Source organism: Mesorhizobium sp. BR1-1-16 (genome assembly GCF_020165495.1).
GTDB lineage: Bacteria > Pseudomonadota > Alphaproteobacteria > Rhizobiales > Kaistiaceae > Kaistia.
The window spans coordinates 1-57,671 of sequence record NZ_JAIUIE010000015.1; the positions used below are offsets into that span (position 1 = coordinate 1).

46 protein-coding genes (1 of these 46 running past the window's edge) are annotated in these 57,671 nt (G+C 64.1%); 24 read left to right on the forward strand and 22 right to left on the reverse strand.

Annotated elements, in window-relative coordinates; genetic code table 11:
• The 7 genes from tssL to LB518_RS21995 all read left to right on the forward strand — a co-directional run.
• On the forward strand, positions 1-1,484 hold a 1,484-nt coding region (tssL, locus tag LB518_RS21965), incomplete at its 5' end, for a type VI secretion system protein TssL, long form (protein WP_502845867.1).
• A complete protein-coding gene (gene tssM / locus LB518_RS21970; RefSeq protein ID WP_224579968.1) occupies positions 1,481-5,023 on the forward strand; it encodes a type VI secretion system membrane subunit TssM in 3,543 nt (1,180 codons plus the stop codon). The genes tssL and tssM, both read left to right, overlap by 4 nt.
• Before the next feature lie 173 nt (positions 5,024-5,196).
• Positions 5,197-5,457, forward strand: a complete 261-nt coding sequence (locus LB518_RS21975; RefSeq protein ID WP_224579969.1) for a hypothetical protein — start codon at positions 5,197-5,199, stop codon at positions 5,455-5,457.
• On the forward strand, positions 5,457-8,057 hold the full coding sequence (locus tag LB518_RS21980) for a serine/threonine-protein kinase (protein WP_224579970.1): 2,601 nt from the start codon (positions 5,457-5,459) through the stop codon (positions 8,055-8,057). The genes LB518_RS21975 and LB518_RS21980 overlap by 1 nt, the downstream gene beginning before the upstream one ends.
• 9 nt (positions 8,058-8,066) lie before the next feature.
• Entirely contained in the window at positions 8,067-8,558 is a 492-nt protein-coding gene (locus LB518_RS21985; RefSeq protein WP_224579971.1) for a DUF1036 domain-containing protein, read from the forward strand.
• Complete coding sequence (locus LB518_RS21990) at positions 8,555-11,005, forward strand: peptidoglycan DD-metalloendopeptidase family protein (protein WP_224579972.1); 2,451 nt, start codon at positions 8,555-8,557, stop codon at positions 11,003-11,005. The genes LB518_RS21985 and LB518_RS21990 overlap by 4 nt, the downstream gene beginning before the upstream one ends.
• 225 nt (positions 11,006-11,230) lie before the next feature.
• Positions 11,231-11,800: a DUF6931 family protein gene (locus tag LB518_RS21995; protein WP_224579973.1), complete on the forward strand. Its 570-nt coding sequence runs from the start codon at positions 11,231-11,233 to the stop codon at positions 11,798-11,800.
• Between the two features lie 38 nt (positions 11,801-11,838).
• On the opposite strand, the gene LB518_RS22000 is transcribed toward LB518_RS21995, so the two are convergent.
• The 4 genes from LB518_RS22000 to LB518_RS22015 all read right to left on the reverse strand — a co-directional run bounded on the left by LB518_RS22000 (position 11,839) and on the right by LB518_RS22015 (position 17,223).
• Positions 11,839-13,068, reverse strand: a complete 1,230-nt coding sequence (locus LB518_RS22000; protein ID WP_224579974.1) for a caspase family protein — start codon at positions 13,066-13,068, stop codon at positions 11,839-11,841.
• Between the two features lie 18 nt (positions 13,069-13,086).
• Entirely contained in the window at positions 13,087-14,193 is a 1,107-nt protein-coding gene (locus tag LB518_RS22005) for an OmpA family protein (RefSeq protein ID WP_224579975.1), read from the reverse strand.
• A gap of 331 nt (positions 14,194-14,524) precedes the next feature.
• Positions 14,525-16,435, reverse strand: a complete 1,911-nt coding sequence (locus LB518_RS22010; protein WP_224579976.1) for a serine/threonine-protein kinase — start codon at positions 16,433-16,435, stop codon at positions 14,525-14,527.
• Positions 16,435-17,223 carry a PP2C family protein-serine/threonine phosphatase gene (locus LB518_RS22015; protein WP_224579977.1) on the reverse strand — a complete coding sequence of 263 codons (789 nt, stop codon included), beginning with the start codon at positions 17,221-17,223 and terminating at the stop codon, positions 16,435-16,437. The genes LB518_RS22010 and LB518_RS22015 overlap by 1 nt, the downstream gene beginning before the upstream one ends.
• A 533-nt stretch (positions 17,224-17,756) precedes the next feature.
• Between LB518_RS22015 and LB518_RS22020 the strand changes: the two genes are divergently transcribed.
• From LB518_RS22020 to LB518_RS22055, 8 genes are all read left to right on the forward strand, one after another.
• Positions 17,757-19,721: a serine/threonine protein kinase gene (locus LB518_RS22020; protein ID WP_224579978.1), complete on the forward strand. Its 1,965-nt coding sequence runs from the start codon at positions 17,757-17,759 to the stop codon at positions 19,719-19,721.
• 2 nt (positions 19,722-19,723) lie between these two features.
• Positions 19,724-21,703 carry a vWA domain-containing protein gene (locus LB518_RS22025; RefSeq protein ID WP_224579979.1) on the forward strand — a complete coding sequence of 660 codons (1,980 nt, stop codon included), beginning with the start codon at positions 19,724-19,726 and terminating at the stop codon, positions 21,701-21,703.
• Between the two features lie 15 nt (positions 21,704-21,718).
• Positions 21,719-22,441, forward strand: coding sequence for an ABC transporter ATP-binding protein (locus tag LB518_RS22030; protein WP_224579980.1), 723 nt, complete (start codon positions 21,719-21,721; stop codon positions 22,439-22,441).
• Positions 22,442-22,533: 92 nt separating this feature from the next.
• Positions 22,534-23,607 carry an ABC transporter permease family protein gene (locus LB518_RS22035; RefSeq protein WP_224579981.1) on the forward strand — a complete coding sequence of 358 codons (1,074 nt, stop codon included), beginning with the start codon at positions 22,534-22,536 and terminating at the stop codon, positions 23,605-23,607.
• Complete coding sequence (locus LB518_RS22040; protein ID WP_224579982.1) at positions 23,597-25,180, forward strand: formylglycine-generating enzyme family protein; 1,584 nt, start codon at positions 23,597-23,599, stop codon at positions 25,178-25,180. Before LB518_RS22035 ends, LB518_RS22040 begins: the two co-directional genes overlap by 11 nt.
• A gap of 330 nt (positions 25,181-25,510) precedes the next feature.
• Entirely contained in the window at positions 25,511-26,218 is a 708-nt protein-coding gene (locus LB518_RS22045) for an HlyD family secretion protein (protein WP_224579983.1), read from the forward strand.
• 73 nt (positions 26,219-26,291) lie between these two features.
• Positions 26,292-26,768 (forward strand): hypothetical protein, encoded by a 477-nt coding sequence (locus LB518_RS22050; RefSeq protein ID WP_224579984.1) that lies wholly within the window; start codon positions 26,292-26,294, stop codon positions 26,766-26,768.
• A 182-nt stretch (positions 26,769-26,950) separates the two neighbouring features.
• Entirely contained in the window at positions 26,951-27,436 is a 486-nt protein-coding gene (locus tag LB518_RS22055) for a hypothetical protein (RefSeq protein ID WP_224579985.1), read from the forward strand.
• Positions 27,437-27,454: 18 nt separating this feature from the next.
• Here LB518_RS22055 and LB518_RS24740 read toward each other — a convergent pair whose 3' ends face one another.
• The 6 genes from LB518_RS24740 to LB518_RS22080 all read right to left on the reverse strand — a co-directional run bounded on the left by LB518_RS24740 (position 27,455) and on the right by LB518_RS22080 (position 32,721).
• On the reverse strand, positions 27,455-27,577 hold the full coding sequence (locus tag LB518_RS24740; protein ID WP_286198820.1) for a hypothetical protein: 123 nt from the start codon (positions 27,575-27,577) through the stop codon (positions 27,455-27,457).
• A gap of 222 nt (positions 27,578-27,799) precedes the next feature.
• Complete coding sequence (locus tag LB518_RS22060; protein WP_224579986.1) at positions 27,800-28,318, reverse strand: GNAT family N-acetyltransferase; 519 nt, start codon at positions 28,316-28,318, stop codon at positions 27,800-27,802.
• Positions 28,319-28,334: 16 nt separating this feature from the next.
• The gene (locus LB518_RS22065; RefSeq protein WP_224579987.1) at positions 28,335-29,219 is read right to left on the reverse strand and encodes a carbohydrate ABC transporter permease; all 885 of its coding nucleotides are present in this window, start codon (positions 29,217-29,219) and stop codon (positions 28,335-28,337) included.
• Positions 29,216-30,112 (reverse strand): carbohydrate ABC transporter permease, encoded by an 897-nt coding sequence (locus tag LB518_RS22070; RefSeq protein WP_224579988.1) that lies wholly within the window; start codon positions 30,110-30,112, stop codon positions 29,216-29,218. The genes LB518_RS22065 and LB518_RS22070 overlap by 4 nt, the downstream gene beginning before the upstream one ends.
• Entirely contained in the window at positions 30,109-31,245 is a 1,137-nt protein-coding gene (locus LB518_RS22075) for an ABC transporter ATP-binding protein (RefSeq protein WP_224579989.1), read from the reverse strand. The genes LB518_RS22070 and LB518_RS22075 overlap by 4 nt, the downstream gene beginning before the upstream one ends.
• A gap of 216 nt (positions 31,246-31,461) precedes the next feature.
• Positions 31,462-32,721 (reverse strand): ABC transporter substrate-binding protein, encoded by a 1,260-nt coding sequence (locus LB518_RS22080; protein ID WP_224579990.1) that lies wholly within the window; start codon positions 32,719-32,721, stop codon positions 31,462-31,464.
• A 242-nt stretch (positions 32,722-32,963) separates the two neighbouring features.
• Between LB518_RS22080 and LB518_RS22085 the strand changes: the two genes are divergently transcribed.
• Complete coding sequence (locus tag LB518_RS22085) at positions 32,964-33,752, forward strand: GntR family transcriptional regulator (RefSeq protein ID WP_502845869.1); 789 nt, start codon at positions 32,964-32,966, stop codon at positions 33,750-33,752.
• 7 nt (positions 33,753-33,759) lie between these two features.
• Here LB518_RS22085 and LB518_RS22090 read toward each other — a convergent pair whose 3' ends face one another.
• The 9 genes from LB518_RS22090 to LB518_RS22130 all read right to left on the reverse strand — a co-directional run bounded on the left by LB518_RS22090 (position 33,760) and on the right by LB518_RS22130 (position 46,864).
• Positions 33,760-35,334, reverse strand: a complete 1,575-nt coding sequence (locus LB518_RS22090) for a glycosyltransferase (protein WP_224579992.1) — start codon at positions 35,332-35,334, stop codon at positions 33,760-33,762.
• Between the two features lie 275 nt (positions 35,335-35,609).
• Positions 35,610-36,080, reverse strand: a complete 471-nt coding sequence (locus LB518_RS22095) for a DUF992 domain-containing protein (protein ID WP_224579993.1) — start codon at positions 36,078-36,080, stop codon at positions 35,610-35,612.
• Positions 36,081-36,150: 70 nt separating this feature from the next.
• Entirely contained in the window at positions 36,151-38,385 is a 2,235-nt protein-coding gene (locus LB518_RS22100; protein WP_224579994.1) for a glycosyltransferase, read from the reverse strand.
• Positions 38,382-39,959, reverse strand: coding sequence for a glycosyltransferase (locus LB518_RS22105; protein WP_224579995.1), 1,578 nt, complete (start codon positions 39,957-39,959; stop codon positions 38,382-38,384). Before LB518_RS22105 ends, LB518_RS22100 begins: the two co-directional genes overlap by 4 nt.
• 87 nt (positions 39,960-40,046) lie before the next feature.
• Positions 40,047-40,847: a 5-deoxy-glucuronate isomerase gene (gene iolB / locus LB518_RS22110; RefSeq protein ID WP_224579996.1), complete on the reverse strand. Its 801-nt coding sequence runs from the start codon at positions 40,845-40,847 to the stop codon at positions 40,047-40,049.
• Positions 40,848-40,881: 34 nt separating this feature from the next.
• Positions 40,882-41,769: a myo-inosose-2 dehydratase gene (gene iolE, locus LB518_RS22115; RefSeq protein WP_224579997.1), complete on the reverse strand. Its 888-nt coding sequence runs from the start codon at positions 41,767-41,769 to the stop codon at positions 40,882-40,884.
• A 199-nt stretch (positions 41,770-41,968) separates the two neighbouring features.
• The gene (iolD, locus tag LB518_RS22120) at positions 41,969-43,816 is read right to left on the reverse strand and encodes a 3D-(3,5/4)-trihydroxycyclohexane-1,2-dione acylhydrolase (decyclizing) (protein WP_224579998.1); all 1,848 of its coding nucleotides are present in this window, start codon (positions 43,814-43,816) and stop codon (positions 41,969-41,971) included.
• A gap of 182 nt (positions 43,817-43,998) precedes the next feature.
• On the reverse strand, positions 43,999-45,933 hold the full coding sequence (locus LB518_RS22125; RefSeq protein ID WP_224579999.1) for a bifunctional 5-dehydro-2-deoxygluconokinase/5-dehydro-2-deoxyphosphogluconate aldolase: 1,935 nt from the start codon (positions 45,931-45,933) through the stop codon (positions 43,999-44,001).
• Between the two features lie 91 nt (positions 45,934-46,024).
• Positions 46,025-46,864 (reverse strand): MurR/RpiR family transcriptional regulator, encoded by an 840-nt coding sequence (locus LB518_RS22130; RefSeq protein WP_224580000.1) that lies wholly within the window; start codon positions 46,862-46,864, stop codon positions 46,025-46,027.
• Positions 46,865-47,058: 194 nt separating this feature from the next.
• On the opposite strand from LB518_RS22130, the gene LB518_RS22135 reads away from it, so the two are divergent.
• The 8 genes from LB518_RS22135 to LB518_RS22170 all read left to right on the forward strand — a co-directional run bounded on the left by LB518_RS22135 (position 47,059) and on the right by LB518_RS22170 (position 56,239).
• A complete protein-coding gene (locus tag LB518_RS22135; RefSeq protein WP_224580001.1) occupies positions 47,059-48,177 on the forward strand; it encodes a Gfo/Idh/MocA family protein in 1,119 nt (372 codons plus the stop codon).
• 31 nt (positions 48,178-48,208) lie between these two features.
• On the forward strand, positions 48,209-49,201 hold the full coding sequence (gene iolG / locus LB518_RS22140) for an inositol 2-dehydrogenase (protein WP_224580002.1): 993 nt from the start codon (positions 48,209-48,211) through the stop codon (positions 49,199-49,201).
• Positions 49,202-49,302: 101 nt separating this feature from the next.
• The gene (locus LB518_RS22145; RefSeq protein WP_224580003.1) at positions 49,303-51,354 is read left to right on the forward strand and encodes a glycosyl hydrolase 108 family protein; all 2,052 of its coding nucleotides are present in this window, start codon (positions 49,303-49,305) and stop codon (positions 51,352-51,354) included.
• A gap of 99 nt (positions 51,355-51,453) precedes the next feature.
• The gene (locus LB518_RS22150; protein ID WP_224580032.1) at positions 51,454-52,596 is read left to right on the forward strand and encodes an extracellular solute-binding protein; all 1,143 of its coding nucleotides are present in this window, start codon (positions 51,454-51,456) and stop codon (positions 52,594-52,596) included.
• Between the two features lie 9 nt (positions 52,597-52,605).
• Positions 52,606-53,466, forward strand: coding sequence for an ABC transporter permease (locus LB518_RS22155; protein WP_502845868.1), 861 nt, complete (start codon positions 52,606-52,608; stop codon positions 53,464-53,466).
• The gene (locus LB518_RS22160; RefSeq protein WP_224580005.1) at positions 53,463-54,284 is read left to right on the forward strand and encodes an ABC transporter permease; all 822 of its coding nucleotides are present in this window, start codon (positions 53,463-53,465) and stop codon (positions 54,282-54,284) included. The genes LB518_RS22155 and LB518_RS22160 overlap by 4 nt, the downstream gene beginning before the upstream one ends.
• Before the next feature lie 10 nt (positions 54,285-54,294).
• Complete coding sequence (locus LB518_RS22165) at positions 54,295-55,359, forward strand: ABC transporter ATP-binding protein (protein ID WP_224580006.1); 1,065 nt, start codon at positions 54,295-54,297, stop codon at positions 55,357-55,359.
• A complete protein-coding gene (locus LB518_RS22170; protein WP_224580007.1) occupies positions 55,352-56,239 on the forward strand; it encodes a glycerophosphodiester phosphodiesterase in 888 nt (295 codons plus the stop codon). Before LB518_RS22165 ends, LB518_RS22170 begins: the two co-directional genes overlap by 8 nt.
• Here LB518_RS22170 and LB518_RS22175 read toward each other — a convergent pair.
• The 3 genes from LB518_RS22175 to LB518_RS22185 all read right to left on the reverse strand — a co-directional run.
• Positions 56,200-57,033 (reverse strand): inositol monophosphatase family protein, encoded by an 834-nt coding sequence (locus tag LB518_RS22175; RefSeq protein ID WP_224580008.1) that lies wholly within the window; start codon positions 57,031-57,033, stop codon positions 56,200-56,202. The genes LB518_RS22170 and LB518_RS22175 overlap by 40 nt on opposite strands.
• Before the next feature lie 71 nt (positions 57,034-57,104).
• Positions 57,105-57,542 carry a Cu(I)-responsive transcriptional regulator gene (gene cueR / locus LB518_RS22180; RefSeq protein WP_224580009.1) on the reverse strand — a complete coding sequence of 146 codons (438 nt, stop codon included), beginning with the start codon at positions 57,540-57,542 and terminating at the stop codon, positions 57,105-57,107.
• Positions 57,543-57,544: 2 nt separating this feature from the next.
• On the reverse strand, positions 57,545-57,671 hold the 3' end of the coding sequence (locus tag LB518_RS22185) for a heavy metal translocating P-type ATPase (RefSeq protein ID WP_224580033.1). 2,147 nt of this gene lie beyond the right edge of the window; the window shows 127 of its 2,274 coding nt (coding positions 2,148-2,274); the start codon falls outside the window, past its right edge — the gene reads right to left on this strand; its stop codon occupies positions 57,545-57,547.

Below are 57,671 nucleotides of genomic sequence, written 5' to 3' on the forward strand. Positions count from 1 at the left end.
CCCTTGCCCCGCCCCCGAGCCCGCAAGTGCCGAAGCCCAAGTTGCGACGGGACGCAACGGTGATCGCACCGGCTGGCCCGCCTGCCCCAGCCGGTACGGGAACGATCATTCTCGCGATGGTGCCATCAGCACACATGGCGCCCCCCGGCGAGCCGGTTGCTGCAATCTCGGGGGGAGCCTTCGGCAGACCGCCCTCGCCGTCGAGCCCGCCTTTGTCCCAGGACGACGTTGTCGATGCAGCCGCGTTCGCCAGCTATCCCTCGCCGAACCCGTTGGTGGCCGCCGCCGCGCCGCTCCTCATGGCACTTGGCAATTTGCGTGCCTTGCCAGTACGGATCGAACCGACGGAACTCGCCGGCCGCTTGGCGAATCTGATCCAGCGGTTCAACGATCGAATTGCTGTTTCGAGTGTATCGGAGGCGGACGCGCGCATCGCCGTCTTTGCCCTGTGCGAGACCTGCGACGACATCGTGCCGACGCTGCCCGGCATCGACCGAGACGCTTGGCTACAGATCGGCATGCTGTCGCAGTTGTTTCGTACGACAACCGCCGGCCGCGGCTTCTTCGATGCTCTGAACAAGATGCTGGCGACGCCGGAGGCGCATCAGCCGCTTCTCGAATTGATGTATGCCTGCCTCTCTCTGGGCTTCGAGGGGCAGTATCGCGGAATGGACCGACGCGAAGGGTTGGAGCGGGTCCGGCGCGACGTCTACGACACGCTGCGTTACTTCAAGCCGCGCCCCAGCGAGTTGTCACCGCATTGGACACCGTCACCCGCCACCGTCCAGCATGAACGGCGCCTGCCGCTCTGGGCTGTCGCCGCCGCGGCGGTTGCTCTCGTGACGGGTGCCTTTTTCGGGATGCGGAGCGTCATCACCGACCGGGGCGAAGCGTTGGCCGGTGAGCTTCTGACGCTCGCGCCATCTGCGCCGGCAGCGATCCAGCGGGCCAGCTTCGTTCCCTTTACCGAAGATGTGAAGCCACCAGAGGTCGTCCAGCAGCGCATCGCGCTTATCCGTGCGGCTCTTGCCAAGGAGATCGCGCTCGATGTCCTGACTGTGGAGGCCAAGGGCGACTTCATTCAGATCGAGATCGGCAGCCAGCTTCTGTTCAAGTCGGGTCAAGCTAAAGCCGATCCGAGTTTCGATCCCGTCGCCACGACGATTGCGGCGGCGCTGGACACACAAAGCGGCGCCATCCGCATCATCGGCCATACCGACAATATCAAGCCGAGCAAGTCGAGCGCCTTTAAGTCCAACTACGACTTGTCTCTGGCGCGCGCCGAGGCCGTCCGGAGCGCGATTGCACCGAAGCTGGGCGATGCGGCACGGGTCAGCGTCGAGGGCAAGGGCGAGGACGAGCCAGTTGCTGACAATGCCAACCCGGATGACCGCGCCCGCAATCGTCGCGTCGATATCCTGATCCCCAAGGAAGAGGCGCCATCGCCACTCGAAGTCCGGATAGAGCGGACGGGCGGGCAATGAGAGCCTGGGTGCTGCACGTCTACAGTGCTTTGTCGCTGGCAGGGTTCCTCGCCGCCATCTGGTATGCGGGGCCGCTGGTCAGCGTTGCCGGGATGCAGCCTCTGGGATCGTCGATTGTACGCGCCATCATCATTGCGGCGCTCGTCCTTCTTGCTGCGACCTACCGCATCGCGCGAGCCTGGCAGGCGCGTAGGGCGGAGCAAGCACTGGAATTGGCAGCGCGCCGCACCGATGAGGTCGGCAACGATGCACCGGTGCTGGTGGCGCGCATGGGGGAGGCGATCGCGACGCTCAAGCGTTCGAGCGGGCGTCGCAACGTGCTCTATGAAGTGCCCTGGTATGTGATCATCGGGCCCCCCGGCGCTGGCAAGACGACGGCGCTTCTCAATTCAGCGCTGCGATTTCCCTTCGCGGAGACCGGCGCGAGCGATCCTGTCGCCGGGGTCGGTGGCACGCGCAATTGCGACTGGTGGTTCGCGGAAGATGCGGTGCTGATGGATACTGCTGGTCGCTTCACCACGCAGGAATCGAACCGTATCGAAGACGCCAAAGGTTGGCTGTCATTCCTCGCGCTGCTTAAACAGAACCGGCCGCGCCAGCCGATCAACGGCGTTATCGTTGCCATCAGCATCGCCGATTTGATGTCCCTGCCGCGCGAAGGCATGGCGCTGCGCGCAGCCGAGATCCGCGACCGCCTGCGCGAACTGCGCGATACGCTTAGGATCGAGTTTCCGGTCTACACGCTCTTTACCAAGGCCGATCTGGTTGTCGGCTTCGAAGATTTCTTCGGCGCGCTCGACCAGGATGGCCGCCGCAAAGTATGGGGCGCGACCTTTCAGAGCCTCGATCGCGCTCTCAACACGGCCGGCAGCGCGCCAGCCGAGTTCGACGAATTGGCGGCGCGCCTGACCGAGATGACGCCGGATCGCCTTCAGGAAATCGGCGACACCGTCGCCCGCAACGCCGCTTTCGCGTTTGCCGCGCAATTCGCGGCACTCAGGGAACGCGTTCTGCAGTTCCTGGGCGAAGTGTTCGATCCGACGGTCGGCAACCCCTATGCCCATTTGCGCGGCTTCTATTTCTCTTCAGGCACCCAGGAAGGCACGCCGATCGACCAGTTGCTCGGCGCGATGGGCCGCACCCTCGGCCGCAAGGCCGAGCCGCATCTTTCGGGGACCGGAAAGAGCTTCTTCCTGCACGATTTGTTCAAGCACGTGATTTTCGCCGAGGCGGGCTGGAGCACCTTCGACCCGTCCGCAGACCGCCGGACCCGCCTGTTTCGCGGGCTCGGCCTTGCGACCATAGCGCTTGCAACGGTCGCCGCGCTCGGCGTGATGGGGCTGAGCTTCTGGAGCAACCAGACGCTGATAACGGCCACCGCCGGCGCTCTCGATCAGTATCGGACCAATGCAGGAAAGACCGCCGGCGAGATGATGATCTCCGATTCCGATCTCGGCAACGTGCTGTCGGGCCTCGACGCCCTGCGCGACCTGCCGGCGGGCTATGCCAGCCGTGCGATGCCAACGCCGCAGTTGGAGATGTTTGGACTGAGCCAGCGACCACGTCTCGTGTCGGCTGCGACGACAGCCTATCGCGAGGCGTTGGAGCGCGGCTTTCGTTCTCGACTGCTGCTGCAGCTGGAGCAGACCATACGCGCCAGGATGGCCGATCCGGGCGGGCTCTACGGTCCGTTGAAGATTTATCTGATGCTCGGTGGCAAGGCGCCCCGTTCCGATGACGACATGATCATTTCGTGGCTGACGCAGGACTGGCAGCAGAACCGCTATCCCGGAGCCAGCAACAGGGCGGGACGCGCCGATCTCGAGGACCATCTGCGGGCCATGCTGGCGCTCGATGGCGATGTGGCGCCGACCTATGAACTCGACAAGTCACTGATCGAATCCGCGCAGCGCTCGTTGAGCCGCATGACGATCGCCGACAGAGCTACGGCGCTGATGCAGGCAGATGCGGAAACGGCGGCACTTGAAGACTTCTCGGTCGTCAAGCGGGGCGGCTTGCAGGCCTCGCTGGTCTTCGACACGACCGATGGCTCCGACCTCGCCAAGATGGTTGTCCCCGGCATCTACACCTATGAAGGCTTCAATCGCGTCTACATGCCGGAACTGGCGCGCATCGCCCAGAAACTCACCGATGATCAATGGTTGATCGGCGCTGACCCCGGTCGGGAAGGGGGTGGCACTGATCTTCTCCGGCTCGGGCCGGAGTTGCTCGATCGCTATGGCAAGGATTTCGCGGCGGCGTGGAACGGAGTCCTGGATAAACTGAAGTTCAAGCCGCTCGCGGCAAACAAGCAATATGTGGCGCTGTCGGCCGCCGCTTCGCCAGACTCGCCGCTGCGCCATCTCTTTGAAGCGGTCGCCCAGGAAACGGCGATCACGCGCGTGCCGACACCCGACGAGGCAGAGCGTTTCGCCAGCGCGACCGGCTCAGCTCTCAGCGACGAGGACATGGCCAAAGGTCTTGGCCGGATCGGCATCGACTATGCCACCGGCAAGTCCCAAAACCGCGCCGGCGGTGCCTTTGCCCGCATGGCGAATCAGGCTCCGGGCGCGGCGATCGAAGCGCCGTTCCGGCTCTATCAAACGCTGGTGGCGAGCGGGCAGGGGCAACGTCCCATCGACGCGCTAGTGCAGAATTTCCACGATATCTACCAGAGCCTCCTGCTGGCGGCGCAGGCACCGCAACAGGGCGAGCGCATCAGCGCCAATCTGCAGCTGCAGATTTCAGCTCTCCAAACCAATGCTTCTCGTTTACCGACGGCATTGGCGCGGATGGTCAATGCGGCCGCCGACGACTTCGAGGGCAATGTGGCGGAGGTCTCGATCGCCCAGCTCAACCAGTCACTTGCCAACCAGGTCGCCGCTTCCTGCCAGAAAGTGATCGCCGATCGATACCCCTTCGCCGCCACCAGTTCCAGCGATGTTCCGCTTGCCGATTTCACCGCGCTGTTCGGACCGAATGGCATTTTCGATCGCTATTTCGCGCAATCCCTTGCGAGGTTCGTCGATGTGAGTGCCCAAGGCTGGACCTGGAAGCAGGAGACGCGGCTCGGCCGGGAGCTGTCCCAGTCATCGCTGAAGCAGTTCCAGCGTGCGGCCACCATCCGGGACGCGTTTTTCTCGGCGGGCAGCGCCGCGCCATCGCTCACCATGGTTGTCGCCCCGTTCTCCCTCAACGCCAATGCCGATACGGCCATGCTGACCGTAGGCGGGCAGTCGGTACAAAGTCTGCGGGCCGGCGGTTCGCCCAGCACCCTGACCTGGCCGAGCGGCAATGGCGGCGCTTCTCTCGCCCTGACGCCGCAAATGTCCGGGCGCGATTCCAGCGTGGCGTTCGACGGCCCGTGGGCCTTCAAGCGGTTGCTTGATATGGCAACGATCACACCGAAGGACGACAAGCAGGAAGTTCGCTTCGTGATAGGGGGGCGCGACGTGACCTACGTTATGCAGGCCGGTGCCGGAGGCGCCGCCTTCGCTTTCGCCACGCTGGCCGATTTCAGCTGCCCGTCCACGTTTTGAGAGCGGCAGCCTGGCGCCGAGGCAAGCTGCCATCCGAGATGAGACCTGCAGCAGCATCCTATTTGCCGACGGCTTTATTACTATCCCTGTAGCCGTAGCTCGTGGCACATTGACTGAAGCGATCCGCGGAAAGGCGAGGGCGCTTGGTCAGCGCTTCATGGAAGATGAGTGACGTGGCGTTCACGTTGTCAGGCCATGGCGTAAGCTGCGAACGCGGCAGGTTCATCTTCGCCATCGACGGACTGACGGTGCATGATGACAGTTCCGGGATTGAGTTTGCGTGGTTGGCTTCATCGCAATCGATCCTCGAGCCCTTGCTTGCCGACACGCTGTGGCGCGGCGATGCGGGTGATGTGACTGTCATCATGGTGCGCGTGTCGGCTGGGCGCGTATTCGAGGCTGGCAAGGCCCTGATGGCCGAGGTGGCGAACTGATGGCCAGCGAAGACGACAAAACCCGCATCGGATCGGGCGGCATCCATGCCGGACCCGGCACGCAGCTCAGCGGCACCTATGAACTCGACGAGCGCATCGCGTTCGGCGGTATGGGGGAGGTCTGGCGCGGCCATAACATTCAGACCGGCGACCACGTCGCAATCAAGATTGTCTTGCCGGAGCTGGCACGCGACCAAACAGTTTTGTCGCTTTTCCGCAAGGAAGCCTCGATCCTCAACCATCTGTCACATGATGCGATCGTCCGCTATCACGTCTTCACCGTTGATCCCGGCATCGCGCGGCCTTACCTCGCCATGGAGTATGTCGACGGCGAATCGCTCTTCGACATCATGCGGCGCGGCCCGATGCCGGTTCACGACGTGTACCGGCTCTGTCACCGTCTGGCTTCGGGCCTCGCCGCGGTGCATAAGGCCGGCGCTATCCACCGCGACCTTTCGCCCGACAACGTGATCCTGCCGGGTGGCCAGGTCGACCGCGCCAAGATTATCGATTTCGGCATTGCGCGTTCCGTCAGCTTCGGCGGAGAGACGCTGATCGGCGACAAGTTCGCCGGCAAGTATGGCTATGTCTCACCCGAACAACTCGGGCTTTACGGCGGCGATGTCACCGATCGGTCGGACATCTACAGTCTCGGGCTCGTCTTGGCGGCGGCTCTGCGGGGCAGGCCGCTCGATATGAGCGGTTCGCAGCTGGATGTCGTCCTGAAGCGCCAGGCCGTGCCTGATCTCTCAGAAATCGATGAGAGCATCCGCTCGATCATTGAGGCGATGCTGCAGCCCGACCCACAGGAGCGGCCGGCCAGCATGGCCGAGATCGCCAGGCTGACCCGCTTCGATCTTCCTGAGGAGGTGGAGGAAAGCGTTGCGCCTCGCGTTGCGGCGCTTCGCGAGAGATTGGCCCATGCGCGGTCCACGCCGCCGCTCGGTAGCTCGGGGGCCTCGTCACCTACGAACCATACTGGACCTGCGCCGCCACCCGCCTTCGTGCCACATGAGCCCCCGCGCCATCTCTCGCAGCCCCATGCTGTTGTCGCGCCCGCCGCGCCGCCGCCGCCAACGCCAACGCCAACGCCAGAGCCGCCACCACGAAAGCGCGCCTTGGCTCTGATCGTGGTCGCGGCCCTGATCCTCGTCAGCGGTGGGGCATTTCTGCTGTTTGCGCCGGCCTCGCAGAATGAGGCGGGCAATGGCGGTGTGCAGCAGGCTGTGACTCCAAACAGCTCCGAACCGAGCAACCAATCATCCTCTCCTCCGCAGTCAGATCAGACGGCCAAGAATGACTGCATGCTTTATCGCCTGGGCCTGCTGCGGACGGACCAGATCGCCAGCAAGAAAGCGGCTTTGGATCTTTGTCCTAACCGGCCCATGGAAAAGCCCGCAGTCGCGGCCGCCCAGCTTGGGCCGGCGAAGGTGGCAGCTGATGGGCAGAACGCGGTCGATGCCCCGCCGCCAGCCCTGGTGAAGACCGATCCTGCGCTGCCCCGATTGGGCGCCAACACGAATTCGTCGACGGGTAGCGGTGCAACGGCGACTGGCAACGCGGCTGCCGATAGCGCGACCCGCGAGGCTGGGGCGAGCCAGAAGCCGCCGATCGGCAATCCAATCGGCGCCAAGCCGCCTGGTGACAACCCGGCAAATGGCGGCACGGCCAGCAGTCAGGCGACGGTGCCGCGTTCCAGCCCTACGGCATCCGATGATGGTCAGCGGGCGGCCGCTGAGGCCCCGGAGCCTGCGGGGTCCAGCCATCGTCCAGGTGATCAATCTGCTGCCGCAACGGTCAAGCCCGGTGAAAGCGCCCCCAAAACCGGAGAAACGGATCGGTCCGGGGCGAGCCGGCCATCAACGCCGATTCTGGCCTCGAACAACCTCAACGGAACCGAGGTGGCGATGACGCTGCCAACTCCGGCTGTTCCCCAACAGCCGGAGTTGGCGCCCGTACCCCTCGATACGCCCGCCCAATGGGTCAGGTGGCTCGATGGATACGATGGCGGCGACTGCTTCTATGCAAAGGCGGCAGAAGCAACCGGGCGGACTATAAGCATCGAAGGCTTTGGCAGTGCCCAAAGGCAGTTCGAAACGATGCGCGTCAGTTTCCAGACAAGGTTCCACCTCGAACCGACAGTCAGCATGGGTCTGATCGAGCCCTCGCAGTGTGAGGTGGCCAAGTTCCTTCGTGCGTTGGGCGAGAGCGATGTCGAACAGCCGAAGCTCGTGCTCGACGCCATGTCAGTTACCGACGGCGGGCTGGTTAGTGGTTCTCTGGAAACCTATGGCGGCCTGATCTCCAACGTTATGTTGATCGACCACAAGGGCATGGCGATCAACCTCGATGATCGCATCAGCGTGCAGTATGGCAGGGCCAATTTCAGCATCCCGATGGGCCTCAATGCGGCCGACAAAGCCGCGGGTAAGCCGGTTCCACTGGTCATGCTGGTGATCACCGGGCGGCAGGCCATCCATGCAGCCGATTTCTCCACGCCCCAGCCGGCAACAGTCGCGCTGTCGCAGATCCTCAACGAAATCCGCGGCAAAGAAAGCCAGTTCTCCGCCACGGCGAAGTATTTCCGGCTCGGAGGTTGATGCCGTGCCATGGCCTGCCATCCCGCTGACCGGCTCGCGCGCCATCCCGATCTGCATTGCTGTGTGACGGCGATCCTGCGGCGCCAGCGCGTCCGCTTGTCTGCGTTTTTCCTCGCAGCCCTCTTCGCCGCCTTCGGGGCGGGTGAAGCTCATGCCGAATTCACCGTCTGCAACCAGACGCTGGATGTGGTCAATCTCGCCGTCGGACAGCAGGTCGACGGCATCTACCAGACTGACGGCTGGTGGACGGTCGGCGTCAATCAATGCGTCAATTTGATCAGGGAAGAGCTGAAAAACCGCTACGTCTATGTCTACGCCACCGACGCCTTCGGCGACGCCATTCTCAACGGCTCGACCGAGATGTGCATCGATCGCCGCCGCTTCACCGTGCGCGGCATCGACGAATGCTGGCAGCGGGGCCACATCGCGGCGCGCTTTTATGAGGTCGATACCCTCTCGCAAATCCGCTGGACGTTCTTCCTTGTTGGAAGCGGCCAATGACCCATCGCCTCGATGCCAGCTTCCGGCTGCGCAAACTGGCCAATGCTGCCAAACGACGGCGGCTTCGTCGTCGCAGGTTCACCCTGGCGATTGGTTGCGCGCTTGCCCTCGTTGTCGGCGGGACCAGCATCTATTGGGCAAGGGACCATTGGTCCCATGGCGACGAGGACCAGGACCTGCAGGTCAGTGAATCTTCCGACGAGGTACCAGCCGACGCTCCGGTTTATGTGCCGGCAATCGTCGACCTCGCCGGTGACCCGATGTGGATCACGCTGGGCCCCAATGTCGGCGCGACAAGGCTGCGTGCCCTACCCAAGCCCGAGGGGCTGACCCAGCCCGGCGTCTCGGCCCAGATCCAGGTCATATCGGACAAGATGCTGTCGTCGAGCGAGCACTTCATGGCGACGATTCCGTCAACCCAGGAGGATTTTGCCTTCTACCAGGCACAGCGCACGCAGCTTGCCGGCGGAGGTGACGGGTCCGGCAGCCAGCGACCGGCGGATGAGGCCGACGAGCCGTCACAGGTGTCCAGCGCCCCGGAGCCGCCCGGCGGCTCGACCGAGAGCAATCCATCGACTGCTACGCCCGAGGCCTCTGGCGCAGATGCGCCGGGCGAGGACCTCGCGCCGGTCGATGATCCTGATGCAGGCTGGGGCGAAGCCGTCGATCAGAGCAGGACGGCGCTGCCGGCCTTCCAGAAGACGGCGATCGCGAACAACACATCGGTCGCCGTCGTGTCGGATGAGCCAGACCGCTTCGAGGCGACCGAGGACAGCTTCGTGCGGATCCTCGATAAGCGAACGCTCGAAAGCGTCGTGACTGACGCGCATTTCGGCACGGAGGAGGCCAAATCGGCCGCCGATGCGCTTCAGTCACTCTTCAACCTCGATGGCCTCGACGTCGGCTTCGTCGTCGCCATGCGCGGCTATCGCCCGCGCAAAGTCGGCCAGCAGGTGTTGATGCAGCTCTCGGTCTATGCGCCGGACAAATATATCGGCTCGATGGCGCGCGACGCCGCGGGCAATTTCGTCAAAAGCGTCGATCCCTGGGTGCCGGACGACCTCTTTCACTATTCCAATTCACAAACACAGGGGCTGCTCAACCGCCAGTACCGGCTACTCGACGCGATTTACTCGACCGCTGCCCGTAACAAGGTGCCAGCGGGCGTCATCGGCGAGGCGATCATGTATCTGTCGCGCGGGCAAGACCTCAACGCCTTCGCCACACCCGACCAAAGCCTGACGCTGATCTATTCCGAAACGCCGCGTGACCCCAATCGCGATGCAGGCCGCGTGCTCTATGTCGGCGTCCATGGCGGCGACAAGGAATTGGAATGCTTTGTCTACCAGCAGTCCGACGGCCAGTTCGCCTGCGTCACGGGCAACGATGAGGTGCATTCGCTTGCCGTAACGAACGGGATGATCACGCCGGTCAATGGCGTGATGACATCGGTGTTCGGACCGCGCATGCACCCGATCCTGGGCGTTGTGCGGTTTCACAAGGGAGTGGATTGGGCGGCGCCCGTGGGGACGCCGGTCGTGGCCGCCTTCGACGGGCAGATTACCTTCCAGGGCAATGGTGGCAGCTACGGCAACTTGATCCGCCTTGCTCATGACGACGGCCGCGAGACGCGCTACGCCCACCTGCAGAAATTCGCCATCGCCGGCGGCGTCGGCACGAGGGTCAAGGCCGGCGACCTCCTCGCCTTTGTCGGCACTAGTGGCGAGTCGACGGGGCCGCATTTGCACTTCGAGCTCTACCGGAACGGCGCGGCGATCGATCCGCTGGGCATGGTTACGACGGTTGCCTCGGAGTCCGGCGATTCGGCGGTAGAAGTGCTGGTCAACCGAATCGTGCATGTCGAAAGCGGAGGGAGCGCGCGCGCCAAGAACCCACTGTCGTCGGCCACCGGCCTTGGCCAGTTCATCGCCAAGACCTGGCTTCGGATGATGAGCACCTACCGACCGGATCTGGCTCGTTCGCTGTCCACGGCCCAACTGCTCGACCTGCGCTATGACCCGACCATCTCGCGCGAAATGGTCCGCAATCTGGCGCGCGAGGGCGAAGCCTATCTTCGAGCGCGCGGGCACGAGATCGGGGCCGGCCGACTGTATCTGTGCCACTTCCTGGGCATGGAGGGGGCACATCTGGTGCTGGCCGCGTCCAGCGACGCCTCGCTCGTCGCCCTGCTTGGTTCCGATGTCATCCGAGCCAATCCATTTCTGACGGGAAAGACGGCCGGCTACCTGATCGATTGGGCGGACAGGAAAATGCGTGGCGCGACATCCGGCGGTACCTCGCAGCCGTCTTCGGCCAATGTGCCGATCGTTGCCGCCATCAAGCAGACCTCGCCTGAATTCGAAGCCTATAAGCAGGCAATCGCCGCCATCGTCGCCCCGATCCAGGGCGCCGCCGACAGCGAGGCCGCATCAGGGACCGCCCTTTAGATGCGCCGGCAGAGGCAGGCGGCACATGCCCGCCCAGTCTCGTTCCCATTGCGATGCCAGAACCTTCCAAGATCGACCTCGCCCTGAAGATCTGCTTCGCATTTTAGCTTGACGGGTGACGGCTCGGAGCTTGTCCGGCGGGAATTTATTCGCGATCGATACGTCCGACCTGCAGCCGACACTTGACCGCGACCGAGCGTGCGTCTTGACTGCCGGAGGGTGGAGATGGGGCAGGCGATGGTCGACGGGCTTCGATTTCGCACGGCGCGTGAGCTCTATACGGCCTGCCCGTCGGTGCGTGACGCGATGACGGCGGCGCCCGACGACCGGCCTTCGCTGGATTTCTGCCGCGGGCTTTTGCAGAGCCGGGTACCGGAAGAGTCGATAACATTCTGCGCCCACCTGCTGTCTGGTCGCGCCGCGGTGTGGTGGGGTCATGAATGCCTCGGCCATCTGACCGACTGGCTGGATGGCCGCGACGTCGAAACGCTGGCCATGTTGCGCAACTGGGTCGGCGCGCCTGCGGATCCGGACTGCGCGACGGCCTTGCATATCGCTGCTTCAGTCGATGCCCAAACCCCCGTCTCCTGGCTGGTGCAGGCTGCCTATGCTCTGTCCGAGGCGTCCTCATCGGCTGCCTGCGAGGCCGCGCGCGGCGTCAACACCGGCGTCCTGGCGGCGCTCGCCCGGGTCAATTTGGAGGAGCGCGCGGCGGTGCTGTTGGCGTTTGCGGAAATGGGCATGCAACTGGCCGAACTCGAGGCATTGCGCCAGACAGCCGGCGCGGCGAGCTGACCTGTTCGTGTTCCGTCAGTTCGCCGGCGTTCCGCACCTCATTGGCAGCCATTCTGGGCCCAGTTGCGCAGCGCGGCCTTGAACTGAGTACCGAGCGGATGCTTCAAGCGCACGACCATGTCGGGGTTAGGCACGTAGGTCTTAGCCTGGTCGCATAAAAGCTGCTTCGTCCATTGGTGGCAGCCGCTGCATTCGCGGTCCCAGACGGATTTGTCGAGACCTTCGATCGGGCTGAAGAGCGGCTTGCCCTGCAGGAGTTGGGCGATGCTACGGTTGTCGATCGCTGGGTCGCCGAATTTCAAGGGGATGTCGAAGAAGACAGGCGCGTTCGATGGCAGTTTCGGAAGCTTGGCCAGGGCGGCGTCGAACGAGGCTCGGTCGGCGGCGGCCGGCGCCGGCGCCGCGCCAGCGGGTGGCGTCCCCTGGTCGGCCGGCGGCGTCGCTTCGCCAACCACGATCGGAGCGGGCGAATCTTTCCGCTTCTGGAGCACGACATCGGTACTCAGTGATCCCCCGATCCACGGCTTCTGCTGGCCAGCTGTCGATTGGCTGACATCGGCGGTCACGCGGTTCATCGTCTCGGCGATCGAAAGATCTGGTTCGCCGAGATGCGCCAGCAGCGCGGCCGAAAATGCCGACGGCTCGTCGTTGCCGCCTCTGGCAATGGTATCCGGACTGGCGGCAGAAACGATAAGGCTGCCGGTGTCGCCCGTTCCGATCGGAATTTCGGCCAGCCCGCTGCGGGCCTCCATGTCGGACGATGCTGCAAGCGCATCCGCGAGCGGATTGGCGCGGCTGGCGTCGAGGAAGACAAGGCGCACGCCGGTCTCGCGTGACATGTGCCGCAGGACCAGATCGAGCGGAATTGTCTCGAAATCGATCGCAGAGTCATCCTGCAGCGCCGCGTCCACCGGCATCAGATAATTCTTGCCGGATGCCTGCAGCGCATATCCCGCATAGTAGAAGAGAGCGATATCTGCGCCGCGTACCTGCTTGGCGAACTTGGCGATCGTCGCCAGCGCCTCAGCCTTGGTCTGGTCGAACCCGGATACGACCTCGAAGTCGAGGCCCTGCAGCTTGTCGGCAATCGCTTGTGCGTCATGGACCGAGACAGCCAGCGCCGGAGCGTTCTGATAGGCCGCGTTGCCGAGCACCAGTGCCAAGCGCCTCTCCGCCTGGGCGGCACCCATGCCGAAAGTAGCGAAAATCAGCACAAGGGCTGCCTGCGCCAGCAGGCGCGCCGTCCATGGCTTGGTTCGATCGCTCACGCCCGTCGCCCGCATCTGCTAGTTGACCATATGCGTCGCCGAGAACTGGATACGGCGGTTGAGCGCCTTGTTCTTTGGCGTATCGTTTGGAGTGATCGGATTCATCTCGCCATAGCCTGCGACCGTCAGCTGCGCGATCGGGACGCCAGCGGCCGCGAGTGCGTCAGCGACGGCCTGTGCCCGGCGCTGCGACAGGAGTTCGTTGGCAGCCGGAGGGCCGTCGGAATCCGTATGCCCCGCTACCTCCACCTTGAGGCTCGGGCATTTGCCCATGACGCTGACCACCTCGTCGAGCAGCGGTTTGCTCCTGGCGTCGAGCTTGGCGCTGGCCGTGCGGAAATAGATCGCCTGCGTGCGCGACAGCACGTCAAAGCGGTTCATGCATTCTTCATCGCTGAAGTTGGATTTCAGGGCGTCGGTCTCCACGGGCCCGACATTGGCGGCGACGGGCTGTGGCGGCGTGGCAGGCGTCATGCCATCGGCGTTGAAGACGAAGTCGAATGACACCGATGCCGTCGGCACGATGCTTGAGACGTTCGCGGCCTGCTGCAGCTTCTCGATGTTGGGAAGCAGTCCGAAATCGGCGGCGTTGACCGCTACCGGAGCCGCGGAGGCCACGGAGACCTGCGTGTCCGTGATCATGGTGACGATCACGTCTGCGCTGAGATCCTTGTCGACGCCATGCAGGCTGAGATGGAAGGGCAGCTTGGTCGTCATGCGCCGCTTGGCGGCGAGGTCGGCAAAAGCTGTCGGATCGACCTTCGCCGTGACTTCCGCGGTCGGATACTGGAAGGTCTCGAAGAACAGGAAGCGCATGCGCACATTGCGCAAGTCGATGCTGGTATCCACCGAGTTCAGGTCGAATGTGATCTTGGCGTCGCCATCCGGCGTAAGCGTGCCAGCGATGTTGCGGATCTTGTTGGTCTCTACGATCGTGTTCTTCTTGACCGACTGGTAGCTGAGCGTCGAACTGGTCGGGTCGAGCGTCCAGCCTGTCGGCGCTGCGGCCGCGGCGCCCGATATCGCCAGCAACGCCAGCATTGCCAAGGCGGCCGTTGCGGCATCGCGCCGAGCCATCGACGCGACCGACCTCACGATCTGCACGAACCCCACGACCCTGCGCATGGACCCCTCCGCAATTGGAAAAGAAACCCTCAGTCGCAAGGCGCAGCCGCCGTGCATCGCATATAGTCAGGCGCATAGATCAGGATTCACGCGGCCGACTTTAGCCCGTTGATTCCAAGTATGTCTTGATCTCGCATTCGCCGCATGAGTTCACGATACATGCCTGAGTATAGAACACCTGAAACCTGTCATTGGGCAAGCCCACACCTCGTGTCCGCTGGGCTGCATCACGAGGTCGAGCGCATTTCCGACATCCATCGATCGCTTTAGATAAGCGTCCTTGCCGCGCAGCGTCTGATCCAGCGGGACCTCGGCTTCCAGACGGAAGCGACTAAAGCGCGGGAGCGCTGTCGCCCCACGGCGCGAAATTAACGCCAAAGTGATCGGCCGCCTTCAGCTGCTGCTGCAGCTCGGGCAGATAGTCGGCGGCGTGGCGAAGCGGTGTCGCGGGCGGCGCGGCTAGAGCGAGGGGCGTTACAAGCGCCAGAACGATTGCCGGCTCGGCAGGCGGCGCGATGCCGGAAAAATCGACCTTGAATACTTCATTGCCGAATTCGGCACGCTCGGTGCTGAAGTCGTTCAGTGGCCAGACGGCTCCGGTTTTGTCGACCAGAAGCAGGGTGACGGCTTCGGCATTCGGATTGCCAACCCTGATCTCCGCTGTGCCACCCCGGCCGCCTGCAACAGAAATCGGCGCCCATATGGCATCAGCCCGAATGGCATTCAGGAAATCTGCGGCAGCACATTGTGACGCGAAAATCGCCGACGCGTCGATCACGCCTTGCCCGCCGCCAGCCTGCGCGAGCGTGTCTCGAATTTTCTCGAAGGGCTCGCGCGACTGTCCGATACCGCGAATATGGGTTGCGGACGGTCCACTATTTCCGTCGGCCTTATAGAGCGCGAAGAAGCAGCCGTTCGGTGTGGGAGGCGGTGACGGCAGCGGCTGGGGGCCGGTGCCGATCACCCACCACGCTACGGGGAGGGCTATAACGCCAACGGTCGCGAGCCCCGCGATCAACAAACGCCGCCTTCCCCAAGCTGTCGCCGGGGCATTTGCGCCCTGAGCGTCAGGCGGCGACGAGCGCTTCAATTCGGCGTCCCCTGCCATCGCGGGTGGATGGCTGGACAGCGGCGGCTTACTCAAGGGGGTACTGCCAGCAGGTGCCGAACCGATCGGCGCCGTGCTTGCGGCGACGGCCGACGCATGGCTCCAAGGCGGGTTGCTGGGAGGGACGAGCGGCGGAATCGAAGACTCGAGCCGCGGCGGTATGGATGTCGTATCGGGCAACTGCGAATGGTCCGACACCGGTGGCTCGTCAGCCGGGGGCGTGACGCGTGCCGGCTCCGGGGCTGCTGCAGGCGGCTCGACAAGCAGCGTCACGGCCATGTCGCCACGCAACATCGCGGCAACGTCGGTCGCATTGGCCGGGCGCCGGGACGGATCGGGCTGCAGCAACGCCTGGAGGATGCCGCAGATCTCGGACGGAATAGCCTGGAGGTCGGGCAGGCGTTGGCGCTTCTCGATCAACTCGATCAGTGAGCCTTGCATGTCGAGCGGCCGGCCGGTCAGCGACGCCGCCATGACCAGGCCCAGGCTGTACAGATCAGACTTCGCCGTCACTTCGCCGCCGGCGAGCCCTAGTTGTTCCGGCGAGACAAAGTTGAACTTGCCGGCGAATTTGCTGCCGATCAGAGTGGTCGCCTTGCCTTCGATCTGTCGCGCGATGCCGAAGTCGATGATCTTCGGCGCATCAACCGCGCCATTATCGAGAATGATGTTGTCGGGCGACAAATCGCGGTGAACGATGCCGGCCCGGTGCGCGAGAGCAAGCCCCTGAGCTACAGGCAGAAAAAGCCGTCGCGCTTCATCGATCGACAAGGGCGTGTCAGCGATACGTTCCGCCAGGGACGGCCCTTCGACGAACTCCATTGCCAGATAAGGCATCCCAAGCGTCGGATCACGTGAGAAGCTGTAGTAGCGAACAATGTTGGGATGGTGCAGGCGCGCCACCATCATGGCTTCCTTGCGGAAGAGCGAGAATATCATTGTGTCGCTGGCGAACTCGGTCCGGATCGTCTTGATGGCTACGGGTTCGCCGGTCTCGATATTGTGGCCGCGATAGATTTGTCCCATGCCGCCGGTGGCGATCAGTACGTCGATTTCGTAAGTGTCGTTGAGATGGGTCCCAGGCTCCAGGGCATCGGAGCCGGCCAGGAGGCCCGTTCGGTCGCCATCGGTCATCACAGCCTTTCCTCCGGACCCCGATCTGCAAACAAGGCGACCTCCTCGCCCAAGGGCGTCGCCGGGCGGATTGCCACGACCACGACCGAGACATTGTCAGTGGCCCCTCGCTCCAGCGTAAGATCGATCAGCCGGCGGCAGGCCTCGTCCGGCGCGGTATTCCGCAGGACATCGCCAATCTCCGCATCCTCCACATGGGCAGTCAGCCCATCGCTGCAGATGAGGAAGCGATCGCCAGCCTCGATCAGGCCCTGCACGATCTCAAGAAAGGGATATTCGTCGACGCCGATTGCATGCCTGATAACGTTCCGGCGCGGCCATGATCGTGCATCTTCGACCGAAAGTACCCCGGTGTCGACCAGCGCTTGCACCTCCGTGTGGTCGTGCGTCAGCTGTGTGAGGCGGTTATCTCGCCAGTGATAGACGCGACTGTCGCCGGACCACACACAGGCAAAGCGCGCCTCGAAGATCAAAAGCGCTGCGAGCGTCGCCCCCATGACGCCTCGTCCGCGGGACGCTGCAATACCCAGGATCTCCGCATTTGCGAGATGAACGCGATCCTCGAACCGCGCCCTGAGATCGAGAGCCGAACTCGGCCGTCCGATCGACTGCAGCCGATCGATGATCTCTGTGCTGGCGACCTCGCCCGCATCGTGGCCACCCATGCCGTCCGCCACGGCGAATAATCCGCTCTCGATCGAAACCAGGAAGCGGTCCTCGTTGATCTGGCGGACAAGGCCCACATGACTATCGCCGCATGCCACGACGTCGAAGACATGCTGCGCCATCGCCGACCGCTCCCCGCTACAGCCTGCACGCACAATCTGTCACGATAGTTTGCCGCACAAGCCTCTTGGCTGATATTCATCCAATCGTATCACTTCGCCTTTGTGCACGAAATCTGCTCCGTCACATGTCAAGGCTGAACAACTGCTCAGCCGGTGGAGCGACGGAACGGCCAAAGAGGACGTTTCGGGTCGCCAGATGCTTCTGGCTGACTTGAAATCGCCTGATGACGTCGTCTATCGTATCACGGCTATTGTTGGGACCGTTCGAAACCGGCATCCGCCTTTGCAGATTCTGGAAACGAGGGCAAAAGCAGCCCTGAGTTGCGTCGGGAACCGTATCAATTGGCTGCGCCAGATGTTCATTCAATGGTGGCCGATGGGCGCGTTGCATGCGCTGGGTCGAAATTACCTTCGATGCATACTGCGCGTCTATTTCAGGCTGATCCTTGCGGCGCTTGCGCGGGCAGGGGAGGTGGCCGCTCCGGCGGTGCCCGTGAGACGATTACCCGATCCCGCTTGCGCAGCCTCAGAATATGACGGGAACCCAGCCCCCCGGCAACTTCGCCACCTCTGCGTTGCCGATCGGCGCGGTTCTCCAAGAATATCGTATTGATGGGCAACTCGGACAATCCGGCCTGGGCTTCGCCTATCTTGCTTGGGATATGGAGTTGCAGCGCCACGTCGCGATCGCCGAGTATTTTCCGTTAGCCCTGGCGACGCGCAAGCCGGATGGATCAGTCGCCCCCGCGCTGGCATCCCATCAGGCTGCCTTCGATGCCGGCGCGGAAGCGTTTGTCGAGCATGGTCGACTGCTCGGCCGCATCGAGCACCCCAATATTGCCGCCGTGCGACGGTCGTTTCGATTGAACGGCACCGCCTATCTCGTTTTGCGCCACGAGGCCGGCTCAACTCTGCGTCAGGCATTGCTGGACGGATCAATCGACGAGAAACGGCTGACCACGATATTGCGTGCCGTGATGGACGGCTTGGAAACGATGCATCGCGCCTCAATCCTTCATCGCGGCATCACGCCAGACGCCATCATACTCAGCGACAATCGCCGCGACGATGGCGGGGAAGTGCCTGTCATCGTTGACTTCGGCGCCGTTCGTGACATCAGCAAGCCATTTCAAGACGATAGCCTTGCGGCCGGTTCGGCTGGCTTCGCGCCGCCGGAGCAGTATGGCCCTCTCGATGACGAGGGTCCCTGGACGGATATCTATGCCGTTGGCGCCACGGCCCTCTATTGCATTTGCGGCGAGACGCCGCCCCATTCGCTGGAGAGGGCCCGGGAAGATAGGCTCGTCCCCGCGGTGGAGGCTGGCGCGGGACGGTACAGCGCGCCCTTCCTCGCCCTCATCGACCGTATGCTCCAGCTCGATCGCTTCCAGCGGCCACAAAGCGCCGGCGAAGTCAGCGCCGAACTGGCCGCGATGCCGCCGATCGGGAACCAGATCGGGCAAGGCATCTTTCCAGCCACGGATCTCCCACGGACCGGCGCGTCCGGAAGCGAGCTTTCAGCGACCGCCATCGCCTCGACGATGCTGCGCGGATCATCGCCTATGCCGCCTTCTGTGGGTCCTGATGACGAGGCAGCGAAGACGGTGCTTCGGGCATGGGAATCCCCCTACGATCCGCTATCGGACGCGGACGCCTTCATCGCGCCACCGCCGTTGCCACCCGAGCGCCGGCCCCCGCCAGGGCGTCGCGGCATGGGCATGTGGATTTGGCTCTTCCTCGTAGTGCTGGCTGTGCTTGCCGGTCTTGCCTATGCTTATCGCGGTCCTGCTCGCGAAGTCGCTTGCAACCGGCTCGACGCATTCTGTCAGCCGGACGATATCGCGTATCATGAGTTTACCGCGTGCACGGCGACGCGGTCGGCTTGCGGCGCGGCCGCCTGCGGGCTCGGCGTCGCTGACAGCTTTGCGAGCAGCCGCCACCGGGCCGAGGTGGAAAAGCGCATCACCGATGATGTAGCGAGCTGCCTCGACCAGCGGATCGCCGCGTTGCCGCCGCCCGGTGATTGTGCCGCCCTGCGTTGGCCGCGTCGCTCGGACGTGCGCGCCGAGGCGTCGGCTGTGGATCTCACTGCTGCAATCCTCCGCGGCCGCAAGTCTTGGACGGCGATGATCGCCGACGATAGCGCCGATCCGACGCAACTCTTACTGCTGGGCGAGTTGTTGCTTGGCCTTGACGGTGCGGCAGACGCCGAGGCGCAGGGTTTCGAAGCGATCTATGCCTCTGCCTATCGTGGGTTTGTCCCCGCGCTGGCCTGGATGGCGTCCGCTTATGATCCGACGATCACGACCACCGCCCGGCCGGCTGGAATTGACCTCGATGCCGGAAATGCCATCAGTTACTATCGGAAGCTGGCAAACAACTGCCCTGAGATCGCCGAGCAGGCGACGAAACAGGTTTGCGCCTGGCTTTCGCAGCAACGCAAGACCGGCAAGTCAGATGTCCTTTGGGTGCTGTCTGCCGAATGTTCAGGGAAGTGATCATGTCGAAACGATCGCCCGGCTGCATCGCATGTGGAAAATCTGCGGGACGTGCCGTTGTCCTGCTGATCAGCTTGGCGATCGCCAGCCTTGCCAGTCTGGCCTCGCACGCCGCCGCAGACACCCGCGAGGCCATGCTCGAGCCTGGCAAGCGCACGCTCTACCAACGGGTCATCATAAAGCCGAACGCCGTCGTCACCGATGACTGCGATGTGGACGCGACGTCAGGAACCAAGCTTCCCGCGTTCTCGATTTACTATGTCTATAGCCGCGATGATCGCTGCGTGGAGATCGGAGCCAACACCAACGGGCTGGCCAAGGGTTTCGTGAAGCGCGACATGACGGTCGACTGGATGCAATCGATCGTGGTGGCATTCAACAATCGGGAGGATGCTGGCCGGCAACGACAGCTCCTTTTCAAAGATAAGGAGGCCTTGCAGCAGGCAACCGATCCGTCCACCGGCGTCGCCGGTCTTGCCGATCTGAGATCAAAGGCCGAGACAGGGACGTTGCAGGACTCCTCGGGCGTGATCGCCATCGAGCCAGCCGGTGTCGTGGATATCGAGCAGAACTTCTACGTGATGCCGATCCTCGACTTCCAGTCGGTCTTCCTGACCGATGGCAAAGACGGGAACTTCCAGCGGCTGAATTTTCTGCGCATTGGCGCCGTTTCGGACGTGCGTTCGCCCGATGCTCCGCCCCGCCCACTCCAGCCTGAGGCGAAACCCACAGCCGCGCTGGCCTTCATCATCGATACGACCCGCTCGATGCAGCCCTATATCGACCAGGCGACCGATGTCGTTCGGCAGATCCAGTCGAAGCTCAGCGCGGATGATGTCGGCGACGACGTCCGCTTCGGCATCATTGGATTTCGTCAGTCCGTCGAGAAGAATCCCGGCGTCGAATACCATGTGAAGACGTTCTTGCCGCTTGGGCCGCAGTCCGGCGCCCAGGCTTTGCTTGGCGAGTTGACGAAGGTCAACGCCGCGACCATTCCCACGCGCGGCTTTGACGAGGATTCATTCGGGGCCGTACGCGAAGCGATCGATAAGCTCGACTGGTCCGGCTCGCAGGCACGGATTGCCGTTCTCATCACCGATGCCGGGCCTGCCGAAACCGAAAGCGCGGACTCGCTGGCTGGCGGCATGGGCGCAGACCAACTGGCCGATCTGGCGCGGCGAAAGGGCATCCGCTTCTTCGTCATGCATCTGCGCACGCCCCCTGGCAGGCAGGATCACGATTTTGCCGAGGGTGAATATCGCAAGCTGACGACGGTCGATGGCCACGATGCCTATCTGCCGATCGCCGAAGGCAAGATCAGCGAGTTCGGCCAGCAGATGCAACAGCTCTGCGACACCATCATCAATCTCATCCACGCGACGGAGAAGGGCGAAGCTCTGCAACCAGTCGATTCGAGCCCGTCGGCGGCGGTCATGGCGCGTGTCGGGCGGGCGCTTCAACTCGAATATTTCGGGCAGCGCCAGGATGCGACCGTGCCACAGTTCTTCGAGGCGTGGACCACGGACATGTCGCTGGAGGATCCGTCCGTACCAGCGCTCGACGAACGAGTGATGCTGACGAAGAACCAGCTCTCGTCGCTGGCCGAGGCCCTCAGACCCATCGTCGAGCAGGGCGAGGCGCCCGGCTCGCAGGCCGATCCGGCGGATTTCTTCCGCCGCGTTCAGGAACTCGCGGCGAGGGCCAATAACGATACCAGGCAGATTTCCGACGGCACGCCGCTGGGTGAAGTCCTTGGCGAGTATTTGCAGGATCTGCCGTATCGCAGCTATGTTCTAAACTTGACGGGCGCCGATTGGGTTAGCTTCAATCGTCAGAAGCAGCGCGAGATTCTCTCGATGCTGAAATCGAAGCTTGCCTATTACGAAATGATTCACAGCACTCCATCCAAGTGGATCAAGCTGGACGAGGACGCCGACGACGGAGAGGTGGTCACTTTGGTCCCCCTCTTTCAGCTCCCCTAGATTGACGTAGGCACTATGGCCGAGCTTCGGATCCAGAACGCAGTCAAGGTGCTCATGGAGCCGCATCGGCAGTTTCGTCTCGAGATTCGCGAGTTGAAGCTTTCCCCGGGGGACCGGATTGCGATCCTTGGTCCAACCGGATCGGGCAAGACGACCGCGATGGATCTGCTGGCGCTCGCCGGGTTACCGACCTCTGCCGACTTGTTCGAACTGAGGGATGAGCGGGGGGGCGTCCTCGACCTCAGGAACATCCGTTCCGACTCCGCCCTTGCCAAGCTGCGCGCGCGCCATTTTGGCTATGTACTTCAGAGCAACCCGCTTTTCAGTTTCATGACCATCCGCGAAAATTGCGGCTTGAGCCAGATGGTCTCGGGGCGCGTCGACAGGCCCTTCGTGGATCAGTTGCTCGGCGCGCTCGACCTGGCCGACGCGTCGGAAAGCCGGGTGAGCACGCTGTCGGTCGGCCAGCGCCAGAAGCTCGCGGTCGGGCGCGCGCTCGCGCATCGTCCGCAGTTTGTGCTGTGCGACGAGCCGACCGCCGCGCTCGACTCAGGAAGTGCCGATGCGCTCATTGCGATGCTGGTCCGGCTCGCCGGCGCTGCTGGCTCCTGCGTCGTCATCATCACGCATGACCAGGCGCTACCGCGTAAGCACGGCTTTGACATCTACCGCATGCATCCGATCACGACGACCATGCGCGGCTCGAGACTCCTGCCGGAAAAGATGCGGTCATCATGATCGGGCTTCGTCTCTCCTTGCAGTTCGTGCGCCGCCGGCCGCTCGCTCTTATCGTTCCAGCGGTAGCCGTGGCTGGCTGTCTGATCCCGATCATGATCATCTGGTCGTTGAAGGCGGGATATGTCGAGCCGCTCATTACCGAGCTTCAGAGCAATCCGCGCAATCTCGAGGTGCGCCTGCGCGGTGACCGCACGCTCACCGCGGCTGATATCGCCGCCATGATCAGCCTGCCCGGAATCGGCTATATCGCGCCCACCACCCGTGGACTGGCGTTGCGAGTTTTCGTCGGACGTCCAGGCGAGCTGAGTCAGTCCGATGCCTCGCTGCTACCCTCGTCGGCAGGCGACCCGCTTCTGCAGGCATTGGAGCCGCCCGCCGGGGATACGGTCATCGTGACGCGGGATGTCGTTCGCGACCTCGGCCTCAAGATCGGTGACATGCTCGAAGTGCGCGCGATCCGGTATGACGCCGGCGATATCTTGCGGATTCCACTCCGCGTGACGGGCGAACTCGCCCCCGCCACGCTCGCCGGCAGGCGGCTGCTTGTTCAGCAATCGATCATCCTCGATATCGAGGACTTCGTCGACGGATATGCTGTTCCGGCCCACAATGTTGGGGGACGGCCGCCCTCCGAGCGACCGAGGACATTCGCCAACGCCCGCATCTATGCGGACAAGCTGGAAAGCGTCACGCCGCTCGTGCGGGCACTGGAAGATCTCGGCAATGTCCCGGAGTCCGACGAGGCTGCGATTGCCTCGGCACTGGCGCTTCAGAGCGGCACGGCGATGCTGGCGCTGATCTTCGCGTTGACTCTGTCGATCGGCGCCGCGATCAGTGTCTGGAGTGCGTTGGGACAGGCGTTGATCCCCCAAAAACGTGTCGTCGCCCTTTTCCGCCTGATGGGTGGAACGCGCTTTGATGTCGTCGCATTTGTGGCCCTCATCGATCTTTGCATCATGCTTTCGGCACTGCTGATCGCCAGCGCGGGATATACTGTCGCCCGCCTGCTGATCGAAAGCCGCTTCCACATTGAGGTGCACCTTCCGCTGCAACAGGCCATCGCTACCGCTGTAGCGGTCGTGGCGGCCGCTCTCATCATCGGTATGGCGTTTGCGTACTCGTTCATGGCTATCGACATGAAGGAAGCATTGTCCAATGAGACATGAACGCTTCGCCGCCTTTGTTGTCGTCATGCTATCGGCCGTGCCGACATTCGCCGCGGGTTGGCCGCCTCCCGTCTTCAACCCGCATCCTCTTCCAGATGATTACATCATCCCGTTGCCATGCGAGGGGAGTATGGCTTTCCGGCGGGTCAATACCGGCCAAATCGCTCCGTCGGATCCGCGGGCGCCGCTCTATGACGAGAGCTTCATGATGGGTCGCCCCGCGAGCGGCCAGCGGAGCTTCATCGAGAGCCGGCGGCCGGAATACATCACTGGCGCCGCCGATGACAAGAACGGAACCCGCTACTACCTGATCGGCAAGTACGAAGTCACCGTCGCGCAGTACAAGGCAGTGATGGCCGCCGACGCCAGCGGCTGTCCCGCGAGTTTCGGCCCCGCCGAAGCCATGCCGCAAACCTCGCTGAGCTGGTATGACGGCATGGAGTTCGGCCGCCGCCTGAGCAGTTGGCTCTATGCAGATCCACAGCGTCTTGGCGCCATATCGCAGGAAACCGGGCTGACTGATCCCTATATTCGCCTGCCGACCGAGGTGGAATGGGAGTTTGCAGCGCGCGGGGGCCTGCGTGTTTCCAACACCGAGCGAAGCGACGACCGGTTCCCGATGGGCAGCGGCGGCATCGATGCTTATGCCTGGACGAATGCTCCGCAATCGGCGCAGGGCAATGCGAAGCCGATCGGTACGCGCCGGCAGAATCCGCTCGGCCTATTCGATGTGTATGGCAACGCGGCAGAGATCGCCCAGGAGCCGTTTCGCCTCACGCGCGGAGACCGTCTTCATGGCGAGGTCGGTGGGTTCGTCGTTCGTGGCGGTTCGTATCTTGATGATCCGCAGGTCGTGAATTCGGCGCTCCGCGACGAGTATCCGTTCTTTACTAGCGCGGGCTCGCGAGGCGAGTTCCGCCTAAGAGCGAATGGTATCCGCGTTATCTTTGGTGCCGCCATCCTCAACCGAGCCGTGGATATCGACGCATTCGAACGCGCGATGGATCATATCAGCAGCGATGCCAATGAAGCCATTGCACCGCTCGCGACAGCCGATCTCCAGCGGCTCGCCGCGCATCATGACGGCGACGCGATCGGAGAAGAGCTCAAGTCACTTCAGGGACAGCTCTCATCCGAGCTCATGCAGCGGCAAGAACTGGAGGGGCGCCTTGTCCGCAGCCTCATCGTCAATGCGGCGCTCATGGCGCGCGAGATGAACCTGACCGCTAAGGTAATGGACGTCTATTTTGAGTTTTCGCAGGACCAGACATCGACTTCGGAAGAGCGGCGCGTCTATCTCAATAAATTCAACGACAATAAGCTGAATCTCGATTTGTACTCCGATCAATATGCGAATATGATCAAGACCTTGAGCAGCGAGTATAACAACGAGGTCAGCCGGCAGGCCCTCGCGGCGAAGCGTGGGCTCATCGAGGCTGGCAATGCGGAGCTCTCGAACTTCGTGAGCGGTGTCGACCAAAATGTAGGGGCCGAGACCCGCGGAGAGCACGAGAATTCGCAAGCGATCGCGGCTAGCGTACTTGGTCGAGATCACACCTGGCTACCTCGATAGAGCAGAGCTTCGCCAGCGGTGCTCCAAGGGAATGCAAGATTAGTGTTGTCACGTTCGCGGGTATGAAGGATTCCACGGTAATTAGTCCCGACTGCTGGACGCGAGATGTCTGCGTGCTTGGATAGTCCGGGGCCGGCTCTGGTAATTATCGCGCGAATTCCATGTCGCGAGGCCTTCACACAAAGGACAGAGCGCGGAACTGTTCGATGTCTGGTATAGAATGTGGGTGGCACGTTTTGCCGCGCGGGTGAGTGCCTGTTGGGCTGGTATCCGCCTGTGGTTTGCTTGATCGGGGTGCTCTGAGTTCTTCAGTCTGCGACGGAGGATTCGATGATTTACGACGTACGGCCTGTGCGCGCGATACTGATGGTGGGGCCCATTCTAGTCAGCCTTCTCGCGGGGTGCCAGTCGACGACGGGTTCATCTGGGGGCGCCAGCTCTGCGGAAGCTGAGCTTCGCCAGATCGAGACGAAACGAATTGCCCAGGGCGTCGCCACCGGAGCGGCGACCGGTACAGCGACCGGCCTGGTCCTGTGGGCGATCACGGGCGAGGAAGCCTTTGCGGTCGGTGGTTTGGGCGCAGGCGCCGCTGCCGGCGGCGGCTATGCGGCGAACGTCAACAAGAAGGCCTCCGCGGAAGCCCGGGCGCAGGACTCGGCCAAGCAGGTTATCGCTCAGGCCAACGCCAATATCGCATCATACCGCAAGGTTGCGCGCGTCTCAGACCAAGTCGCGGCTGAAGCCAATGCCAAGATCACCAGCCTCAATGCCAAACTTGCGAAGGGTGAGGTTACGGCGGCCGAATACCGGGTTGAACTTGCAGGAGCCAAGCAGAACATTGCTTCGCTGCAGCGTAATATCACCGACGTCGACAGCGACATCAAGCAAGTCAGCCTGACGATCAAGGACGGGGGATCACCCGGCCTTACCTCCGTTCGCTCGCAGCTCGAAGCGGAGAAGGCGCAGCTCACTCAGAAGAAGGCGAAGCTGGCCGAAGCCTACAGCCGCGCCCCGAGCTCGGTCGGTATTGGCCTTTGAAGGCTTGTGGATACAGGGAGAAGCCGCGTGGCCGTCATCTGTTTGGCTATTGGGTGCAGGGGGTTCTCGACTGTTGTCGAACCAACGCGGGGAAGAGCGTGAAATGCACGACTGGTTACGCAGCTTTGCAGTCCTAGCGGGTCTCGCCAGTGCATCCGTGGTTCTGGCGTCCTGCCAGTCGACCTGTTCTGGCGATCCGCGCAAGGACGACTTGTTCTGCGCGCAGGCGGGGTTGTCCAGCGGGCGCTATTCACAGGAAACAAGCCGGTTGACCGGCGTCGCGAACGATAGCACCACCAAGGCCTCGGCCGCCAAAAGCGAGAGCGAACGCGCACTGCGTCGCGCCGAATCCTCGCAGGCACGCGCGGCAGAATTGTCCAGCAAACAGGCGGCACAGAACCGCCAGATTTCGGCGTTGCAGTCCCAAGTTGCTGCACTGCAACGTCAGCTTTCGTCAGCGCGTGCCGCCGGTCGTTCTGCCGAAACGCAAGATCTTGAGGCGCAGATCAAGAAGCTCAAGTCCGACATCGCGCAGCTCGGCGGCCTTTGACATCATGAAAGGCCGCGGCGCGCAGCACCTATACTGCTTAAGAAGTATGATGCCAATGGGCAACACGATAGAAGCATCATGAAATGTACACTCTGAAAATGTCCATCCTGTCGCTTGAGTGTCGCACGCGAGGTTTGATCGTGGCATATTGCGAATGAATGAGGATGGTGGGGGGATTGCAAATGAAATCCATCGTTGCGATCGCGGTTTGTGTGCAGTTTGCTCTGTTGGGACCTGCGTTTGCCGACAGCGCTGCTCGATTGACGGGAATTTCTGGCCCTGTGATGGTTGATAGCGGCGCAGGTTTCCAGAGTGTCCGTGAGCAGATTGATCTGGCGACTGGCAGCCGCGTGCTGGTGCGCCCAAAGGGCAAAGCCACTCTGACTTATAGAGATGGCTGCACGCTGACCTTGCAGCAATACACGATATCGTCGGTCGGCAGCCCGGATGCGTGCAATAAGCAGGCTCAGGTTGCCTCCGATGATGGTCGCAAGAAGGGATTGTTCTTGCAAAACGGGAACGGGGGCGGCTTCTTGTCCGCATTGACCTCCCCGGCCGGTGTCATTGCTCTCACTGGATTGGGAGTGACCACATTTGCGATCGTTGATGGCAACAACAATGTTGATGGCAACAACAATAATCCCGAAAATATTCCGATCAGCCCCTAGGGTGCGGTGATCAGCTAGTTATTGATCACGAACGGTGTTGTAGAAGAGCTCGATGTCATCGGACATATCGGTCCTGGCGGCGTCGCAGGCTCGATGGACCGTGCCCTTGATCCGGTCGGTCTTGAGCGCGTAGCTCTTCATAGCCGCGTTCGCTGTCGGGCTTGTACCGACGGCGCCTCGACAGCTTTGTCCGCAGAGACGGGTGGACGCAGCAGGACTCGAATCTGGAACCAGACCGTTATGAGCGGTCGACCCTAACCATTCCGCGATAGGTTCCCGGACCCGGACCCGGCTTAGCGGATCGGTTTCGCGCGGCACGAGGGGACTGGGTTCTCGACAGGCGCGTTGCCGGGACTGGCCGCGTCAGTCGGCAGCGGGCTCATGCGAAGTCGATATGTCGTCGGGATGCGCGAGGGGCAGCATGCCTTTGTAGATGCCGGGTTCGGAGCCCGGGATCGCGATCGCGCCGACCGAGCGGGCGTAGAAGCCGGTCGGCCCGGCGCCGCCGATGACGCCATAGGGATAGCCGACGGCGTGCATGTCGAGCAGCGTCGCCAGCAGCAGCGCATGGCCGATGCCGCGGCCGCGCAGGGCATCATCGACGCCCGTTGGGCCGAACAATCCCCGCGCGGTCGCGTCGTAGCAGGCAAAGCCGGCGATCGCCTCGTCCTTGACTGCGATCAGGCAGGAAGGCGGCTGGCGGCAGGTCGCGACCGTCGCCTCGCTGACCCAGCCCTGGCCGAAGCGCGGCCCGATCCAGTCGGCGAGCGCGCGAAGCTCGGGCGGCAGGATGCGGCGGATGACGACGCCTTCCTGCGCCATCCGCGCGTCGAGCACTGCATCGCGCTGGAGGTCATAGAGCTTGACCAGCATATCCGGCATGGATGGTTCCCTGAGGTCAGCCCTTGACGGCGCCGGCCGTGAGGCCCGCGACGATCCGGCGCTGGAAGATGAGGACGAGGACGATCAGCGGCAGCGTGACCGTTACCGAGGCGGCCATGATCTGGCCGAACGGATATTCGTAACGCGAGGAGCCGCCCATCAGGCCGATGGCGACCGGAACGGTCCGGTTTTCGTCGGTGAGGATGAAGGTCAAGGCGAACAGGAACTCGTTCCAGGCGAGGATGAAGGCAAGAATGCCGGTCGACGCCAGCGACGGCCCCATCAGCGGCAGCAGGATCTTCGTCAGGATGCGAAAATGCGAACAGCCGTCGATGATCGCGGCTTCCTCCAGCTCGCGCGGAAATTCGCGGATGAAGGTGGTGAGAATCCAAGTCGTGAAGGGAACCGTCGCCAGTAGATAGGTCAGGATCAGCGCACTCGGGCGGTTATAGAGCCCGAGCCAGTTGATCAGCTCGAACATGCCCGAGAGCACCACGACCTGCGGGAAGATCGAGATCATCAGGATCGTCATCAGCACCCCGCGCCGCTGCGGAAAATCAATGCGGCCCAGCGCGTAGGCGGCGGATATGCCGAGGATCAGCGACAGCGCCGTCGTCGATGAGGCGACGAAAGCGGAGTTGACCAGCGATCCCAGGAAGATCTTGTTCTCGTAGAGCGCCTTGTAATAGGTGAAGTCGAAGGCCGGCAGGAAGGTGTTGCGGTAAAGAGCGGCGCCTTGCTTGGTGGAGGAGACGATCGCCCAATAATAGGGGAAGAGCGTGTAGATCAGCACCAGCCCGACGGCGACGACGAGGAAGCCCTTCTTGATGCGGCGCTCGAGCCGATAGCTGGCCGAACTGCGCCGGCGGCGGGCGGGGAGGGCGAGGGCGGCGTCGGTCATGCTGCTTCTCCCGCCGCGCGATCAAGCCTGAGCACGCCGATGATGAGGATGGCGACGAAGGCGACGAGCAGAAACACCCAGGTCGAAGCCGCCGAGCCGATGCCGAGCTCCTGGAACGAGATCAGCCGGTTTCTCGCATAGATCGAGGCGGTCATGACCTGCTCGCTCGACGCCGCGAGCACATAGGCAAGGTCGAACATCCGCAGCGCGTCGAGGACGCGGAAGAGCACCGCGACCCCGATGGCGGGCTTCAGCAGCGGCAGCACGATCGACCAGAAGCGCTTCCAGGCGGGAATGCCGTCGACTTCGGCGGCCTCCATGATCTCGCCGGGGATCATCTGCAAACCGGCCAGGATCAACAGCACCATGAAGGGCGTGGTCATCCAGACGTCGATAAAGATGACGACGCCCATGATCAGCGAGCCATTCGCCGTCCACGCGATGCCGTGATCGATCAGGCCCATCGAGATCAGTACCTGGTTCAGCACGCCGAACTGGTCGTTTAGCATCCATTCCCACATCTTGGTTGCCACCACGACCGGGATCGCCCAGGGGACGAGGATCGCCGCGCGGACGAGCCCGCGACCGGGGATCGCCTGATTGATCAGCAATGCGATGCCAAGACCGAGCACGGTCTCAATGGCGACCGAGACGACCGTGAAGGTCAGCGTGTTGCGGACGGCGATCCACCAGGTCCGATCGCCGATCACCTCGAGATAGTTATCGAATCCGATCAGCGAATAATTGGTCGGATCGTCAAGATAGGCGTCGGTGAACGAGAAATAGAAGGTCCGCGCCAGCGGCCAGACTGCGACGACCAGCATCGCGATCAGCATCGGCGCCATGAACATCCAGGCCGCGCGGCGGTCGGCGCGGGCGAGCTTGAGGCTCATGCGGCCATCCCTCCGCCCGATGGTTGCGCCACGGCTGCCGCGGAACGTTCGTGGCTTGCGGCGTGGTCGAGCCGGGCGCCGCTTTCCTCGAACAGGAAGAGGTCCTCGTCGCGGAAGGACAGTCCGACCTTGGTGTCGCGATCCTCGCGCGGACGGGCTGGCAGTCGGATGACCCAGCTGTTGTCGGCATCGAGGCGGACATAGGCGAAATGCTCGTGACCGAGATCCTCGATCCGCTCGATGACACCATCGAGCCGCCCGCTGCCGGGGGCGACGATCGACAGCGCCTCGGGGCGGACGCCGATCGTTGCCGGCGTCGAGCGGTTGCCCGTCACATGGCTTTCGACGCGGAGGCCGCCGGGGCCGGCGAGGAGCCAGTCTGCGCCGACGCCGGTCGCCTTGACCGGCGAGAAGTTCATGCGCGGGCTGCCGACGAAGCCGGCCACGAAGCGGCTTTTTGGCGTGTGGTAGAGCTCCTGCGGACTGCCGACCTGTTCGATGACGCCGTGATTGAGCACGACGATACGATCGGCCAGCGTCATCGCCTCGGCCTGGTCATGCGTCACATAGATCATCGTCGTGCCGATATCGTCGTGCAGCCGGGCGATCTCGATGCGCATTTCCATGCGCAGATCGCTGTCGAGGTTCGACAGCGGCTCATCGAACAGGAACACTTCGGGCTTGCGGACAAGGGCGCGGCCGATGGCGACGCGCTGGCGCTGGCCGCCGGAAAGCTCGCGCGGACGGCGGGCGAGCAGGTGGTCGACCTTCAGCAGCTTCGCGACCTCGGCGACCTTGTTGCGCACCGCGTCACGGCCAAGGCCCAGCGTTTCGAGAGCGAAACCGATATTGCGGGCGACCGTCATATGCGGATAGAGCGCATAGGACTGGAAGACGAAGGCGATGCCGCGCTTCGAGGCCGGCACGTCGGTGACCGGCTCACCGCCGATGGAAATCTCGCCCTCGGTGACCGGGACGAGTCCGGCGATGAGGCGCAGCAGCGTCGACTTCCCGCAGCCGGACGGGCCGACAAAGACGATGAATTCGCCGTCGCGGATCGCAAGGTCGACGCCGCGGATGACGGGATTGCCGCCATAGCTTTTCGAAACGGATTTCAGCTCGACCGATGCCATTGGGTCTCCGGCAGATGCGGCGGATAGGGGCTAGGGTTCGTTTGCCGTTCCTGGCGAAGGTCTCCTGGACCATCCGCCACGACTGTCATGCCGGCGCTCGTCCGGGTATCCAGGCCTTGCTCCCGCCGTGACTGGAAGGCGCTGTGGATGGCCGGGACAAGCCCGGCCATGACAGTTGCTTGGGCGTAGGCGAGAGGCGCCGGAGCGCCCCTGCCGTCAGCGGCTTTCCTTCAGCTTGTCCAGCCGCGCCGAGAGCTTGGCGAGGCCCGCCTTGACGTCCTCGTCGCCGGTCAGCATGTCGTGCACCGCGCGATAGAAGGCCTGCGACACGCGGTTATAGCTCGTGCCGGTATAGCCCGAGGGACGGGTCGCGCTGTCGGCGAAGGCCGGCTGGGTGTCTTTGAGGAAGGGCAGCTTCGCCAGGACGTCCGGGTCCGTATAGAGCGCCGAGATGGAGGGGTTATAGGCGCCCTCGATCGCGCGCATCTTCTGCATGTCGGGGCCGGTGATGAAGCGGACGAATTCGGCGGCCAGCTCCGGCTTGGCGCTGTACTTGTTGACGCCGAAATACATCGGGCCAAGGCAGCCGCTCGACTTTTCGCCGACTTTGCCAACCGGCAGCGGCATCATGCCGACCTTGCCGACGATCGGTCCACCGCCGCCCTGCGAGGTGCCCCAGACATAGGGCCAGTTGCGATGGAACACCGAATTGCCGGCCTCGAACACGGCGCGCGAGGCTTCCTCGTCATAGCCAAGCACGCCTTCGGGCGAAATGGTGCCGATCCAGCCCTTGGCCTTCTCGATCGCCTCGGCTGCCGCCGGATTGTCGATCGTGACCTTGCCGTCGTCGGCGATGATCGTGCCGCCGCCATTCGACGCGATGAGCTCGATCGCGTCGCAGGTCAGACCTTCATAGCTCTTGGCCTGCCAGGTATAGCCCCACATGTCCTTGCTGCCGGCGGCGCGTTCCTTGTCCTGGATTTCCTTCGCCTGCGTGGCGAGTTCGTCCCAGGTCTTCGGCGGCTGCATGCCGTATTTCTCGAGCAGGTCCTTGCGATAGAACATCAGCCCGACATCCATATAGGCGGGCATGGCGATCAGCTGGCCATTGATGTCGCCGGCGCCGAGCGTCGACTTGAAATGAGCGTCCTGCTCGGCCTGCGGCACCATCGCCTTGATGTCGAGCAGGTTGTTCTTGAACATGCCGAGCCAGATCACGTCGAGGAACAGCACATCGACGTCGCTCGACTTGGCCGCCAGCAACTGCTGATAGAGCGGGATGGCGTCATCGAGCTGCGCCGGCATCTTGTTGATCTTGGCTTCGTTGCCGGTCTTGGCCTTCCATGCGTCAGCGGCCTTGACGCAGAGGTCGTAATCGGTCGCGCCACAGAAGACGGAGACCGTATCGGCCCGCGCCGTGCCGGCGGCGAGCGCAAGAAGCATGCTGGCGCCGAGCGCGAGCTTTTTAAGCGACATGGATGAATTCCTCTGTTCCCTGTGGAGCGGCCTTGCCGCGGCGGGCGGAACTCTTTTGGCTCCTGCCGCACGTCGATATTACCACTGGATATATCCAGGCATGTCAATATGGTCGTGAAGCCGGCTAGCCACGCAGAGGGCATCTGGCGGCAGGGAGACGAAGGATGGCAGTGGGGACGGGCCGGTACATCACCGGCCAGGACGAAGCGAGCGCCGCCGGGAACGCGATCGATGCCGGGGCGATGCCACCCGGCGACGATCATCTCGGCACGGCGGCGGGAATCAGCAGAGCGGATCCGCGTCCGCTGCATCGCCAGGTGCATGGCGCGATCATCGAGGCGATCGAGACCGGGCGGCTGCCACGAAACGGCAAGCTGCCATCGGAACGGGAACTGGTCGACCTGTTCGGCGTCAGCCGAATCACTATCCGCCACGCCATGCGCGATCTGGTTCAGCAGGGCTTCCTGCAGAGCCAGCCGGGCAAGGGCTTCTATGTCGCCGTGCCGCAGCGCGGCTTCGAACTGCATCTCTTGAAGAGCTTCACCGCCACGGCGCTCGCCAACGGCCGCAGCCCCGGCCAGCGGCTGATCGAAGCGCGCATCTATCGCGCGCCGCTCGAGATCACGCGCCCGCTGTTCCTGCCAGAGGGGGCGGAGGTGGTGGTCCTGTCGCGCCTCAGATTGCTCGACGATGTGCCGGTGGTGATCCAGACCGACTGGATGTCGGCGGCGCGCGCGCCCGGCCTGATCGATCTCGACTGGTCGTCACCGAATCGCTCGCTCTATGCCGAGATCCGCGAGCGCTATCGCATCCGTCCGGTCCGCGGCCAGACGACGCTGAGCGCCCGGCTGGCGAGCCAGGACGAATCGGAGCGGCTTGGCCTGGTTCCGCCTGCCGCCGTTCTGACAGTCGACCAGATCGCGTTCGACGCGCGCAACAGGGCCGTAAACCTGACGACGCTGGTGCACCATCCGGAGCGCTATCCGCTGACGCTGGCCCAGTCCGAAAGCGGCGATATCGAGCAGATCTGACGCCGCCCTAAGCCTGGCCATCCACCGGCCAGAGACGGTGGCTTATCTTCCGGCGGAGTTTCTTGAGCCGCCCAAGGGGGCTGCGCGCCCGGGCGGCTGCTTTCAGAGCCTGGCGCTCGGCCTCGGCAATCTCGGCGAGGCGCCGCGCCTCTTCGGCCGCTTGCGCCGCAAGGAGCAGGTCCAGTTCGGCGTGGACTTCAGCGGTCGCGACGCGAGAGGCGACCTGCTGCGGCAGACGGATGGACGCACTCGCCGCTCGCTCGACAGGCTCCGGCGCGTCGTGCTCATCTTGTGCGCGACCGATTGCGGGGGGGCGCGTTCCAAGGAGCTTTTCAAACAACCCTTCGTAGCGGGCCGCCTGCCCATCGAGCGTCGCCTCGGTCAGAATATCGCGCCGCGCTGCCTGGCCCATGCCGGCGGCCTTTTCGGGCGCCTTGACGAGATCGAGAACCGCATCAGCCAGCGCGGTGACATCGCCGGGGGCAACGAGCCTTCCATTGATGCCGTCCTGGATCATGTCCGTCATCCCGCCGACGGCGAAGGCCACGACGGGGACGCCGGCCGCCATCGCCTCCATCATCACATTGGGCTGGTTGTCCTCGAGGGAGGGAAGGATCAGCAGATCGGCCGCGCTGTAGATGGTCGCCAGTTGCGCGTCGTCGCCGACGAAGCCGAAGGATGTCACGGGGATGCCCAGCGACTCGAGTTCCGGCGTCGCCTCGCCAAACAGCAGAAGCCCCAACCCGTCGGGATTCTCGCCTTCCCCGGGTGATGACGACGCGATGAGACGTTCGATCGCCTCCATCAGAAGGCCAAATCCCTTGCGGGTCTCCTGGGTGTAGTGGACGCCGAACAGGATGTAGCGGAGGGACGGGTCCAACCCGAGCGCCTGCCTCGCTTCGGCCTTGTCGAGAGGTCGAAAGAGATCCGTCTCGATGGCGTTGGAAATCCGCTGTATTGTTTCCGGCTCAAACACCCCCGACCGCGACGCGCAGTCTGCCAGCCAGTGCGAGGGGGCCACCGCTGCGACATTTGCGCGGCGATAGGTCCGCCGCCTGACTGCAAGCAGGGCAGGAGCCATCGCCAGCGTGTCGCTGACCTGCGGACAGGGTGCGCAATCACGCTCGAAACCATCACAGCCGGCCGAATAATGACATCCGCCCGTGAAGTGACTCATGTCGTGCAGCGTAAACACGACCGGTTTACCGAGCGCGATCAGCGGAGCGGCTGTCTCGGGATTGAGCAGTTGGTTCGACCAGTGAACATTGATGGCATCGTAATCTTTTTCCCGGATCAGCTGCGAAAGATCGTAACCGCTCGGCTGGAACGAGAAGAATGTGTTCGAGAGCTGGGTTCGGCGCGAGGGCAGGTAGTGACCCTCGATGAATTGTGCGCAGTCGTCATTTTGGTCGGGGGTGGCGTTATCCGGTTCAACGACGATCGAATTCGGTTGAACGTGACCTTGCGTCGATTGAATGATGTCGACCACATGGCCGCGCGCCGACAGGCCTTTCGCCAGCCTGAGCATCGCCCGGGCCGCGCCGCCGCCGCCGCCATATGTACTGAGGATCGCGATCTTCATCCGGCGCCTTTTTCGACCCTCATGAACCCACAGCTAGATTATCGTTGAGCGTCAGTTGCTTACCTCGGTGCTGCTGCGACGCAAACACGCGAACACCCCGCCCGAAATGCACTTCAGCATCTCGAGCTGGGCTGTTTCAAGGCGCGTTTCGTAGCGGCCGTGGCGCGGGCGGGCAGACTGGACGCAAAGCGCGTCATAGCCATGGCGATCATCTATCGGACCAGCCGAAGCCAACCGATAGTTGGCCACGGATGGGAGCCAGACGTGCGTCGGCGTCAGCGCGGCGCACGCGTCAGATGAAGCGAGCTGACGCCTGCGGCGATGTTGAGCCCGGTCTGCGCCGAAACCGAAAGCGGCTGCAAAGCGATGCTGCCCTGACCGCCGCCAACGAGCACATTGGCGCCGAGGCCGACGCCTACGGTCGCCTGCGCCGTGGCGCCCGTATAGCGGCCGGAGAGGTCGCCGTGCCGGCGGGTCGGCTCGAACACAGTCCAGACGATGACGCTGTTGCGCGAGATACCGACATCGAGCCCGAGGCGATCGATGCGGCCGGTATAGCGCTCGTTGCCGCGCTTCGAGCGGAAATCGCATTCGACGTTTCGGCGCGAGCCGAAGATCATGCCCATGCCGGAAGCGACGTGGCAGGTCAGCGTGCCGGTGCGGACCGCCGCGTCGGCGGGCCCGGCGAAGGGCAGGGTGGCGGCGAAGAGACTGGCGGCGGCGATCAGAAGGGCGGGGGTCTTCATGGAGAGGTCCTCGATCGGTGGAACTGGTTCGGCGTCAACGATCTACTTGTGACGCCGGTTCCCCTATCGCTCAGCGCTGCGCCCATTCCGCGTCGCTGACATCCACCCCTGCGCGCTGGCAGACTTGGAGCATCTCCTCGGCCGGCGTCGTCGCAAACCACTCGATCATGCGGGCGAGCGGTGTGCCACCGCCAGGCGCGGTGGCTGCGATCTCCGCCCAGAGCTGCGCGAACCATGGCGTGGTCGCATCGCCGCGGGCCGCGCCATGGCGCGCATAGAACAGGATCGGCAGCATGTCGGAGCGGCGCGCATCCTCATGCATCAGCAGGTAATAGCGCGTATCGAAGAAGGGCGATGGATCGCGATACTCGAAGACGCCGTAGCGCAGATAATGCCGCATCGGGCCACCGCGCGTCGTCTTCGCCTCCGGGTTCTGCTCGGCATACCAGTTGGGAAAGAAAAGCCCGGTCTGCTTCACCAGGACCATGTCGCGCCGCATGCTCAGAGAGCGCTGCCATTTCGAGACCAAGCTGCGCGCCCGCACGGTGCTGTAGCGCGGCTTGCCGAGCGCCTCGCCTTCGAGATGCTCGCGCAGTTCCGCATGGATCCGCTCGGCAGCCTCGGCATTGCCGTAGCGGCCGAGCACCGCCTTCCATTCGTCATAGGTTTCGCGACGCTTGGTCCAGGAGAGGCCGCCGCTCGCATAGATCGCGATCAGCGCGCCGCTGTGATGGACACTCGCCCCGTTCTGGCGCAGTCGGTACAGGAATTCGTGATCGGCGACGATGCGATAGTTCGTGTCATAGCCCTGCTCGGCCAGCAGCGCGCGCCGCGTCAGCGTCGCCTGGTGGCAGGGTACACCCGCCAGCCATCGGGCATCGATCGCGCCATCCTTGAGGCGCCGCCAGGTCAGCTCGAAATCGGCGGCGCGGCGCAGCACATCGCCCTGTTCCGAGCGGTAGAGATGATGGCCGATGATGAAATCGGGCGTCTCGCCGGCCGTGAAACTTTCCATCGCCTCGGCGAGGGCCGTATCGCTGGCGAAGAAGTCGCCGGCATTCATGAAGAGAATGTAGTCTCCGCTGGCGAGCCGCGCGGCCTTGTTCATCGCGAAATAGGGACCGTCATCCGCTTCGCTGACCAAGGCATCGATCCGGTCGCGATAGCGCTCGATGATCGCCCCGGTCCCATCGCTCGAGGCGCCGTCGACCACGACGAGTTCGATATTCGGATAAGTCTGCGCCAGAATATTGGTGAGCGTCGCGTCCAGCGTCGCCTCGGCATTGAGGGTCACGACCGCGACGCTGACCCGCCGGCCGCTCGTGGCGGCCGCCTGTTGCGGCGCTGCATGGGTGACCGCCCCGTTGCCGGTGCCGCCACCCGCCATGCCGTCGGTGCCAAGGACGAAGGCCTGGACGCGGTCGAGCGCTTCCGTCCAGCGGCGACGGCCAAGCTGTGCGCTCTCGCGCGCCTTTTGGCCGAGCCTCGCGGCATCGCTGAAATCGAGCGCTTTTGGCGCCCCGAGCGGCCAGAGCAGGCCGTTGACGCCGTCGGTGATGTATTCGTTCATGGTGGGCTGGTCGGCCGCGATCACCGCCATCCCGCGGCACATCGCTTCGATGAAGGAGAAGCCGATGCCTTCCTGGGCACGCGGCGCGAAATAGACATTGTGCCTGCCGAGCAGGGCTTGCAGTTCATCGGCATTCTCGAACCAGGACGAGACGGTCAGCCGGCCATCGGTGCTCGCCGCCACGGGATCGTCCGCCGCCTCGCCGGGATCATCGGCGCTGTGGACATGCAGACGCTCGAACGGAGCCGAACCGATCAACTTGTGGATGTCGCGCCAGCGGATTGCCGAGGTGCGCTTCCAGAAGAAGCCGCGCAGGGCCGAAAAGTCCTCGACGGGCGCAAAGGCCGCAGGATCTGGCCAATATTGCGCGTAGAGCGATGTTAGGCCGGCATGGCCGACAATCCGATGCAACTCGTGGCAGAAGGAGAGAACCCGCGCGCCGGCAAGGCGCCGCCAGTCCCCTGCGCTGAGCAGATCGGCGCCGTCCCACATCGGAACATAGACGACATTGGTCGCGCCGTGGCGCAGCAGCCGCTCGACCGGTTGCTCGACCTGCCAGACGATGACGCGATCATATCCGCCCGCCAGGATCGGGCCGATATCGAGCGGGCGGCGGTCCTGCCAGGAATTGTCCCAGAAGCGGTCGACCTGATGGCCGTCCAGAACTTCGCGGACGAAGAAATCCGTCGACTTCGTCTTCTGGTGATAGGAGTGATCGACGAATGCAATCTTCATCGATGGATCGCCGCATCTTTCAGGCGAAGGAGATTGATCTCGGCGCGCGCGGAGCGGAGCTGGTCGCGGAGGCGCGACGCCTTGGCGCGATCGGCTTCGATCTCGGCCTCGAGCGCGGCCATGGCGCCATAGAGGCCGCCTTCACCGGGTCGTCCGACCGGCGAGCCGCTGCCATCACCAAGAAAGCGGCCAAGCCCGCCCCAGCCGCTGCGGCCAAGCGTGGCAGCCGCCGCCTCGGCGAGATCTTCCTCGCGCACGGCCGGTAGCGTATCCGTCTCGGGCTCGGCGGAGAGTTCGAGATGCATGCCGGCGACGAGGAGGAAATGCTCGCGAGGATCCTTGGGGCGACGGTCGCTTTCGACCTCGAAGTAGACATGGCCCTTCGGAAGCGCCACGGGAATGCGCAGCACGATGTTGCGGCGATGGCCGGAAATCTCGATCGCCTCCTCGAACACTGTCTCCCCAGCCGAGCGGATCGTCAGGCGGTTGTTCTGCTGCCAGTTGCGGCATTCGATGACGAGCGTGTAGCGCCCGGCGGCCGGAACTTTGGATGAAAGCAGCATCAGCGGCTGGTTCATCCAGATCACGCCGGCCGGCAGATGCAATTCCGGATGGGCGCCGATCGGCGCGCTGGCGCCGGCCAGGACTTCGAGCGGCACAGTCGGGAAAGCGACCCCGCCGGCATGGATCATCGGCGCCAGCAGCGGGCTGCCGAAATCCGGCACGAAGCGCCAGGCCTTCTGTTCGGGGCTGTACTGGGCGACGCTGCGCTTCTGGCGGCGGGCGCCGTTCTCCGGCGGCAAGGGCGTCGCGCCGGGCGCCTTTTCGGGCGGCAGGCGGTCGATCTCGCCATAATAGCGATCCATCGATTCAGACAGTTGGCCCGGCCGGCGCCGATGAAAGCCGAGCAGCGTATCGACGGTGGTCAGCGGGGCATGGCGGGCAAGGCGGCGCCAGAGATCCCAGTCGCCGGCGAGGCGGAAGCCCTCGTCGAGGCCGCCGGCCTTGTCCCAGAGCGCGGTCGTCCAGAATGTGCCTTCCTGCATGACGAAGGCCCCGCTGCGGCCGTCGTAATCTCCCGCGACGAGCTTCGTGCGCTCAAAGGCAATCGGCGATTCGACCCCGAGAGTGGCGCCGCGATCGTTGATCAGCGAGACTCGCGAGGTGATGAATTCGATCTCAGGCAGATCGGTCATCAGCGCGCGGATCGTCGCGAAGGCGCCGGGCGCGAGGCGATCGTCGGAATTGATCCAGCCCATGACTGAAGGCGTATCGGCGCCGCCTTCGCGTGCCGCGGCGAAGGCGCGGTTGATGGCCTGATACATGCCGCCGTCCTTGGAGACGGTGAAGGAGAAGGCAATCCCGCGGCAGCGGACGGGCAGGGCGCCTGAAGCGAGGCGGGCCTGCCAGGCCTCGATGATCGCCAGAGTGCCATCCTTCGAACCGCCGTCCTGAACGTGATAGCGGATCGAAAAATCGCCGGCCTGGGTGACAACCGAGGCGATCGTCTCGTCGAGGAAGTCTTCCGAGTTCAACGTCGGCGTGACGATGGTGAAGAGTTCGCTGGAGCTCATGCGGCTTTCGCTCTGGTCGGCGTGGTACCGACGGAGAGCGAGCCTATATCATCGGCGCCGCGCGCCATGCAACGCAGCGCCGTCATCTCAAAGCTTCGTCAGCCATTCATGCTCGGGCGCATTGTGGAACTTCCAAGTCCGCTTCGGCCCGGCCATCACGTTGAGATAATAGAGATCATAGCCATGGATGGTCGCGCAGGGATGGTAGCCCTTCGGCACCAGCGTCACCACGCCGTCCTCGACCAGGAGGGTCTCGTCGAGCGAGCGATCGTCGGTGTAGACGCGCTGGAAAGCGAAGCCCTGCGGCGGGTTCAAGCGGTGATAGTAGGTTTCCTCGAGCGCGGATTCGTGCGGCAGGTTGTCCTGATCATGCTTGTGCGGGGGATAGGACGAGGTATGGCCGCCGGGCGTGATGACTTCCACGACGAGAAGAGAATCCGCCAATGCCGTCTCGGGCAGGATATTGGTGACGTAGCGGACATTGGTGCCCTTGCCGCGCACTTCCTGTCCGACATCATCTGGAGAAATCCGCCGCGCCGGCAGCCCGCCATTCAGCGACGGCGCCGAGCAGACGGCGAGCGTCACGGCCGTTTCCGCCGTTGCTTTCCATTCGGAACCGCCCGGAACATACACCGAATCCGGCTTGCCCTCGAAGGGTGACATGCGCGTCCCGACGGATCCGAAATCCTGGCCGCCGGCCTCGATCCGCGCCGTGCCGGAGATTAGGACGAGGCAGACCTCGCGATCGTCCGTCTGGTGATGCGCGCTTTCGCCGGGCGCGAGGTGATGGAGATCGAAGCCGACATAGGTCCAGCCCGCCAGCTCCGGCGTCACATTGATGGTCCAGCCTTCGTTGCCGGACGGCTTTACCAGGAGATCGGACTTCATCGGGTTTCCTCCCTTGCGCGCTCGCGAGGCCGCTTCAGCGCTTCCAGCCTGCCTCGGCCATGAAGCGGGACAAATTGTCGAAGCCCATCTTCACATACTGGGCCGGCGGTGCCTTGACCGGATCCTGCTCGGCCTCGATGACGACCCAGCCGGAATAATTGGGCAGCGCCTTGAACACCGAGACATAGTCGACAGAGCCGTCGCCGGGCACCGTGTAGACACCGGCGAGCACTGAATCGAGGAACGACCAGTCGCCCTCGGCTGCCTTGGCCGCGACGTCGAGCCGGACATCCTTGGTATGGACATGGGCGATGCGGTCGCGATAGCGGCGCGCCACTTCAGCCGGATCGGCGCCGGCCCAGGTCAGGTGGCCGGTATCGAGCAGCAGCTTCACGGCCGGTCCCGTCGAGGCCATCATCCGGTCGATCTCGTCCTCGGTCTGGATCACCGTGCCCATATGGTGGTGATAGACGAGCGTCAGACCGTCCTCTTCAGCCAGGAAGTCGGCGAATTTCGTCAGGCCAGTGTTGAAATGGGCCCATTCCGTCTCGCTCATCTCGGGACGCGAGGAGAGCGGCGCCGACTTCGTGCCGTGCACCGTCCGCGTGCATTCAGCTGCGATCAGCACCTTGCATCCGAAGGCCTTCAGGAGGTCGATATGCGGCCGAGCGGCGGCGAATTCGCTTTCGGCGTCGCGCTCGATCAGGAAGGTCGAGTACCAGCCGGAGACGAGGTCGAGGCCATGCGCGTCGAGGATCGGGCGGAGTTCAGCGGCCTTGCGCGGGAACTTGTTGCCAAGCTCCATGCCCTCGATGCCGATTGCCTTCGCCTCGGTCAGGCATTGCTCGAGCGGAATGTCGCCGCCGATCTCCTGCATGTCGTCATTGGACCAGCAGATCGGGTTGGCGCCGATGCGGATCATGGTGGCTCGTCCTCCAAATGCCCGCTCGGGGCTGTGTCGCGTGTTCTCGCAGCTTGTCATTGCCGGGCTTGACCCGGCAATCCAGACTTGCTTCCGCATGTCACGAGCGGCAGCAAGTCAGCCTGGATTGCCGGGTCAAGCCCGGCAATGACAGAGTTTGAAGCTGGGCCCGGCAGCGGCAGCGCCCAAGCCGATATGATCAATTCACGAAGCGCTGCGCCTTCAGTGCCGCCTCATAAGCCGCGCGGGCTGCATTGACGGTCGGTCGATCGCTCACTTCCGGCACTGCGACATCCCACCAGTGGCCACCGGCCTCGGTGGTGATGAGCGGGTCGGTGTCGATGACCAGGACGGTGGTGCGGGTGTTCGCCTTCGCTTCGGCGAGGCCGGCTTCGAGTTCTGCAATGGAGGCGACCTTCCTGGCGATCGCGCCGAGGCTCGCGGCATGGGCGGCGAAGTCGATCGCCGGCAGCACCTCGTGGCGCGTGTCGCGGAAGAGATTGTTGAAGTTGGCGCCGCCGGTGGCCATTTGCAGCCGGTTGATGCAGCCGAAGCCGGAATTGTCGAGCACGACGATGACGAGCTTGAGCCCCAGCATCACCGAGGTCGCGATTTCCGAATTCATCATGAGATAAGAGCCGTCGCCGAGCATGACGACGACCTCGTCCTGCGGCTTCGCCATCTTGGTGCCGAGGCCGCCGGCAATCTCGTAGCCCATGGTCGAGAAGCCGTAGTCGAGATGATAGGAACCGGGCGCGCCGGCCTGCCACAGCTTGTGCAGCTCTCCGGGCAGCCCGCCGGACGCACAGACGAGCGTCGCCTCGCTGCCGAGCACGCGGTTGACGGCGCCGATCACCTGGCCGTCGGACGGCAGTGGCGCATTGGTGGCGGCGGTTGCCTTGTCCGCGTCGGCGAACCAGGCCGTGCGGCCCTCGGTCGCCCGCCTGGTCCAGCTCTCCGGCGCGCGCCAGCCGCCGAGATCGGCGGCGAGATCCTTGAGACCCGCCAGCGCGTCGGCGACGAGCGGCAGCGCCCGATGCTTGGTCGCGTCGAACACCTGCGGATTGAGCCCGATGACGGTCTGGTGGCTGCTCTTGAACAGCGCCCAGGAACCGGTGGTGAAATCCTGCAGCCGCGATCCGACGGCGAGGATGACGTCGGCATCCTCGGCAAGCTGGTTGGAGGCCGAGGTGCCGGTGACGCCGATCGAGCCCATGTTGAGCGTATGAGCGGCGGGGAGGGACGACTTGCCCGCTTGCGTCTCCGAGACGGGAATGCCGAAGCGCTCGGCAAAGGCCTTCAGGGCGTCCGTCGCTTCCGAATAGAGCGTGCCGCCGCCCGAGACGATCAGCGGCCGTTCGGCGGCGCGCAGCGCTGCCACAGCGGCGGATAGCTCGTCTTCGGAGGGGCGCATGCGGCGCGGGGTCCAGACCCGCTCGTCGAAGAAGCTCACCGGATAATCGTAGGCTTCGGCCTGCACATCCTGGCAGAGCGCCAGCGTCACGGGACCGCATTCAGCCGGATCGGTGAGCACGGCCATGGCGCGGTGCAGCGCCGGGATGATCTGCTCCGGCCGCGTGATGCGATCGAAATAGCGCGACACCGGGCGGAAGCAATCATTGGCCGAAACCGTGCCGTCGCCGAAGTCCTCGACCTGCTGCAGGACCGGATCGGGCCGGCGATTGGCGAACACGTCGCCCGGCAGGAGCAGGACGGGCAGGCGGTTGACGTGAGCGAGCGCCGCGGCGGTGACCATATTGGTCGCGCCAGGTCCGATCGACGAGGTGACCGCCATCATGCGGCGGCGGAAGCTCGCCTTGGCGAAAGCGACGGCGGCATGGGCCATCGCCTGCTCGTTATGGGCGCGGAAGGTCGGCAACTGGTCGCGGGCAGCATACAGCGCCTCGCCGAGACCGGCGACGTTGCCATGGCCGAAGATCGCCCAGACACCGGCGAAAAGCGGCACCTTGGCGCCGTCTATCTCGGTCATCTGGCTGGCAAGGAAGCGGGTCAGCGCTTGCGCCATGGTGAGGCGGATCGTGGTCATGGACTGGTTTCCTCGCATTCCCTCGTGACCGGGACGTCCCTGGATGCCCCGCCTGTTATTCTTGTGATTGCCGGACTTGACCCGGCAATCCAGCCTGTCTGCGTCAACCGGATCATTTCCCGCTGACCGGATTGCCGGGTCAAGTCCGACAATGACAGGCGCGCGGGAAACCTTCGATGGCGCTAGGTCGCCGCCGGCCGGCGTACGCCCTGCCATGCCGCGACCAGCCGTTCAAATTTCGCGGCCATATCGGACACGGCCTCCTCGTCGGTCATGCTGCCGGCCAGCCAGCGCTCTGCGGCCTCGGCGAAGATCGTACGCCCCACCGCGAAGCCGCGCACCAGCGGCGTCGCCTGTGCGGCGCGGAAGGCCTCCACCAGTTCGTGTTCCGGCGCCTCGAGGCCCAGCAGGACGATACCCCGGCACCAGGGATCGCGCGCGGCGATGACGGCGCCGATGTTGCGCCAGGCGGCCGCACTCTTCTGCGGTTCGAGCTTCCACCAGTCGGGGCGGATTCCGAGATCGTAAAGCCGTGTCAGGATGCGCGCGAGCGTTGTGTCATCGACCGGGCCATTCTTGCCCGCGATGATCTCGACCAGCAATTCGCGGCCGACGGTGAGCGCGGCGTCTGCGAGGCGCAGCAATTCGCGCTCCTGCCGTGCCTTCAGCTCTTCGCTGTCGTCGGGATGGTAGAAGCAGAGGCACTTCACCGTATGGCCGATCGGCCATTCGACGAGATGGCTGCCGAGGTCGGGAAGGTGATCGAAGTCGAGCGGGCGCGAGCCCGGCTTTTCGACCGGCCGGCCGATCCAGAAGGCTTCGCGCGCCGCCTTGGCCATCGCCTTGCGGCCATAGGTGCTGTCGAGCAGCATGCCGAAGCCCGGTCGCCCCTTCGCAACGCGAGCCGCCGCCTCGACGGCCAGCACTTTCAGCCCTTCGATCTTCTCGCGCGGGACGTCGAGACGGTCGGCCACGGCTTCGAGCTGGCTGCGATGATCGATCGCGAAGGCCAGCAATTCGCCGGTGGCGCCGCGCCGCGTCGTCGCCCAATGAATATGGGCGAGATCCGCATCCTTGCGCAGCGCGCGATGTTCGCTGCCCTTTTCAAGGAAATGGCTGAGCTCGGCCCATGTCGGGTATTCGGGCGAGCAGAGCAGCCGAGACACCGCGAAGGCGCCGCAGGCATTGGCCCAGGTGGCGCAGGTCTTGAGCGGCTCGCCCTTCAGCCAGCCGCGCAAGAAGCCGGACATGAACGCATCGCCCGCGCCGAGTACGTTATAAACCTCGATCGGGAAGCCGTCGCCGACGACGCCATCCTCGAGATCGTCGGTGATCGGGCCGTCATAGACGATGCAGCCCATGGCGCCGCGCTTGAGAACGATGGTCGCCGGCGAAAGCGCTCGGATCGCCTTCAACGCTCCAAGCACATCGTCAGCGCCGGAAGCGATGCGGATTTCCTCCTCGGTACCGATGATCAGGTCGCAATCGGCAAGTACGGTCTTCAGCTGGTCGGAGACACGGTCCGACTTCACATAGCGCTCGAAGCCGCTGGCGTGGCCGGCGAGGCCCCAGAGATTGGGCCGGTAGTCGATGTCGAACACCACGCGGTTGCCGTTCGCCTTGGCAATGCGGATCGCCTTGCGCTGTGCCGCGGCACTCGCCTCGCGCGAGAAATGCGTGCCCGTGACGACGATCGAGGCCGCGCTCGCGACGAAGCCCTCGTCGATATCCGCCTCCGAGAGCGCCATGTCGGCGCAGTCGGTGCGATAGAAAATCATCGGCGAAACGCCCTCGTCCTCAACGGCGAGCAGCACGAGCGCCGTCAGCCGGTCGGGGTCGATGGCGATGCCGGCCGTCGCGACACCCTCGCGCGCCATCTGCTCGCGGATGAAGCGGCCCATCTGCTCGTCGCCGACGCGCGTGATGACGCCGGATTTCAGTCCGAGCCGCGCCGTGCCGATCGCGATGTTGGAGGGGCAACCGCCGACCGACTTGGCGAAGGAGGTGATGTCCTCCAGCTTCGATCCGATCTGCTGGCCGTAGAGATCCACCGAGGAGCGGCCGATGGTGATGACATCGAGTGCTCGGGCGGCACCCGTCCGGACGGCTTCTGTCATCGCATGCTCCCTTCGATATCGGCACTGCCTCAAATGAGACGCGCGGAATGAAACATAAATTCCGTTATTCCGTCAATACGGAATACCTGATCTATGACGGTCGGCGTGCATCGGCGACTGCGACGGTGAGGGTCATGGCGAGCGCCATCGTGGCGGAGAGCAGACGGAAGCCCTCGAAATCCGCCTCGACCACCTCGAACCAGACGCCGAGCTTGGGGATCAGTGGGCTGAACGGGCTGTCGGTAATGACGATGAGCGGCACGCCCTGGTCGGCGGCCTGACGGGCATAGGCCAGAGTCGCCGAGGCATAGGGCGTGAACGAGACGGCGATCGCCGCGTCGCGGGGGCCGGCAAAGGCGAGCATCTCGGGATCGGTGCCCTGCGGCGACCCGACCAGCGCCGATTTCACGCCGAGCTTGCCGAAAGCGTAGCTCATATAGGACGAGATCGGATAGGAGCGCCGCTGGCCGATGAGATAGATCGTCTCGGCCGGCGCGAGCAACGCCACAGCCGCATCAAGCCGTTCCGCCGAAACGCGCTCGCGCAGCGCCTGGACGGAGCGTTCAGCAGCGTCGCAAAAGCCGGACATCAGCGCGGCTGAACGGGCGCTGCCGCCGGCATGCGAGCGCAGTGCGTTGAGGCGCTCGGAATAGCTGGCGGTCCGATCGCGCAGCCGGTCCTGGAACACGTCCTGAAGGTCGGAAAATCCCTGGTAGCCGAAGGCCTGGGCGAAGCGCACCAGCGTCGAGGGCTGCACATCCGCCTTCTCGGCGATGCTGGCCGCCGTGCCGAAGGCGACCTCGTCCGGATTGGCCATGGCATAGGCCGCGACCTGCGCAAGGCGCTTTGGCAATTGATCCTTGCGGCTGATCATGACGTCGCGGAGCTGCCAGAAATCGCGGGGCGCGCCGCCGTCCGTCTCGATGCTCATCCTGCCCGCCCCACCGTTCGATCCTGCTCGCCCACGTCCGCATCAGCGCGGCCGTGTGGCCTTGACGGTCGCATTCGATATGGAATAAACGTTCCATCATTATCGCGATCGGTCAACCTGTTTCAGTGTGGCTCGGCAGGTGAGGGCCGAGGCGGTTGTCCGGGCAGGCGGCATCAGGCGGGGGAGACGCGGCGATGGCGGGCGAACGGAATATCGGCGTCGGTCTGATCGGCACCGGCTATATGGGCAAGTGCCATGCGCTCGCGTGGAACGCGGTGGCGCCAACCTTTGGCGACGTCGCGCGTCCGCGCCTCGTTCATCTCGGCGAAGCCAATGCCGCGCTGGCGGGCCAGAAGGCGGCCGAGCTCGGCTTCGCGCGCGGCTCCGGCGACTGGCGCCGCGTTGTCGAGGACCCGGAGGTCGACATCGTCTCGATCACCACGCCGAATGCCTTCCATGCCGAAATGGCGATCGCGGCGCTCGAAGCGGGCAAGCATGTCTGGTGCGAGAAGCCGATGGCGACGTCGCTCGCGGACGCCGAGGCAATGCTTGCCGCGGCCCGCAAGGCCGGCCGGGTGACAGCGCTCGGCTACAACTACATCCAGAACCCCGCAACGCGGCACATGAAGGCGCTGATCGCCGAGGGTGTGATCGGCACGGTCAATCACGTCCGCTTCGAGATGGACGAGGACTTCATGGCCGATGGCACCGCGCCATTCGGCTGGAAGAGCATGGCGGCCTCCGGCTATGGCGCGCTCGATGATTTTGGCGTTCATCCGCTGTCGCTCCTCTCGGTGCTTGTCGTGCCCATCACCGAGGTGATCGCCGATCTTGCCAAGCCCTATGAGATGCGGCCAGCTTCCGGCGGCAAGGCGGTCGAGACGCATGACATCGCCAATGTGCTGTTCCGCGCCGGTACCATCTCCGGCAGCCTGTTGCTCAATCGGTCCGCCTGGGGCCGCAAGGGTCGGATCGCCGTGCAGGTGTTCGGCTCGGAGGGGACGCTCGCCTATGACCAGGAGCGGATGAACGAGCTGCAGCTTTATGAGGCGCGCGGCACGGCGGCGAACCAGGGCTTTCGCACCATCCTGACCGGCACGGTCCATCCGCCCTATGACAAGTTCATCCCGGCGCCTGGCCACGGCCTCGGCTTCAACGATCTCAAGGTGATCGAGGCGCGCGAGATTCTGAAGCGGATCGCCGGCGAACCGGCGCATCTCATCGATTTCGAAGCGGGCCTTGCCGTCGAGCGGGCCGTTCACGCCATGGCGCGCTCCCATGCCGAAAAGGCCTGGGTTCGCGTCGGCTCCTGATCCAATCGTCTCCTCCAGCGGAATCAAACTCATGACTGTCAGACTGGGACTTCTCGGCGCCGGCCGTATCGGCAAGGTGCATGCCGGCGCCATCGCAGCCATCCCGGCAGCCAAGCTCGTTGCCGTCGCCGACGCGTTTCCCGAGGCCGCGAAGGCGCTTGCGGCGTCTTCGGGCGCCGAGGTGCGCGAGGCTGATGCGATCATGGCAGCTGCTGATATTGACGCCGTCCTGATCACGACGCCGACGGATCTCCATGCCTCGATGATCGAGCAGGCGGCCAAGGCCGGCAAGGCGATCTTCTGCGAGAAGCCCATCGATCTCGATGTCGCGCGCGTGCGCGCCTGCCTCGCCGTCGTCGCCGAGCATGGCGTACCGCTGATGGTCGGCTTCAATCGCCGCTTCGATCCCAATTTCGTCGAGGTTCGCCGCCAGATCGATGCCGGCACGATCGGCAAGGTCGAGATGGTGTCGATCACCTCGCGCGACCCCGCTCCGCCGCCGGCCGACTATATCAAGCGCTCGGGCGGTCTCTTCCGCGACATGACCATCCATGATTTCGACATGGCGCGCTTCCTGCTCGGCGAGGAGCCGGTAAGCGTCTTCGCCAGCGCCTCGGTGCTGGTCGATCCGGTGATTGGCGAGCTTGGCGACTATGACAGCGCGTCGATCGTGCTGACAACGAAGTCCGGCCGGATCGCGCAGATCTCGAATACCCGGCGGGCGAGCTATGGCTATGACCAGCGCATCGAGGTTCTTGGCGAGAAGGGTCTGGTCTCGGCCGATAATCTCCGCGCCACCAATGTAGAAATCGCCAATGGCTCCGGCTATCTGCGCGAGCCGCTGTTGAATTTCTTCATGACCCGCTACACCGAGGCCTATCGCGCGGAAATTACTGCCTTCGTCTCGACGATCACGTCGGGAGCCAAGGTTTCTCCTTCGGGCGATGACGGTCTTAAAGCTCTTCTCATCGCCGATGCGGCTTTGCGCTCGGTCAAGGAGCAGCGGGCCGTGACGTTAGGCTGAGATACTTCCATTGAATATGTCTCTGCCCACTGAAATAATTTGACTCGTTCTTTGGACGCGCGCTCAATCCCTCGCAGTGCTGGTTGCGGGGGACTTTCGTCATGGCGACGGGAATGGGTCTGCTCGAAAGAGCGCGCAAGCATATCGGCGAGAAATACCAGAATATTCGAGTCCCGAAGGATGCCGGCGATTGGCGAGGACCATGGGATTGCGCCGAGTTCGTTTCCTGGCTGGTTTTTCAAGAGGGCGGCATCCTTTACGGCTGCCTCAACAACAATGCTCAGCCGGCCATTGCCGACGCCTATACTGGTGCCTGGAAACGTGACTCGCTGAGCATCGGAAAACGCGTCTCGGTCGAGCAGGCGGCGGCGACGCCCGGCGCTTTCCTGCTTCGCTATCCGCCCGTCGAGGGCGAAATGGGCCATATCGCGGTTTCCGATGGCCAGGGAGGGACAGTCGAGGCCAAGGGTACGCTTTACGGCGTTGTTGCCGACAAGGTGTCGGGCCGGCGCTGGGATGTCGGCGTCCTCGTGCCTGGCATCGACTATACCGAGGGATCAACCATTCCTCTGTCGGCGCCAACCAAGCTCTACGCAGTGAACCAGCCCAACATGGACCCCGCGATCGTCGAGGCGATCCAGGCGGGACTTCAGGCGGCGGGCTTCAGTCCGGGCAACGAGAAGGGCATTTTTGGGCCAGCCACCATGGAGGCGGTGGCGCGGTTCCAGCGTATCACCGGTCTCGTCGCCGATGGCGAAGTTGGCCCCGCAACTGCCAAGGCGCTCGGCGTTCAACTGGTGGGCCTCGTGCCGACGGTCCTCACCCTGGTGGCCGGAACCAACCCGCTCGCCGCCGTCGCCATTGCGCTTTTGCCGGTGCTCGGCAAGCTGATCGTCAACGACAAGAGCGGCAATCTCGCAGGTTCCACCGCCGAAGTGGTCGCCGCAGTCACCGGCACGCGCGACGCCGACCAGGCGCGGCAGGCCGTGGCTGCCGATCCGGATCTTGCCCAAACCCTGCAATTGCGCGCTGCTGCGATTGCTGCCGCGGCTGCAAACGGCCCGGCCGCGCCGGGAGCGACGCCAGTCGCCGAGCCGCAACCGGCGTCGGGCGCTTCGCCTCCCGGCGGCGGCAATGGTTCCACTCCCGCCGCCAGTCCGTCACCGCCGCCTCCGCCGCCGCCGGTCGACAACTCCGATATCAGGGATGCCCGCGCATCCGCGCTCCAATTCGCGAAGCAGGGCGGACCGCTCTCCGTTGGACCGATCCTCGTTTCGACGATTGTCCTGATCGGCTTTTTCGTCGTGCTTGGTCTCTTGATGTCGAATTGGTTCGGTCTCAATTCAACCGACCCGAAATTTCAGATCCTCAATATCGTCATCGGCTCGCTGACAGCAGCTTTCGCCACAGTCGTCAGCTTCTGGCTGGGGTCATCGCAGGGATCGCGCCTCAAGGACGCGGCTGCGCTCACGACCCAAATCACGACTTCGGATGAGAATATCGAACGCTTCAAGGAGCAGAATAAGGTTCTCCAGAGCGCACAGGAATCGCTGCGCAACACCACGGCGCGTCAAATGGGCCCGCCGGGCGCGACATCCGCGGTCAAGTCGGCCTCCAATTTCGACGCCTGTCTGACCATCGTCCTCGAATGTGAGGGCAATGACACCTTCACGAACAATCCCGCCGATCCGGGCGGGGCAACGAAGTATGGCATCACGCTGGCGACGCTGAAGGATTGGCGCGCAGCGCGGGCCGATGGCGCGCCGGTGACTGTCGACAGCGTGCGCAATCTCGAGCGAGGCGAGGCGCGCGAAATCTATCGGAGCCGCTACTGGAACCTGCTGAGATGCGACGAGTTGCCGGCCGGGGTCGATCTGATCGTGTTTGATTTCGGGGTCAATGCGGGACCCGGTCGGTCGGCCGAACTGTTGCAGAAGGCCGTCGGCGCCAAGCCCGACGGTTCAATCGGGCCGCTCACGCTGGGCGAGGTGAAGGCCAAGGATCCGAAGGCCATCGTTGAGACGATGTCGGACCAGCGGCTCGATTTCTACAAGGGCCTTTCCGGTTGGGCGACGTTCGGCAATGGCTGGTCCAACCGCGTCGACAAGGTAAAGAAAGCGGCTCTCGCGATGCTCGCCTCCCTCGGCGCTTGATAGGCAGAAGTTCTGCGGCACAGTGCGCCAAGGTTCACAAGAGCGTCACGCACCGCACCTAGGGTCCGGCCGAATTTCAAATTCGGACGGACCCCCATGATCAACCGCCGCCAGTTCCTTGCCACATCGGCAGCCCTTGCCGCTGCCACGGCGCTTCCCGTCAGCCGTGCTTTCGCTGCGACCAAGCTCGACATTTTCACCGATAGCGACGCCAACATCTCGGACTGGCTGTCGAATATTGTGAAACCGGCTTTCGAGGCCGCGCATCCCGAATACGAGGTGAATGTCGTCATCGCTCGCAATGGCGGCCTCGACCAGGTGGCGCAGCGCGCTTTGGCGGCGCTGAACGCCAAGGCCGATCCGCAGATCGACTTCGCCGAGCAGTATGATCCCAACCTGCCGAAGGGCGGCATCGAGGCCGGCCTCTGGGTCAGGTTCGACGACAAGCTCGTCCCGAACTTTGCCCATGTGAACAAGGCCGCGATCCAGTCGCCCTATTCGATGCCTTATCGCGGCTCGCAGGTCCTTCTCGCCTATGATTCGGCGAAGGTCCCGGCCGACAGCGTTCCGAAGACCTGGGATGCGCTGGTCGCCTGGATCAAGGCCAATCCCGGCCAGTTCATCTATAACCGCCCCGACAAGGGCGGCTCGGGCAAGAACTTCGTTGTCCGCGCCATCCACGAGGCGAATGATCGTGATCCGGCGCTGTTCACCGCGTCGAACTTCACCAAGGAAGAGGGCGACAAGCGCCTGACGCCGGCCTGGGCGCTGCTCAACGATCTCGCCCCGTCGCTCTATGAAAAAGGCTCTTATGCCGCCGGCAATACGGCCGCGCTGCAGATGCTTTCGAATGGCGTCGTCTCGATGGTGCCGATCTGGTCCGACATGGTGCTGCAGGGTCTCGACCAAGGCGTTGTGCCCGAGACGATCAAGCTCGTGCAGCTGCAGGATCTCGCGCTTGCCGGCGGTTTCTCGGCCTCGGTGGTTCCGACCATCGCCGCCCACAAGGATGGCGCGCTGGCCTTTGCCGACTTCCTGCTCACAGAGCCGATGCAGACCTCGGTGCTCAATGATCTCGGCGGCTTCCCCGGCGTCGATTGGTCGGTTCTGCCGACGGCGCTGCGCGAGAAATATGCCGCTGTCATCCCGGCCTCGATCCCGACCTATCCGGAAGGCGACTGGTCGACCGCTCTCAATGACGGCTGGTACCGCAACGTGGCGCCAAACATCACGCGCGGCTGATCGGCGCCTATGGCTTTGATGACCGTTGAACGAACCGAGGCCCGGCGGTTTCCCGTCGGGCTTCTCCTCGTTGCCGCTCCTGTTCTCCTCGTCGCCGTCTTCGTGCTGCTGCCGGCAATCGCCGCGATCGTCTCGACGCTGCGCCCGGACGCGGCAGGCTGGTCGTTCTCGGCCTATGCCCGCTTTTTCGGCGACCGGCTCAGCACCGGCAATCTCCTGTTCACGCTCGTCTCAACCCTTGTGACGTCCTCGGCGCTGCTCCTGCTGTGTCTGCCGATCGCGCTCTATCTGCGCTTTTCGAGCGGACGGCTGCCGACCTTTGTGCAGAGCGTCGCGGTGTTTCCGCTGTTCGTGCCCGGAATCATCGTCGGCTATGCGCTGATCCGCTTCATGGGGCCGAACGGCACGATCCAGACCGTGCTGCATGCGATCGGTATCAATGGCTTCCGCTCGCCCTATCTGACGCCCGTCGGGACGGTCATCGGTCTCGTATGGGAGGGGATTCCGCTGACGCTGCTCATCCTGCTTTCCGGCCTCGCCCAAGTTCCGGACGCTGCGATCGAAGCGGCACGGGATGTCGGCGCCGGCGGGCTCAGGATCCTCACCGGCATCATCCTGCCGCTCATCCGCAATTCGCTCACCGTCGCATTCTCGCTGTCCTTTCTCGGCGTGTTCGGCGCCTTCACGATGCCTTATCTGCTCGGCCCCGCCTCGCCCGAGATGATGGGCGTCTTCATGCAGCGCACCTTCAGCGAGTTGCAGGATCCGCTCCAGGCGCAGACCCAGGCGGTGATGTGCTTCCTGTTCTGCGCGGTCGTCGGCGTCATCTATGTCCGCTCGGTGGCGCGCTCGCGGAGGAAGTCAGCATGACCGCCGTCCCGCGCCGCCTGCTGCAGATGGCTCCTGGCGTCTCGCTTGCAACCCTCTTGACCGGCTTCATCATCGTTCCGATCGCCGCGGTGTTCCTGTGGGCCTTCGCCGAGGTCTGGCGCTATCCCTCGCTCATCCCGACGCAATGGGGCTTCCGCTTCTGGGCGGCGATGCTGTCGCGCGCGGATGTCTGGGCGGCGCTGCGCACCTCGATCGCGCTGTCGGTGATCGTGACGCTGTTCTCGGCTCTGATCTGCCTGCCGGCGGCCTATGCCTTCGCCCGGCTCGAATTTCCCGGCAAGTCGGCGCTGCTGCTGTCCTTCCTCGCGACGCAGGCCTTCCCGAAATTCGGCCTCTATATCGCGATTGCCTCGATCTTCTTCTCGCTCGGCCTTGTGGGCACCTTTGCCGGGGTCGTGCTGATCCAGCTCGTCAACACGCTGCTGCTGATGATCTGGATTCCGGTCGGCGCGTTCCAGGCCATCGATCGGCGGCTGGAGGAGGCGGCGCGCGACGTTGGAGCTTCGGCAACGCGGACCTTTCTTTCGATCACGCTGCCGCAGGCGGGGCCGGCGATCGGCGCAGCCCTGCTGCTGACCTTTGTCGGCACCTTCTACGAGACGGAAGGGGCGTTCCTGATCGGCGCGCCACATGTCCGCACGATGCCGGTGCTGATGATCTCGCTGATCAACAACCAGCTCGTCGTGCAGTATGGCGCGGTGCTCTCGGTGATGCTGTGGGTGCCGTCCTTCATCGCCCTGCTTTTCGCCCGAAAGATTCTCTCCGCCCGCGCTATTGCCGGCGGCCTCGGCGCCTGAACGGATTTCCATGTCAGAACTCGTCATCGACAGGCTGAGCAAGCATTTTTCCGGCACGAGGGCCGTGGCCGATGTCGAGGTCGCAATCGACGACGGCGAGCTTGTCTGCCTGCTCGGTCCTTCAGGCTGCGGCAAGTCGACCGTCCTCAGGATGATCGCCGGCTTCGAGCGGCCGACCTCCGGCCGCATCCTGATCGACGGCGAGGATGTCGTCGCCCTGCCGCCCGACCGCCGTCCGACTGGCATGGTGTTCCAGAGCCATGCGCTCTGGAGCCATATGACGGTGTTCCAGAATGTGGCTTTCGGCCTCAAGCTGCGGCGGCTGTCGCGCGCGGCGATCCGGGAAAAGGTCGCCGGCGTCCTCGATCTCGTCGGACTCACCGGCTTCGAGGCGCGCTATCCCGGCCAGCTTTCCGGCGGTCAGCAGCAGCGGGTCGCCATCGCGCGCTGCGTCGTGCTGGAGCCGAAGATCCTGCTGATGGACGAGCCCTTCTCGGCGCTCGACGCGCATCTGCGCGTGCGGCTGCGCGAGGAGGTCAGGGCGATCCAGCGCCGGCTCGGACTCACCACCATCTTCGTGACGCATGACCAGGAAGAGGCGCTGACGCTGGCGGACCGCGTCGTGGTGATGCGGAGCGGAACCGTCGAGCAGATCGGCTCGCCCTCGGCCATCTACGCCGAGCCGGCGACTCGCTTCGTCGCAGGCTTCATCGGCACCATGAACATCATCGAGCGGCAAGTCACGGGAGGGCTTGCCAAGCTCGGCGACACACGGATCGCCGTCGACGGCCCGGATGGGATTTATGGCTTCGCGCTCCGGCCGGAAGACCTGTCGCTGGGCGGTGCCTGGAGCGGCGAGGTTCAGCGCGTTCTTGATCTCGGTGCCTTCCGCATGCTCGATGTCACGGTCAGCAGCGAAACGATCAAGGTTCAGGTCGACAAATCCGTGCGGATCCTGGTCGGAGACGAGATCGGCCTCGACATCCACGAGGTCGCGGCCTTCGATGGCGAGGGCCGCGCCCGGCCTGCGCGCGTTCATGGCACGATTGAAAGCGGAGTGCGCCTCCATGCGTGAGATCAGCGAACTGCCCGATGCCCCGCGTGCCGCCGACGGCGTTGCCATCTGGAGCGGCTATCATCGCGTCCGGCTCAAATGGCACCGGATGAAACGCCGGGTCGAGGATATCCCGTTCACGCCTGCGATCCTCCGCGAGGCGCTCGCCGCCGGGGCCTCTTCGGAGGTCGATCTCCGCGCGCATGGCGAAGACGGGTTCGTCGTGCTGCATGATGATCGGCTCGACCGCGAGACGTCGGGCTCCGGGCTCGTCGCCGCTGCGGACAGCGCCTTGCTGCGAGCGCTGACGATGCGGGCTTCGGACGGGACGATCACCGACGAGCGGGTGCTGCTGCTCGACGATCTCGCCGAACTTGCGGCCGGTGATGCGGCAGCGGATGCACTCGTCCAGCTCGATCTCAAGGAAGAGGCGAGCGCCATCACGCCGGCCGTCATCGCGCGCTTCGCCCGGCTGATCGGTCCGGTTGCCCAACGCTTCATCCTGTCGGGTGGCGACTGGACGGCCGTCCGCCGCCTCGCCGAGGCGACGCCAGGTCTTGCGGCCGGCTTTGACCCCTGCAGCGACGATACGATCGAACGACTGAACAGCGGCGCCGATTTAGACGTCTTCGTGGCGGAGGCACTCGCGGCCGCGCCGCGCGCCTCGACCATATACCTGCATTATCCGATCGTCCTGAAAGCGGCTTCGCTCGGCCACGATATCATCGGTGCTTTCCACGATGCCGACCGTTTGATCGACGCCTACACGCTCAATACAACCCATGCGGACGCCGCGCGGACGTTGCGGCAACTGGTGGCGCTCGAAGTCGACCAGATCACGACCGACGAGCCGATCGCGCTTCAGGCGTTGTTCGAGAGCAGCGACACCAGCCAGGCGTGAACGCTCGGATTGGCGCCGAGCACGGCGCCCCGCGCGTCGACCGGCGCACCGGTGAAGCCCGTAACCCTGCCGCCGGCCTCTGTCAGGATCAGCGCGGCCGCGGCATAATCGAGCGGCGAGAGGCCATCCTCGAAGAAGGCGTCATGGCGGCTTGTGGCGACATAGCAGAGGCTGAGCGCCGCTGAGCCGAGGCGGCGCATGCCGGCGGCTGTGTCCATGATCGTGCGCAGCGCCCGGTGATAGGTCTCGACATCAATGCTGCGCACCTGTCCGGGCACGGGCAGGCTGGCGGCAATCAGCGCTTCTTCGGGCGCCAGGCTGCGGGCAATCGAGAGCCGCTGGCCGTTCAGATAAGCGCCGAGGCCTTTCTCGGCGACGAAAGCCTCGCCGAGCGAGGGATCGAGCACGACGCCGGCGACGGTCTCGCCGTCTTCGACCAGGGCGATGCAGATCCCGAAGAATGGCAGGCCCCAGGCGAAATTCGTCGTCCCGTCGATCGGGTCGACGAGGAACGTGCCGCTAGCGCTGCCGCAGATCGCGGTTTCTTCCTCGCCGGTGATCGCATGGTCCGGGAAGCGGGCAACGAGCGCAGCCGCAATCGCCCGTTCGGATGCGATATCGGCCGCCGTCTGGAAATCGCGCGCGCCTTTCAGCGTCAGGCTGGATCGTTCATGCCGGCCGCCGAGCGCCTCGATCGCCGCGGCGCCAGCTATCGCCGCCTCCAGCATGGCGAGGGTCCTTGCGGAGGGTGCAATGGCCGGCAGCGCGGCGATGTCGGCGAGACTCATAGGCATCGATCTGTCCTTGTTTCGGCCGCCGTCGATAACCCAGCGCAGTGACGATTTGATTGCGGTGGCCCGCATGCCTATGGCCGTAGGAAGCCCTTTGCGGCCGGCGGCTGCGCAGGGCTCACGATGCCTTCAGCGAGATCGTCGAGGATCGGGCAATCCGGACGGTGATCGCCATGACAATGGCCGGCGAGGTGACGCAGCGTGCGTGCCATGCCCTCAAGCTCCCGGATGCGGCGCTCGATATCGGCGACATGGCCGAGCGCGACCCGCTTCACCTCGGCGCTCTCGCGGCTCTTGTCACGCCAAAGGGCGAGCAGCGTAGTCATTTCCTCGACCGAGAATCCGAGGTCGCGGGCACGGCGGATGAAGCGCAGCGTCTCGACATCACCGGGCTGGTAAGTGCGATAGCCCGCCTCGGTCCGCGCCGCATCGGCGATGAGGCCGATGCTCTCGTAATAGCGGATCATCTTGGCCGAGACGCCGGACGCCCGCGATGCTTCGCCGATATTCACCATCAGGCTCCTTTCGGATGGAAGCGCTTCAGCCGCAGCGCATTGCCGACGACAAAAACGCTGGAGAGCGCCATGGCGGCCGCGCCGAGCATCGGCGACAGCAAGATGCCGAACGGCAGGTAGAGCAGC

Coding starts and splice junctions, on each gene's coding strand:
- tssM (WP_224579968.1), top strand. CDS start 1,481: ATGAGAGCCTGGGTGCTGCACGTCTACAGTGCTTTGTCGCTGGCAGGG.
- LB518_RS21980 (WP_224579970.1), top strand. CDS start 5,457: ATGGCCAGCGAAGACGACAAAACCCGCATCGGATCGGGCGGCATCCAT.
- LB518_RS21985 (WP_224579971.1), top strand. CDS start 8,067: ATGGCCTGCCATCCCGCTGACCGGCTCGCGCGCCATCCCGATCTGCAT.
- LB518_RS21990 (WP_224579972.1), top strand. CDS start 8,555: ATGACCCATCGCCTCGATGCCAGCTTCCGGCTGCGCAAACTGGCCAAT.
- LB518_RS21995 (WP_224579973.1), top strand. CDS start 11,231: ATGGGGCAGGCGATGGTCGACGGGCTTCGATTTCGCACGGCGCGTGAG.
- LB518_RS22005 (WP_224579975.1), bottom strand. CDS start 14,193: ATGCGCAGGGTCGTGGGGTTCGTGCAGATCGTGAGGTCGGTCGCGTCG.
- LB518_RS22010 (WP_224579976.1), bottom strand. CDS start 16,435: ATGACCGATGGCGACCGAACGGGCCTCCTGGCCGGCTCCGATGCCCTG.
- LB518_RS22015 (WP_224579977.1), bottom strand. CDS start 17,223: ATGGCGCAGCATGTCTTCGACGTCGTGGCATGCGGCGATAGTCATGTG.
- LB518_RS22020 (WP_224579978.1), top strand. CDS start 17,757: ATGACGGGAACCCAGCCCCCCGGCAACTTCGCCACCTCTGCGTTGCCG.
- LB518_RS22025 (WP_224579979.1), top strand. CDS start 19,724: ATGTCGAAACGATCGCCCGGCTGCATCGCATGTGGAAAATCTGCGGGA.
- LB518_RS22030 (WP_224579980.1), top strand. CDS start 21,719: ATGGCCGAGCTTCGGATCCAGAACGCAGTCAAGGTGCTCATGGAGCCG.
- LB518_RS22035 (WP_224579981.1), top strand. CDS start 22,534: ATGATCATCTGGTCGTTGAAGGCGGGATATGTCGAGCCGCTCATTACC.
- LB518_RS22040 (WP_224579982.1), top strand. CDS start 23,597: ATGAGACATGAACGCTTCGCCGCCTTTGTTGTCGTCATGCTATCGGCC.
- LB518_RS22045 (WP_224579983.1), top strand. CDS start 25,511: ATGATTTACGACGTACGGCCTGTGCGCGCGATACTGATGGTGGGGCCC.
- LB518_RS22055 (WP_224579985.1), top strand. CDS start 26,951: ATGAAATCCATCGTTGCGATCGCGGTTTGTGTGCAGTTTGCTCTGTTG.
- LB518_RS24740 (WP_286198820.1), bottom strand. CDS start 27,577: ATGAAGAGCTACGCGCTCAAGACCGACCGGATCAAGGGCACGGTCCAT.
- LB518_RS22060 (WP_224579986.1), bottom strand. CDS start 28,318: ATGCCGGATATGCTGGTCAAGCTCTATGACCTCCAGCGCGATGCAGTG.
- LB518_RS22065 (WP_224579987.1), bottom strand. CDS start 29,219: ATGACCGACGCCGCCCTCGCCCTCCCCGCCCGCCGCCGGCGCAGTTCG.
- LB518_RS22070 (WP_224579988.1), bottom strand. CDS start 30,112: ATGAGCCTCAAGCTCGCCCGCGCCGACCGCCGCGCGGCCTGGATGTTC.
- LB518_RS22075 (WP_224579989.1), bottom strand. CDS start 31,245: ATGGCATCGGTCGAGCTGAAATCCGTTTCGAAAAGCTATGGCGGCAAT.
- LB518_RS22080 (WP_224579990.1), bottom strand. CDS start 32,721: ATGTCGCTTAAAAAGCTCGCGCTCGGCGCCAGCATGCTTCTTGCGCTC.
- LB518_RS22085 (WP_502845869.1), top strand. CDS start 32,964: ATGCCACCCGGCGACGATCATCTCGGCACGGCGGCGGGAATCAGCAGA.
- LB518_RS22090 (WP_224579992.1), bottom strand. CDS start 35,334: ATGAAGATCGCGATCCTCAGTACATATGGCGGCGGCGGCGGCGCGGCC.
- LB518_RS22095 (WP_224579993.1), bottom strand. CDS start 36,080: ATGAAGACCCCCGCCCTTCTGATCGCCGCCGCCAGTCTCTTCGCCGCC.
- LB518_RS22100 (WP_224579994.1), bottom strand. CDS start 38,385: ATGAAGATTGCATTCGTCGATCACTCCTATCACCAGAAGACGAAGTCG.
- LB518_RS22105 (WP_224579995.1), bottom strand. CDS start 39,959: ATGAGCTCCAGCGAACTCTTCACCATCGTCACGCCGACGTTGAACTCG.
- iolB (WP_224579996.1), bottom strand. CDS start 40,847: ATGAAGTCCGATCTCCTGGTAAAGCCGTCCGGCAACGAAGGCTGGACC.
- iolE (WP_224579997.1), bottom strand. CDS start 41,769: ATGATCCGCATCGGCGCCAACCCGATCTGCTGGTCCAATGACGACATG.
- iolD (WP_224579998.1), bottom strand. CDS start 43,816: ATGACCACGATCCGCCTCACCATGGCGCAAGCGCTGACCCGCTTCCTT.
- LB518_RS22125 (WP_224579999.1), bottom strand. CDS start 45,933: ATGACAGAAGCCGTCCGGACGGGTGCCGCCCGAGCACTCGATGTCATC.
- LB518_RS22130 (WP_224580000.1), bottom strand. CDS start 46,864: ATGAGCATCGAGACGGACGGCGGCGCGCCCCGCGATTTCTGGCAGCTC.
- LB518_RS22135 (WP_224580001.1), top strand. CDS start 47,059: ATGGCGGGCGAACGGAATATCGGCGTCGGTCTGATCGGCACCGGCTAT.
- iolG (WP_224580002.1), top strand. CDS start 48,209: ATGACTGTCAGACTGGGACTTCTCGGCGCCGGCCGTATCGGCAAGGTG.
- LB518_RS22145 (WP_224580003.1), top strand. CDS start 49,303: ATGGCGACGGGAATGGGTCTGCTCGAAAGAGCGCGCAAGCATATCGGC.
- LB518_RS22155 (WP_502845868.1), top strand. CDS start 52,606: ATGGCTTTGATGACCGTTGAACGAACCGAGGCCCGGCGGTTTCCCGTC.
- LB518_RS22160 (WP_224580005.1), top strand. CDS start 53,463: ATGACCGCCGTCCCGCGCCGCCTGCTGCAGATGGCTCCTGGCGTCTCG.
- LB518_RS22165 (WP_224580006.1), top strand. CDS start 54,295: ATGTCAGAACTCGTCATCGACAGGCTGAGCAAGCATTTTTCCGGCACG.
- LB518_RS22170 (WP_224580007.1), top strand. CDS start 55,352: ATGCGTGAGATCAGCGAACTGCCCGATGCCCCGCGTGCCGCCGACGGC.
- LB518_RS22175 (WP_224580008.1), bottom strand. CDS start 57,033: ATGCCTATGAGTCTCGCCGACATCGCCGCGCTGCCGGCCATTGCACCC.